General features: G+C 35.3%; 54 protein-coding genes and 1 pseudogene (2 of these 55 only partly in view). 12 read left to right on the top strand and 43 right to left on the bottom strand.

Annotated features, from left to right (window positions below; genetic code table 11):
* On the top strand, positions 1-375 hold the end of the coding sequence (gene guaB / locus DKL58_RS03535; protein ID WP_109586117.1) for an IMP dehydrogenase. Its footprint begins 771 nt before the window's first position; only the last 375 of its 1,146 coding nucleotides appear in the window; its start codon lies beyond the left edge, outside the window; the stop codon is at positions 373-375.
* Between the two features lie 40 nt (positions 376-415).
* Here guaB and DKL58_RS03530 read toward each other — a convergent pair whose 3' ends face one another.
* The 8 genes from DKL58_RS03530 to glmS all read right to left on the bottom strand — a co-directional run bounded on the left by DKL58_RS03530 (position 416) and on the right by glmS (position 8,039).
* Positions 416-853, bottom strand: coding sequence for a MarR family winged helix-turn-helix transcriptional regulator (locus DKL58_RS03530; RefSeq protein ID WP_109586116.1), 438 nt, complete (start codon positions 851-853; stop codon positions 416-418).
* A gap of 10 nt (positions 854-863) precedes the next feature.
* On the bottom strand, positions 864-1,364 hold the full coding sequence (locus DKL58_RS09605; protein WP_239386428.1) for an MFS transporter: 501 nt from the start codon (positions 1,362-1,364) through the stop codon (positions 864-866).
* A gap of 21 nt (positions 1,365-1,385) precedes the next feature.
* Positions 1,386-2,261: an MFS transporter gene (locus DKL58_RS09600; RefSeq protein ID WP_239386426.1), complete on the bottom strand. Its 876-nt coding sequence runs from the start codon at positions 2,259-2,261 to the stop codon at positions 1,386-1,388.
* 133 nt (positions 2,262-2,394) lie between these two features.
* Positions 2,395-3,918, bottom strand: a complete 1,524-nt coding sequence (locus tag DKL58_RS03520) for a glycosyltransferase (RefSeq protein ID WP_109586115.1) — start codon at positions 3,916-3,918, stop codon at positions 2,395-2,397.
* A gap of 155 nt (positions 3,919-4,073) precedes the next feature.
* Positions 4,074-4,787 carry a hypothetical protein gene (locus DKL58_RS03515; RefSeq protein WP_045927843.1) on the bottom strand — a complete coding sequence of 238 codons (714 nt, stop codon included), beginning with the start codon at positions 4,785-4,787 and terminating at the stop codon, positions 4,074-4,076.
* Positions 4,788-4,823: 36 nt separating this feature from the next.
* Entirely contained in the window at positions 4,824-5,261 is a 438-nt protein-coding gene (locus tag DKL58_RS03510) for a CopY/TcrY family copper transport repressor (protein WP_109586114.1), read from the bottom strand.
* Positions 5,262-5,285: 24 nt separating this feature from the next.
* Positions 5,286-6,101, bottom strand: a complete 816-nt coding sequence (locus DKL58_RS03505; RefSeq protein WP_045927841.1) for a Cof-type HAD-IIB family hydrolase — start codon at positions 6,099-6,101, stop codon at positions 5,286-5,288.
* 126 nt (positions 6,102-6,227) lie between these two features.
* The gene (gene glmS / locus DKL58_RS03500; RefSeq protein ID WP_109586113.1) at positions 6,228-8,039 is read right to left on the bottom strand and encodes a glutamine--fructose-6-phosphate transaminase (isomerizing); all 1,812 of its coding nucleotides are present in this window, start codon (positions 8,037-8,039) and stop codon (positions 6,228-6,230) included.
* A 713-nt stretch (positions 8,040-8,752) separates the two neighbouring features.
* On the opposite strand from glmS, the gene DKL58_RS03495 reads away from it, so the two are divergent.
* Positions 8,753-9,040, top strand: a complete 288-nt coding sequence (locus tag DKL58_RS03495; protein WP_162542323.1) for a hypothetical protein — start codon at positions 8,753-8,755, stop codon at positions 9,038-9,040.
* 96 nt (positions 9,041-9,136) lie between these two features.
* Here DKL58_RS03495 and glmM read toward each other — a convergent pair whose 3' ends face one another.
* The 4 genes from glmM to murB are packed head-to-tail and all read right to left on the bottom strand — an operon-like array spanning position 9,137 to position 13,273.
* Positions 9,137-10,489, bottom strand: coding sequence for a phosphoglucosamine mutase (gene glmM, locus DKL58_RS03490; RefSeq protein WP_045927839.1), 1,353 nt, complete (start codon positions 10,487-10,489; stop codon positions 9,137-9,139).
* A 20-nt stretch (positions 10,490-10,509) separates the two neighbouring features.
* Entirely contained in the window at positions 10,510-11,487 is a 978-nt protein-coding gene (locus tag DKL58_RS03485; RefSeq protein WP_109586111.1) for a CdaR family protein, read from the bottom strand.
* Positions 11,484-12,329 carry a diadenylate cyclase CdaA gene (cdaA, locus tag DKL58_RS03480; protein ID WP_045927837.1) on the bottom strand — a complete coding sequence of 282 codons (846 nt, stop codon included), beginning with the start codon at positions 12,327-12,329 and terminating at the stop codon, positions 11,484-11,486. The genes DKL58_RS03485 and cdaA overlap by 4 nt, the downstream gene beginning before the upstream one ends.
* Before the next feature lie 44 nt (positions 12,330-12,373).
* Positions 12,374-13,273 (bottom strand): UDP-N-acetylmuramate dehydrogenase, encoded by a 900-nt coding sequence (gene murB / locus DKL58_RS03475; RefSeq protein ID WP_109586110.1) that lies wholly within the window; start codon positions 13,271-13,273, stop codon positions 12,374-12,376.
* 98 nt (positions 13,274-13,371) lie between these two features.
* Between murB and DKL58_RS03470 the strand changes: the two genes are divergently transcribed.
* Positions 13,372-13,905: a 3'-5' exonuclease gene (locus DKL58_RS03470; RefSeq protein WP_109586109.1), complete on the top strand. Its 534-nt coding sequence runs from the start codon at positions 13,372-13,374 to the stop codon at positions 13,903-13,905.
* Between the two features lie 75 nt (positions 13,906-13,980).
* Here DKL58_RS03470 and tsaE read toward each other — a convergent pair whose 3' ends face one another.
* The 3 genes from tsaE to DKL58_RS03455 are packed head-to-tail and all read right to left on the bottom strand — an operon-like array spanning position 13,981 to position 16,149.
* Positions 13,981-14,454: a tRNA (adenosine(37)-N6)-threonylcarbamoyltransferase complex ATPase subunit type 1 TsaE gene (gene tsaE / locus DKL58_RS03465; protein WP_045927834.1), complete on the bottom strand. Its 474-nt coding sequence runs from the start codon at positions 14,452-14,454 to the stop codon at positions 13,981-13,983.
* On the bottom strand, positions 14,444-15,442 hold the full coding sequence (pta, locus tag DKL58_RS03460; protein ID WP_109586108.1) for a phosphate acetyltransferase: 999 nt from the start codon (positions 15,440-15,442) through the stop codon (positions 14,444-14,446). The genes tsaE and pta overlap by 11 nt, the downstream gene beginning before the upstream one ends.
* Before the next feature lie 11 nt (positions 15,443-15,453).
* Positions 15,454-16,149, bottom strand: coding sequence for a uracil-DNA glycosylase (locus tag DKL58_RS03455; RefSeq protein WP_045927832.1), 696 nt, complete (start codon positions 16,147-16,149; stop codon positions 15,454-15,456).
* A 196-nt stretch (positions 16,150-16,345) separates the two neighbouring features.
* On the opposite strand from DKL58_RS03455, the gene DKL58_RS03450 reads away from it, so the two are divergent.
* Together DKL58_RS03450 and DKL58_RS09515 are read left to right on the top strand one after the other, a co-directional pair.
* Complete coding sequence (locus DKL58_RS03450) at positions 16,346-17,221, top strand: Cof-type HAD-IIB family hydrolase (protein ID WP_045928916.1); 876 nt, start codon at positions 16,346-16,348, stop codon at positions 17,219-17,221.
* 10 nt (positions 17,222-17,231) lie between these two features.
* Positions 17,232-17,753: an LURP-one-related/scramblase family protein gene (locus DKL58_RS09515; RefSeq protein ID WP_162542322.1), complete on the top strand. Its 522-nt coding sequence runs from the start codon at positions 17,232-17,234 to the stop codon at positions 17,751-17,753.
* Between the two features lie 67 nt (positions 17,754-17,820).
* On the opposite strand, the gene DKL58_RS03445 is transcribed toward DKL58_RS09515, so the two are convergent.
* From DKL58_RS03445 to DKL58_RS03425, 5 genes are all read right to left on the bottom strand, one after another.
* Complete coding sequence (locus tag DKL58_RS03445) at positions 17,821-19,389, bottom strand: ATP-binding cassette domain-containing protein (protein WP_109586107.1); 1,569 nt, start codon at positions 19,387-19,389, stop codon at positions 17,821-17,823.
* A gap of 368 nt (positions 19,390-19,757) precedes the next feature.
* Positions 19,758-20,327, bottom strand: coding sequence for a GDSL-type esterase/lipase family protein (locus DKL58_RS03440; RefSeq protein WP_109586106.1), 570 nt, complete (start codon positions 20,325-20,327; stop codon positions 19,758-19,760).
* 65 nt (positions 20,328-20,392) lie between these two features.
* The gene (locus DKL58_RS03435; RefSeq protein ID WP_109586105.1) at positions 20,393-20,998 is read right to left on the bottom strand and encodes a hypothetical protein; all 606 of its coding nucleotides are present in this window, start codon (positions 20,996-20,998) and stop codon (positions 20,393-20,395) included.
* A gap of 122 nt (positions 20,999-21,120) precedes the next feature.
* A complete protein-coding gene (locus tag DKL58_RS03430; protein WP_109586104.1) occupies positions 21,121-21,762 on the bottom strand; it encodes a hypothetical protein in 642 nt (213 codons plus the stop codon).
* A gap of 134 nt (positions 21,763-21,896) precedes the next feature.
* Entirely contained in the window at positions 21,897-22,475 is a 579-nt protein-coding gene (locus tag DKL58_RS03425; protein WP_109586103.1) for a hypothetical protein, read from the bottom strand.
* 167 nt (positions 22,476-22,642) lie between these two features.
* Between DKL58_RS03425 and DKL58_RS03420 the strand changes: the two genes are divergently transcribed.
* Entirely contained in the window at positions 22,643-24,037 is a 1,395-nt protein-coding gene (locus tag DKL58_RS03420) for an IS3 family transposase (protein ID WP_338034133.1), read from the top strand.
* A gap of 74 nt (positions 24,038-24,111) precedes the next feature.
* Here DKL58_RS03420 and tpiA read toward each other — a convergent pair whose 3' ends face one another.
* From tpiA to DKL58_RS03400, 4 genes are all read right to left on the bottom strand, one after another.
* On the bottom strand, positions 24,112-24,867 hold the full coding sequence (gene tpiA, locus DKL58_RS03415) for a triose-phosphate isomerase (protein WP_109586102.1): 756 nt from the start codon (positions 24,865-24,867) through the stop codon (positions 24,112-24,114).
* Between the two features lie 24 nt (positions 24,868-24,891).
* Positions 24,892-26,103: a phosphoglycerate kinase gene (locus DKL58_RS03410; protein WP_109586101.1), complete on the bottom strand. Its 1,212-nt coding sequence runs from the start codon at positions 26,101-26,103 to the stop codon at positions 24,892-24,894.
* 106 nt (positions 26,104-26,209) lie between these two features.
* Positions 26,210-27,226, bottom strand: a complete 1,017-nt coding sequence (gap, locus tag DKL58_RS03405) for a type I glyceraldehyde-3-phosphate dehydrogenase (RefSeq protein ID WP_034977515.1) — start codon at positions 27,224-27,226, stop codon at positions 26,210-26,212.
* Between the two features lie 63 nt (positions 27,227-27,289).
* Complete coding sequence (locus tag DKL58_RS03400; RefSeq protein WP_045927821.1) at positions 27,290-28,321, bottom strand: sugar-binding domain-containing protein; 1,032 nt, start codon at positions 28,319-28,321, stop codon at positions 27,290-27,292.
* A gap of 482 nt (positions 28,322-28,803) precedes the next feature.
* Between DKL58_RS03400 and aguA (DKL58_RS03395) the strand changes: the two genes are divergently transcribed.
* Together aguA (DKL58_RS03395) and DKL58_RS03390 are read left to right on the top strand one after the other, a co-directional pair.
* Positions 28,804-29,964 (top strand): agmatine deiminase, encoded by a 1,161-nt coding sequence (gene aguA / locus DKL58_RS03395; protein WP_233560890.1) that lies wholly within the window; start codon positions 28,804-28,806, stop codon positions 29,962-29,964.
* Entirely contained in the window at positions 29,961-30,725 is a 765-nt protein-coding gene (locus DKL58_RS03390) for a MurR/RpiR family transcriptional regulator (protein WP_109586100.1), read from the top strand. The genes aguA (DKL58_RS03395) and DKL58_RS03390 overlap by 4 nt, the downstream gene beginning before the upstream one ends.
* Positions 30,726-30,828: 103 nt before the next feature.
* Here DKL58_RS03390 and arcC read toward each other — a convergent pair whose 3' ends face one another.
* The 7 genes from arcC to DKL58_RS03355 form a co-directional block, all read right to left on the bottom strand.
* Entirely contained in the window at positions 30,829-31,785 is a 957-nt protein-coding gene (gene arcC / locus DKL58_RS03385; RefSeq protein WP_109586099.1) for a carbamate kinase, read from the bottom strand.
* Between the two features lie 15 nt (positions 31,786-31,800).
* The gene (gene aguA, locus DKL58_RS03380; RefSeq protein ID WP_109586098.1) at positions 31,801-32,892 is read right to left on the bottom strand and encodes an agmatine deiminase; all 1,092 of its coding nucleotides are present in this window, start codon (positions 32,890-32,892) and stop codon (positions 31,801-31,803) included.
* A 4-nt stretch (positions 32,893-32,896) separates the two neighbouring features.
* Complete coding sequence (locus DKL58_RS03375) at positions 32,897-34,534, bottom strand: amidohydrolase (protein ID WP_109586097.1); 1,638 nt, start codon at positions 34,532-34,534, stop codon at positions 32,897-32,899.
* 1 nt (position 34,535) lies between these two features.
* Positions 34,536-35,885 (bottom strand): MATE family efflux transporter, encoded by a 1,350-nt coding sequence (locus tag DKL58_RS03370; RefSeq protein ID WP_109586096.1) that lies wholly within the window; start codon positions 35,883-35,885, stop codon positions 34,536-34,538.
* A gap of 20 nt (positions 35,886-35,905) precedes the next feature.
* Positions 35,906-36,961 (bottom strand): ornithine carbamoyltransferase, encoded by a 1,056-nt coding sequence (gene argF, locus DKL58_RS03365; protein WP_109586095.1) that lies wholly within the window; start codon positions 36,959-36,961, stop codon positions 35,906-35,908.
* A gap of 318 nt (positions 36,962-37,279) precedes the next feature.
* Positions 37,280-38,260, bottom strand: coding sequence for an ornithine carbamoyltransferase (gene argF, locus DKL58_RS03360; protein ID WP_109586094.1), 981 nt, complete (start codon positions 38,258-38,260; stop codon positions 37,280-37,282).
* A 245-nt stretch (positions 38,261-38,505) separates the two neighbouring features.
* Positions 38,506-40,032: an LBA0864 family S-layer associated protein gene (locus DKL58_RS03355; RefSeq protein ID WP_109586093.1), complete on the bottom strand. Its 1,527-nt coding sequence runs from the start codon at positions 40,030-40,032 to the stop codon at positions 38,506-38,508.
* 164 nt (positions 40,033-40,196) lie between these two features.
* Here DKL58_RS03355 and DKL58_RS03350 point away from each other — a divergent pair.
* Both DKL58_RS03350 and DKL58_RS03345 read left to right on the top strand, forming a co-directional pair.
* Positions 40,197-41,635, top strand: a pseudogene (locus DKL58_RS03350) (APC family permease).
* 79 nt (positions 41,636-41,714) lie between these two features.
* The gene (locus DKL58_RS03345) at positions 41,715-42,161 is read left to right on the top strand and encodes a Fur family transcriptional regulator (protein ID WP_239386424.1); all 447 of its coding nucleotides are present in this window, start codon (positions 41,715-41,717) and stop codon (positions 42,159-42,161) included.
* A 159-nt stretch (positions 42,162-42,320) separates the two neighbouring features.
* Here DKL58_RS03345 and DKL58_RS03340 read toward each other — a convergent pair whose 3' ends face one another.
* Positions 42,321-44,027, bottom strand: coding sequence for an SH3-like domain-containing protein (locus DKL58_RS03340; protein ID WP_239386422.1), 1,707 nt, complete (start codon positions 44,025-44,027; stop codon positions 42,321-42,323).
* A 160-nt stretch (positions 44,028-44,187) separates the two neighbouring features.
* Here DKL58_RS03340 and clpP point away from each other — a divergent pair, with 160 nt between their 5' ends.
* Positions 44,188-44,772 (top strand): ATP-dependent Clp endopeptidase proteolytic subunit ClpP, encoded by a 585-nt coding sequence (gene clpP, locus DKL58_RS03335; RefSeq protein WP_034977497.1) that lies wholly within the window; start codon positions 44,188-44,190, stop codon positions 44,770-44,772.
* Positions 44,773-44,883: 111 nt separating this feature from the next.
* Here clpP and DKL58_RS03330 read toward each other — a convergent pair whose 3' ends face one another.
* The 5 genes from DKL58_RS03330 to DKL58_RS03310 are packed head-to-tail and all read right to left on the bottom strand — an operon-like array spanning position 44,884 to position 48,263.
* Complete coding sequence (locus DKL58_RS03330) at positions 44,884-45,627, bottom strand: class II aldolase/adducin family protein (protein WP_109586090.1); 744 nt, start codon at positions 45,625-45,627, stop codon at positions 44,884-44,886.
* Positions 45,628-45,888, bottom strand: coding sequence for a hypothetical protein (locus DKL58_RS03325; protein ID WP_045927808.1), 261 nt, complete (start codon positions 45,886-45,888; stop codon positions 45,628-45,630).
* A gap of 15 nt (positions 45,889-45,903) precedes the next feature.
* A complete protein-coding gene (locus DKL58_RS03320) occupies positions 45,904-47,448 on the bottom strand; it encodes a PTS galactitol transporter subunit IIC (protein ID WP_109586089.1) in 1,545 nt (514 codons plus the stop codon).
* A gap of 18 nt (positions 47,449-47,466) precedes the next feature.
* The gene (locus tag DKL58_RS03315) at positions 47,467-47,784 is read right to left on the bottom strand and encodes a PTS sugar transporter subunit IIB (RefSeq protein ID WP_109586088.1); all 318 of its coding nucleotides are present in this window, start codon (positions 47,782-47,784) and stop codon (positions 47,467-47,469) included.
* Positions 47,785-47,795: 11 nt separating this feature from the next.
* The gene (locus tag DKL58_RS03310) at positions 47,796-48,263 is read right to left on the bottom strand and encodes a PTS sugar transporter subunit IIA (RefSeq protein WP_109586087.1); all 468 of its coding nucleotides are present in this window, start codon (positions 48,261-48,263) and stop codon (positions 47,796-47,798) included.
* Between the two features lie 338 nt (positions 48,264-48,601).
* On the opposite strand from DKL58_RS03310, the gene DKL58_RS03305 reads away from it, so the two are divergent.
* Positions 48,602-49,384: a DeoR/GlpR family DNA-binding transcription regulator gene (locus DKL58_RS03305; RefSeq protein WP_045927804.1), complete on the top strand. Its 783-nt coding sequence runs from the start codon at positions 48,602-48,604 to the stop codon at positions 49,382-49,384.
* A 31-nt stretch (positions 49,385-49,415) separates the two neighbouring features.
* On the opposite strand, the gene whiA is transcribed toward DKL58_RS03305, so the two are convergent.
* The 6 genes from whiA to uvrB all read right to left on the bottom strand — a co-directional run.
* Positions 49,416-50,351 (bottom strand): DNA-binding protein WhiA, encoded by a 936-nt coding sequence (whiA, locus tag DKL58_RS03300; RefSeq protein WP_109586086.1) that lies wholly within the window; start codon positions 50,349-50,351, stop codon positions 49,416-49,418.
* A 6-nt stretch (positions 50,352-50,357) separates the two neighbouring features.
* Positions 50,358-51,383: a gluconeogenesis factor YvcK family protein gene (locus tag DKL58_RS03295; protein ID WP_109586085.1), complete on the bottom strand. Its 1,026-nt coding sequence runs from the start codon at positions 51,381-51,383 to the stop codon at positions 50,358-50,360.
* 4 nt (positions 51,384-51,387) lie between these two features.
* Positions 51,388-52,266 (bottom strand): RNase adapter RapZ, encoded by an 879-nt coding sequence (rapZ, locus tag DKL58_RS03290; RefSeq protein WP_109586084.1) that lies wholly within the window; start codon positions 52,264-52,266, stop codon positions 51,388-51,390.
* 90 nt (positions 52,267-52,356) lie between these two features.
* On the bottom strand, positions 52,357-52,920 hold the full coding sequence (locus DKL58_RS03285; protein ID WP_275425096.1) for an HdeD family acid-resistance protein: 564 nt from the start codon (positions 52,918-52,920) through the stop codon (positions 52,357-52,359).
* Between the two features lie 29 nt (positions 52,921-52,949).
* A complete protein-coding gene (gene uvrA, locus DKL58_RS03280; RefSeq protein WP_109586082.1) occupies positions 52,950-55,802 on the bottom strand; it encodes an excinuclease ABC subunit UvrA in 2,853 nt (950 codons plus the stop codon).
* On the bottom strand, positions 55,792-57,671 hold the 3' portion of the coding sequence (gene uvrB / locus DKL58_RS03275) for an excinuclease ABC subunit UvrB (protein WP_109586081.1). 163 nt of this gene lie beyond the right edge of the window; the window shows 1,880 of its 2,043 coding nt (coding positions 164-2,043); its start codon lies beyond the right edge, outside the window; it ends in the stop codon at positions 55,792-55,794. Before uvrB ends, uvrA begins: the two co-directional genes overlap by 11 nt.

The following is a 57,671-nucleotide window of genomic DNA, read 5'->3' as shown; positions in this document are numbered from 1 at the left end:
GGTACAACCGAAGCACCCGGTGAAGTGTTTGAAAGCGATGGTCAAAAATATAAAACCTATCGTGGTATGGGATCTGTCGGAGCAATGGCTCAAGCCCATGGATCCTCTGACAGATATTTCCAAGGTGGTGTTAATGAAGCTAATAAATTGGTACCTGAAGGTGTAGAAGCACGCGTGGAATATAAAGGTGATGTTTCTGATATTATTTTCCAAATTATTGGTGGTCTGCGTTCAGGCATGGGTTATGTGGGTGCAGCCACTATCAATGATTTACGTGAAAATGCTCAATTTGTAAAAATTACTAATGCCGGTTTAAGAGAATCTCATCCACATGATGTCCAAATTACTAAAAAAGCACCTAATTACGAAAGATAAGAAAGCAAATTAAAAAATAGTTATTGCTTTCATGCAATAACTATTTTTTTGAACTATTTTCAGATATAGCTTCATTCAGCTTCTGTAGATTTTTTACCAATTCTTTCTTCGTATCGGCTCCTAAAATTTCAGCATAACTATTCTCAGAATTAACAAAATAATAAGTTATTTTTGGTCCCAGCTTGATAGCTTTCTCAGTTAGGATTATTGCCTTTAATCGTGTATCATGTTGATCAACTTTTTTGGTAATTAAACCTTTTTCTTCCATTAAGCGTAATACATTAGTAGCAGTAGACTTCCTAATGTTAAATTCATGCTCAATATCCTTTTGATAAATGGATTTGTTTTGGGCAAATGAAGCCAAATATTCAATAATTAGCATCTGTGTTCCAGTTAAACCAATTTTTCTGGCGTAGTAATCAGCATTACGATTAAATGTATTTTGTACACGCTGTAAGGCTAATCCTAATCTGTTCATTAATCTTACTCTATTCCTTTGCTTTTACCGATTTTGTAGCTTGATAAAGTAAGTATACACCAACAAGAACAATAATAAGAATAAAAATAAAACCTACCTGAGCAGCTTCAATATATTTTCCAGTAGTGGAACTTTGACCACTCATCTGTTCTACAAATTGCATAATAGCTGAAATAATTGCCGTGCCGACAGCTCCAGCAAATTGCTGCGCCATATTGAACAGACCATTGCCATCTGTATTTTCTTTTTCATCTAGTTGACCAATGGAAGCAGTCATAGTATCACCCATTACCAGACCTATACCCATCATTGTAATAGCATAGAACAGAATAATTTTGCCAGATGATAGTGAAGAAGCAAATATACAATAAAGAATCCCACCAATTATTTCCAAAACTGCGCCTGTCATTATTGGTTTTCTGGGACCATAATTGTCGAGCAATCTGCCACTAATTGGTGAGAGCACTGCCCCAACAAGTCCACCTGTTAAAAGCAGAAGACCTGCAGTCATTGCTGTAGAATGATTAACAATTTAAACATAATTTGGCAAAATGAAAGACAATCCTAAGGTATTGACTTGAAAAATAAAATAAGCTGTTATGCCTTGAGTAAATTTAGTATTTTTAAAAACTCTAATATTAATTAACGGAGTAGCAGTATTTAAAGAATGCTTGATAAAAATAATTAAGCAAATAACGCCGACTGCTAAAGGCAAAATAAACATCAATGGTTTTTGTAATATGGTAGACAAATTGCTAAAAGCAAAAATAAAACCGATAAATGTTAAAGCAATGCTCAGAAATCCTGCTGTATCGAGTTGCGTATGTGCAATTTTTTTGGATTCATCATTAATTGAAGCTATACCCATTAGCAGAGAAATAATCATCACAGGAATGATAAAAATAAAGATATAACGCCAACCTAAAGTATTGACGACTAATCCGCCAAATGTTGGACCTAAAGCTGGAGCAACCGCCGTAATCATTGTTCCTATTCCCATAAGCAATCCAATTTTATCTAATGGCGTCCGTTCCAAAATAATATTAAACATTAATGGAATAGCTATTCCTGCTCCTGCTCCTTGGATGACACGACCAAGTACCAAAAAAATAAATTGATTTGCTACTGCATCAATCACTAAACCACAAACAAATAAAGTAGCGGCTGTCACAAAAAGTTTTCTTGAACTAAAATTTCTTTTTAAATATGCAGATAATGGCATAATAATAGAAGCAACTAACAGATAACCAGTTGTCATCCACTGTACGGTAGCCATATTAACATGAAAATCATTCATCAAAACGGGAAAAGTAACGTTTCCTGCTGTTTCAATTAGCACACCTGAAAAAGACATTAATCCGGCTGCGAAAATTGAACAAATTAATTTTGCATCTAATTTTCTTTGCATTCATATTCCTCCTAAAATTTAGTTAGCAAGCTAACTAATTAACCATAGTAACTCACATTTTTTTGAAATGCAATAAATTTAAAATAAAGAAAAACTCACCTTGAAATTCAAGGTGAGTAATTTTTTTAAATACTTATTTATCTGTATCAATCACATATTTCTGCCAGTAGCGCCAAACATTCTCACTGGATGAGCGTTTGGCATTTTCATACGCTCCCTCATTCAATTTTCTGCGTAATTTAGGACTGGCAAAAAATTCTGTAATTTTGGCTGCCAGTTCATCAATGTGACCACTAGGAACAACAAAGCCGCTTTGCCCATCAGCAATCAGATCTGCAGGACCATAGTTAATATCATAAGCGATTACGGGTACACCGTGTGATTGGGCTTCAACTATTGAAAGCGGCGCTCCTTCATATCGTGAAGAAAGAACTGAAAGTTGCGCATTGTCATACACCGAATCCATATCTTGTGTATAACCCATAAAATGAATAACATCTTCTAATCCAAGATCCTGCACCAGTTTCTTTAACATTTTTTCTTCTTTAAAATTATCGTTACCATCGCCATAACCATAAATATCCATAGTTAAAGAATCATTTTTTTGGTAAGCCTGATTAAAAGCTTTGATCGCATCATCGATACGCTTTTCGTGAAATAATCTGGCTATGATTATTATTTTTCCTTTAATACGTTCACTCATTGGAACATGTTCTGCCTGTAGCTGCTCATCAGGAACTATTCCAACTGGTATTGAAACTATCGGAACTTGCGTCCTTAATCTTTTACGCATGTCATCTGCCTGATGCTTACTAGGTGTGACTACCAAATCCGTTTTACTCAGTAATTCGTTATTAGAAATTGAATTATAAGTAAGCGGTGAACTAGGATCCCAGTAATCTCTGAAATGAATGTTGTGAAAATGCTCGATTTTTCTAGCTGGTGTTTTCATATTAATCATTGGTACGTTGGTAATATTGGAGCGGTCAGAAATAAACGTTGATTTTTCATCCCCATCCTGCTCATTCAATTCATCGAGCATAATGGTAAATGCTTGACCACTATTCATTAAAGAATGAACAACCCCATGAGTATCAGTCAGCTGAATGTTAGTTGCTGGATAGTAATTAGGTCGTTTCTCATACGAAATTTCATAATAAATGGTATTGTCTGGACGGAAAAATAATTCGTAGACTAAATGATCATCAGCAGTATCAAAAATTTGGGTCAGACTCTTAAAACCACGTGTATCATAAAATTCCTCTTTGATACGGTTAACATCGCCATTATAATATGTAATGGTATCGATGCTACCATTAGGGAAAATATTAATGGTCATAGTTTTACGATTGTCTTCATATACTTCATAGCCATTGGTAATTTTTTTCACCTGGTTAAAGCCTGGAATGGGTAAATCTTTCAGAGTAACAATACGACTGGCATAATTTACGGTTCCAGCAAAAAAATCAAACATATTAACATAGTCATCATCATCCAACCCATAAAGAGACAAATTACTATGACCAAAACGGTTAAATTCATTCGTTGTTATTTTCGCTTTGACATGGTTACGTTTAAACAACTTTAGTCTTTTAACTTCTGCGTGTTCTATTCCTGAACTATTTGCATCTAACTTGCTATCTAAAAAGTAATACATTAATTTTTCCTTTATTCTTACATCTACACTGTCAGTATCAATTCTAGCATATATTTTTAAGAAAAATTATACTTAAAATAATTAATTGCAATATTAAAAAAAGCATTAACCAAAATTTTTGCGGTTGATGCTTTAACTTCTATGTATATTTTTAATTAATCTTCTTTTTTAGTCAATTTCAGTATAACTGGCCAAATTAGCGCAGCTATAAAACCGAGAGCAAGTCCAACCCATAAAATTGGTGAAGTGGTTAACGTTATGCCCGGAGCAGTGTTACTTTCAAGCCATTGAACTAATTGATTTGCTAAAAACTGTAGTGCTCCAAATGATCCTATGGCTGCAACCAATAAAATAATTGAAGCCCAATATTTACCAAATAGCATCAACAAAGCAGCTAGAATAAAAACTAATATTGTTGCAAAGAGGCAATAATGAAAAATACTAATAGTTTGGTTAACTTTATCCTTATTTTCATTTAAACCATTGTTAATTTTATTTAGCAGCAGATTGCTTACAGCTTTTTGTACTTCATTATTTTCCGGGAAAGATAAATTCTTAGCAGATACTTCTCCGTTTTCCTGATAAGTAACACTGAGATTATATAGACTAACATAAGACATATCATTATGATATTTTTTGGGTAACTGTTCTAAAATTTTGTCTTCAACACCAAAATCCTTAGCCAATTTTAGAGTACCTTTTAGTCTTGAATCACCAGTATTATTTACGCTTTTTTTAATTACAGTTTGTGCCATGCCACGAACATTTTGCACATTAACAGTTATTGGAGATTCCAGTAGCAGAAAGCCAGAAATACAAACTGTCGCAGTAAAAATCAGGCGGAATAAAATACTAGCAAATTTTTTCATCAAATTGACCTCCCATAAGAATATTAACTATTTAATCTAACAGTCATGTTGACCCGAAGCTAAACAGTTGCAATTAACCATTTCGGGAGCACTCTCTTTTTTATAAGCAAGTTCTTTTTCTATTTTAGCAATGTCACCCTGAGCAAGAGGCATATCTTTAAGAATGGCTATCATTACCTGACCTTTATGCATATCACACATATGACTCATCATTTCTTTTGTGACCTCAATCATCATTTCGATTTGAGTAACAGTAGCAGAATAAACAAATCGGCGACCGTCTTTACGGGTTTTTAACAAACCCTTTTTGACCAAACGTCCCATTAAAGTTTTGATTGTAGATTCAGACCAATTCTTTTTTGCCTGAAGCTGCTGAATCACTTCTCCAGTGTGAATTTCTCCTAAAGTCCACACTATTCTCATAACTTCCCACTCAGCTTCGGAAATATTATGTTCTCTATTTTTTTCTACCATAATAATCAACTCAACTTTATTTTACTACAGAACGAACTTTTTTATTGCTTTCGCAATTCCATCATGATCATTGTCTTCTGTCACATAATTTGCATAATCTTTTATTTCTTCAATTGCATTACCCATGGCAATTTTCATAAAGTCAGGATTTGTAAACATGGAAATATCATTGCCTTGATCGCCAATTACCATAATTTGGCTTGGCTTAATTTTTAATCTTTCTGCCAATTGCAAAACAGCATTCCCCTTGGAAGCGTCTTTAATATTAATTTCAATGATGCTTGAAAAACTGCGAACAATATCATATTTTGCAAAAGCCCACTGAGGAATATTATTCCACAATTTATCAACTTCTCTCTCATCGTCAAGTACGCTAAGACCCACTTTATTAAAAGTAAAATCTTGTGTTATTTCTTCAGCTTTACGTACTTTAAGCACATTATTTGTAAAGGTCGCATTCCTCGCCAGGTTAACACCTATATTACGATCACAAGTCCAGTAACACTCAGGGGTTTCAAAGTGAAGGTTAACATGTGCCAATCTTTGCAGTTTTCGCATATTAGTAAAGTCACGATAATTCATTTCTTGATTCATTAATATGTTTCCTGCCAGATCCTGAATTACAGCACCATTAAAAACAATATCATACTGTTTTTTACCCTCCAAACCTAATTGCTTATTAAATTCCTTTACACCAGACAAAGGTCTTCCTGAAGCCAAAACAATTTTAATTCCCTGGCTATTTGCCTGCTTAAGAATCCGTTCAGTTTCCGGTAAAATCTGCTTTGTAGTTGTCAGCAAAGTGCCATCTAGATCAACCGCAATCAACTTTATTGCCAAAATAATATCCTCCTGCACATTTTCGCTATTTTCTTTATTATACAAAAAGTCGTAATTACTTACGACTTTTTCAAGAATTATTCTGTTTTAAATAAAAATTTTTGTTAAAAAAGATGATTCAAAATATTATTCTACCGTCACGCTCTTAGCTAAGTTGCGCGGTTTGTCCACATCCAAACCTTTATCTTTTGCTGCAAAATAAGCAAAAAGCTGTGCTGCCACTACACTAACCAGAGGAGATAAATAATAATTTACTTCTGGCAAAACAAGATCATCATTTGCTTTAGCTAATGATTTACGAACTATTGTGATAACGTTAGCTCCGCGCGCGATTACCTCTTGAATATTGCCACGCATAAGGTCCGATGTAATCGGATCATTAATCAATGCAATGACAGGTGTACCCTTTTCAATCAATGAAATTGTCCCATGTTTCAGTTCAGCTGCCGCAAAACCTTCAGTTTGGATATAAGAAACTTCTTTAAGCTTTAAGGCCGCCTCTAAAGCAACTGGATAATCGATTCCCCTGCCGATATAAAAAGCATTGCGACTTGGTATAATATATTTCTGAGCAAGCTGTTCAATTTTTGACTGACTGGAAATTACTTGTTCAATTCCTTCAGCAGCCAAAGCAAAATTCTCTTTTAAGTCAAACGCCGTAGCGTCTTTATTTCCTAATTTCTCGCCCAAAGCTTTAGCTACAATAGCTTGAACTGCAACTTGAGCTGTATACGCCTTAGTTGAGGCAACAGCTATTTCGGGGCCTGCTTCAAGCGACATGGCATAATTAGCTTCGCGCGCCAAAGTAGAGTTAGGAACATTCGTTAAAGTTAAACTAGGTATGCTTCTTTTGATTGCTTGTTGCAGCACAACTCGTGAGTCTGCAGTTTCGCCGGATTGGGATAAGAAAATAAAGAATGGGTGCTTTGACATCATTGGAAAGTGATATCCTGCTTCTGATGCAAATCCAACTTCAGTTGGAATCATAGTCAACTTTTCAAAAAGTTGTTTGCCAACTAAACCCGCATGGTAACTTGTACCGGCAGCAAAGATATAAAGTCTGTCTGCCTTTGATAAAGCACTGATAATTTTAGCATCTACTTTAGGATCACCATTTTGATCAAGATAATATTGATCCAGGTGGCGTAAAACACTAGGTTGTTCACAGATTTCTTTAAGCATATAAAACTCATAAGTGCCTTTAGAAGCAGCATTTTCGTCAATTTTTAATTCATATGGCTTATGATTAACTTTTTGTCCCTCAATTGTTTCAAGTTGATAACCATCTTTAGTAATATCTCCGACTTCTCCATCCTGTAAATCGACAAAAGTTTTAGTTTGATCTAATACAGATAGTGCATCGGATGCAATAACATTAAAGTCATTACCAAGTCCAAGCATCAAAGGAGATTTATTTTTAGCAATAAAAATATGGTCAGGATTTTGATTATCTACCAATAAAAGGGCATAAGATCCTTTTATTAATTGCAATGCTTGCTTTAAAGCCGTAAAAGCATCTTCGTTTTTTTCACGAGCAAACTTACTAATTAATTGAACTATCACTTCAGTATCGGTGTCAGACTTAAAAGAAACATCTTCAAGGTACTGCTTTTTTAATTCCTGGTAGTTTTCAATTACACCATTGTGAACCAAATAAAAGCGCTCAGTTTCATCAAATTGGGGATGAGCATTATTTTCAGTTGGTTTTCCATGAGTAGCCCAACGAGTATGCCCAATTCCAACTAATCCTTGTTCATCAGGTGTCATTTTATTTTTTAAATCCTGAATACGACCGGCTGTTTTAGTTAAAAATTCCTTTCCAGCTAAATTATTTAGATAAATTCCAGCTGAATCATAACCACGATATTCAAGCTTAGACAATCCGTTTATAACAATTTCCCTAGCAGATTTTCCAACAATTCCGACAATTCCACACATATATTTCTCCTTTGGTCTAGTACAATAATATCATTTTGGGCTAATTAAATAATTCAACTCACGTATGGAATATTAGCTTTTTTAAAGTAATTGGTCAAGCTATATTTTAATGATTGGTCTATACTTTAACGTGAAACTACTGTTGCTAACGCAATAAAAGAGCAAAAATAAATGTTAAAAATTTTAAACTGAGAAGAGTTAAACAGTTATTTCTTTGAACAAGCAAAAGCCGTCAAATAAAAAGCAAAAATAATATTTAGTAATATTCTAAAGGAAGCTGGCTTCTTGATACTTTTTGTTTTACGTAAAATTTAGCCTTCATAGACATTTAAGGGAAAGCAATACTATAATATCGGTCATGGTGGTTATATCAAGGCTGTAAATGTTAGAAGCATTGATGGATATATTTTATGTATTAACTACGATACTGTTCGTATAGCTTCAATACCATTATCTGCTGATAATGGTAATGGGAAAGCAAATCTTGTTAATAATAAAGGTGAATTTACCAATAAGTATGTCAAAAAAGGTACAAGACTAGTGGTTGATCATCGTAGTGACAGAGAAGAACTAGCTGGAACGAACAAAATTGTTATGCTTGATAATAGAGTTTTAGAGGTATATCGAATAAAAAACAGTATGAACTTGTTTGTTTTTTAAGAGATGATATTAAAACTCAGCCTCGTCAAAGTTTGCTGCCATATACTAACATCATGTATATAAAATTTGTAAGTGACGCAGATCTTTATAATACAAAAGGAGAATTTGCGGATAGAATAAAGTTTAGGTTAGGTGACATTACTTCTGTTACAGGTCTAAGATATATATGGATACGAGCAGATAAAAAAGCTGAATTATTTTATGAAGTCCTAAATTCACCAGCAAGATCCGAGGAGTATAATTTTGTAAAAGCGTCAACTGCTAAATATCTCTTTGGCAAGCATTTAAAACCAACTAATACAGCAGCAGATGTCACGCCAGACAATATAGAAAAAGATTAAAAAAATAGAATAAGACCCCCAAATTCGCCGTAGATTTGGGGGGTCTTATTCTTGTTTACCTGCTTTTTAGCTCAAAAAACAGTGGGGCTAATTTATTTATACGCCCATTTCCGCTTCAACTACATCAGTTATTCTCTTAACGTAAGCATCTGTTTCTTCTTGAGTAGGACCTTCAGCCATTACCCGCAGAAGCGACTGAGTTCCTGAAGGACGAACTAATACTCTTCCTTCATCTCCCATATCACTTTCAACTTCTTTTATTACATTCATAATCGGTTCATGATTTTTCCAAGAATTCTTATCTTTAACCGGAACATTTACTAAGCACTGAGGATATTCTTTAAAGTCAGTTAACAATTCTGTTAAAGTTTTGCCTGTTTTTTTCATTACTAACATTAGATGCAAGCCAGTCAACATCCCGTCACCAGTATTATGATAATCACTCATAATAACATGACCAGACTGCTCCCCACCTAAGTTATAGCCGTTTGCTCGCATTTCTTCTGAAACATACCTGTCGCCAACTTGAGTACGAACATTTTTAATCCCACGCCTTTGTAACGCTTTGGTAAAACCGAGATTACTCATTACAGTAGTGACAATGGTGTCCTTTTTTAGTCGACCTCCATCTTCCATGTAGCTTCCGAGAATATACATGATATGATCCCCATCAACTTCATGACCATTTTCATCGACAGCGATGCAGCGATCAGCATCGCCATCAAAAGCGAGACCAAGTTGCGCACCCTGCTTAACAACTTCTTCCTGCAGCCTTTCGGTATGCGTAGCGCCAACATGATCATTAATATTCAAGCCATCAGGATGAGTAGCAATAGTAGTGAAATCAACCCCACAATCAGCAAATAACCGGGAAATCAAACTGCTGGCAGCACCGTTGGCACCGTCAATAACGACTTTGATGCCGCTAAGGTCTTCCGGAATTGTATTTTCGATAAATTGTAAATATTTTGCACTGCCTTCATGAAAATCAGTGACAGATCCCAAACCTTTAGCAGAAGGTCTAGGCAATTTGTCCTCAGGTGCATCAATTAGTTGTTCAATTTTTCCTTCCATTTCATCAGATAACTTCAAGCCATCACTACCAAAAAACTTAATACCATTATCTTCGACAGGATTGTGGGAAGCAGAAATTTGTACTCCTGCATCTGCTCCTTGAGCACGCACTAAATATGACAAACCAGGGGTAGTTATTACTCCGACTTCCAAGACTTCAATTCCAACAGATAAAAGACCTGATATCAAAGCATATTCCAACATTTGGCCAGAGATTCTTGTATCACGTGAGACTAAAACTTTAGCCTGTTCTTCTTTGGCTTTATTTTTGGTTAAGACATATCCACCGTCACGACCTAATTTAAACGCCAATTCTGGTGACAGGTCTTGATTAGCCACTCCACGAACTCCATCAGTGCCAAAATATTTTAACATTAGTAAACAACCTCTCTATCTTAATTATTTTTATTTTTTGAATCGTTTGCATTATCTACTTTTACTTCTACAGCAATTTGCGTGGGATTAGACTTAACAATACCATCAGGTAAATCTAGAGTAATAGTCTTAGTTGTAGTAGAAGTAACCGAACCTAAATCAACAGGAACCTCTAGATTTTTAATTTTTGCTAAATCTTTTTCATTACCAAATAACGTAACATACTTATTTTTTACAGTAAGCGAATACACCTTATCTACTTTTTCATGTTCAGGTTTGAGCTTTATTTTAACTGCTTTCTTAGATGTAGTAATTGGAATTGTCACTTTAGCTGTAGCTGGATCAATTACAACATTAAGTTGTCTGCCCTTACGATCTTCAGCTATTAAACTGACTTGACGTTCATAAGTATGATCGATTCCATTAGGTAGAACAACTTTAGCAATTATTTGATCAATTTGATCAACCTCGGAACGAGCTCCAGTAACCTCTACTTGTTGTGGGTATACACTGGAGTGTCCCAACTGATATCCCTCACCAACTGCACTCTTATTATACTCTATTTGTATGGGCATAGTTGTGGACTTTCGCCGTTGAATATTAACTTCAACGCTGCGTGGATTAACAGAATAGGAAATCTGCTTATTAATACCATTTACATGTACTTTAACATTGTGTTGACCAATGCTTTTTTTCGTTAAATCGATATATGCTCTGAAATTTTGGGTATTGATAGTTGAGGTAACCAATGCAGTGGATCCTTCAAGAGTAACGCTTACTTTTTCAGGATAACCCACAACATAAAATTTGTCTGTATCTACCGAAACTTGTAAGGGAACTTTAATAGTTTGCGTTTTATTTGCAGTCTGCTTAGTTTTATCCGTCTGTCCCTGAGACAAAAATCCTTCTTGGGTAGAATTAACATAAATTACCAGTAACACAGCAATTAAAAGGGAAACTAGCCGAATAAACCATGATTTTTTCCAAAACTCTTTCATCGATCGGCACCCCATTTCCATATCTTACGAATAATTTTTTGATACCATTTGTCGTTACCACTTTTCTTGGGGACCAGTTCTGCATTAAGATACTTTAAGTATTCATCTCGTGTCATGTCAACTAAAAAGCGACCATTACGTGTGATCGTTACCCCACCAGTTTCTTCTGAAACGACAATGGTAATTGCATCAGTCACCTCTGATATCCCAACAGCTGCACGGTGACGAGTTCCGAGTCTCTTAGGAATCATACTATTATCAGACAAGGGTAAATAAGCTGCCGCCACTGCAATTTTGTGATCCTTATTAATAATGACTGCACCATCATGTAATGGAGTATTAGGTATAAAAATATTAATTAATAGTTCTCCAGTAACATCAGCGTTAAGCTTAATCCCAGTTTCAATATAGTCTTCCAGTCCAGTTTCCTGTTGAATTGTAATTAGCGCACCAATTCTTCTTTTCGACATATATTGAATAGCTTTATCAAGTTCATTAATAAATTGAATTGATTCAGTACGGGCACTATCTTCTCGACCACCAAAAATTGGCAAGCGCCCTAAGTGTTCGAGACCTCGTCTAATTTCCGGTTGAAAAATTACTATTATCCCAACAACTGACCATGAAACTATTTGATCAATCAGCCAGATCGTTGTGTGTAACTGAAAAATGCCTGCAAGGATACGAACAATAAAAATCAAGACAATTCCTTTGGCTAACTGAACAGCCTTGGTTCCCCTGATCAAAATAACCAGGTGGTAAACTACAAACCAAATAATCAGAACATCAAGAATTATTGAAAAGTTCCCCCATGTAAAAATGTGTCCTCCATTAGTCTGCATAAATGCTCCTTTCTATCATAGACAAACTTAATAATTTTTTCGGGTTAATCATTAGGTTTACCAATAATTCTAACTTCAGTATGCAAATCCAGACCAAATTTTGTTTTGATTTTTTCTTGAATCAAATGAATCAGGTCAAGATAGTCAGTTGCAGTGGCATTACCTTTATTTACTATAAAACCAGCATGCTTAGTAGAGTCTTGAGCACCCCCAATTTGTTTTCCTTGTAAACCGGCTTGAATAATCATAGGACCAACATAATGACCGGTTGGTCGTTTAAAAACACTGCCACAAGAAGGGTATTCCAGTGGCTGTTTATATTGACGCAAAGCATTTAAATAATTCATATCCGCCAGAATGCGGTTTTTTGCAGATCTTTTTAATGCAAAAACTGCTTCTAATACAATGTCACCATTCTCTTGAACCAAAGAATGACGGTAGGAAAACTTCATTTCCGATTGAGAATAATTTTTAAAATTGCCAGAACGTGTCATTACCCTAACACTCTCAATAACGTTGCAAGTTTCACCTCCATAGGCACCAGCATTCATGAACACAGCACCACCAACACTGCCAGGTATCCCAGCTGCAAATTCCAAACCACTTAGACTATGATGAGCTGCTGTAAATGCAGTTTCGACAATAGTCGCTCCCGCTTGAGCAATAACTTTATTTTTATCAACTTTAATTTGATTCATTTTGGTTAAAATTAGGACTATACCTGAGATACCACCATCACGAATTATTAAATTGGAAGCATTTCCTATTATAGTCAAGGGAATATTGTTATCATGTGCGGCAATTACTAAGTTTTTTAGCTCACTTTCATTTCGTGGAAATGCAAGAAACTCAGCTGGTCCCCCAGTTTTTGTAAATGTATATTTACTAAGCGGAACCTGCCTCTTTATTTCTATGCCATTTTTGGTTAAATCTGATAATTTCAAATCAAAAATCCCCTTTGTCTAATCTTTTTCTATTTTACCGCATTCAGTTAATTGCTTCATCATATGTTATACTAAAATTAAAATTTAAAGGTGAGAAAATGAATTTTATTGCAATGGATTTTGAAACTGCCAACCGGCATCCAGAAAGTGCTTGTTCACTTGCTTTAGTAATGGTTCGCAACAACCAGATCGTAGATCGATTTTATACCGTCATTAATCCCCAAATGCCTTTTGATGCACATAATATTCAAATTCACGATATAACTGCTGAAGATGTCAAAGATGCTCCTACAATGGCAGAGGTATGGCCTAAAATAAAAGATTTGTATCAGCCTGGAATGTTAGTAACTGCTCACAATGCCCGCTTTGACACAAATGTAATGCGACAAAGTTTAGCCCGTTATGACATACAAGAACCACACTATTTTGTCATTGATACGTTGCAAACCAGCAAGTTGCTTGAACCTAAGTTGCCAAATCACAGACTTGATACAGTTTCAAAAGCACTTAACGTTGAATTATGGCACCACCATAATGCATTAAGTGACAGTGAGGCATGTGCAGGTATACTAATAGCTCAGGATGAGCAATACGGTGATGAAGCATTAAAAAACTTGGTTTACCAAATATAATAGAAAAAACAGGACGAAGTGATATGAACCCTATAATTAGGATAAACTGGGATCACATCATAACAGCCCTGTTTTTTAATTTAATGATTGTAAAATACTTTTAGACCATTTTTTGTTTCTCGCGCCTTTTGCATCAAATTCAACTATTCGCTTAGTCGAATCCCAACTGTCATCAACACGCTTAATAGTGATTTCTAGAAAAGTTTCTGGTAATTGTTCCTGTACAACTTCTGGCCATTCAATCACTACCATGCCGGGTTCAGCCAAATATGCATTCAAATCAATCGAAGATAAATCATCATCTTCCAAGCGATAAAAATCCATATGATACAAAGGCAACCTGGCCTCAGGATATTCGCGGACAATTGTAAATGTAGGACTTTTGACTGGTCGCTTAATTCCCAGTGCTCTGCCAATTCCTTGAGTTAGGGTCGTTTTTCCAGCTCCAAGATCACCATTTAATAACAATAGATCATGTGCCTGGGCAGTCTGAGCTATAACCCGACCTAGGTCCTGCATTTGTTGCGCTGAATTGACATTAAGCTTCATTTTCTTCATTCCTTAGTAATACCTGTGCAGCAGTCAATATGGCAATATTATATACATCCTGAGTACTTGCTCCGCGCGATAGGTCATTAACAGGCTTACGAAGTCCTTGCAAAATCGGACCAATAGCGGTGAAATTTCCTAGTCTTTGAGCTAATTTATAGGAAATATTCCCAGACTGCAGTTCAGGAAATATAAAAACATTGGCCTGGCCTTTTAAAGGAGAATCAGAAGCTTTTTTTGCAGCAACATCAGGCACAAAGGCTGCATCAAATTGCAATTCACCATCTGCCAAAATTTCAGGATGATTATTTTTAAAAATTTCAGCAGCCTGTTTTACTTTAGTAACCATCTCACCCTTAGCTGAGCCTTTAGTTGAAAAACTTAGAAATGCTACTTTAGGATCAATATCAATCATTTGGGCAGTTTTAACTGACTGGTAAGCAATCTCAGCCAAAGTTTCACTATCCGGATCCAAATTAATTGCACAGTCAGCAAAGACATACTTTTTATCTTTTTTTTCCATAATAAAACTGCCAGAAACTCGTTTCATTCCCTTTGACGTATGAATTAACTGTAAAGCAGGTCTGACAGTTGCAGCTGTTGAATGGGCAGCTCCTGAAACCATACCGTCAGCTTCATCCATTTCTACCAGCATAGTACCAAAATAATTTGGGTCTTTCAGTGATTCTTCAACTTCACTCTGTGGAATATCTTTTCCTCGTGCTTTAATAAAACTCTGAACCATAGCTTTTTTATTTTCATAGTTAACCGGATTTGCTATTTTCAAATCTTCAAAATCTAAATTTTCCTTTTGAATTAAGTCGATAATTTTTTTCTGGTTCCCCAATAAAACCGGTGTGACGACCTTTTCAAGTGACAATTTACTAGCAGCTTTTAAAATGCGGGAATCACTTGCTTCAGGAAAGACTATTTGAATATTTTTTTCTGCTTTTTTTACTTTATTTTTTAATAAATCGAAAACGCTCATTTACTTCCTACCTATGCTAAATCTTCTTTTGTTATATTTGAGGGCAATTGCCAATCAATTGGAATTTCGTTAAAGTTTTTCAGTGCTTCATTGCAACGTGAAAAAGGTCTCGATCCAAAAAATCCTCTATCCGCAGAATATGGACTTGGATGAGCTGATTTAATCACAAAATTTTTATTCTGGTCAATTAAAACGATTTTATTTTGAGCATAGCGACCCCATAGTATAAAAACCACTTTACCGCGATCACTAAGAGCCTTAATAGCAGCATCAGTAACGTCTTCCCAGCCTTTACCCTGATGACCGTTAGCGTGACCATAAGGGACTGTTAAAACAGCATTTAATAGTAAAACACCTTGATCTGCCCATTTTTTTAAATAACCATGATTAACGGGTCTGCAACCAACATCATCATAAAGTTCCTTATAGATATTTTGAAGAGAAGGAGGCAATTTTACCCCCGGATTAACCGAAAAGCTCATCCCTGTTGCCTGGCCCGGATTATGATATGGATCTTGCCCCAATATTACAACTTTTGTATTTGCAAACGAAGTTAATTTAAAAGCAGTAAAAATATGATACATGTCTGGATAAATTTTTTTAGTGGCATATTCTTTTTTTAAGAATTCATGTAATTGCTGATACTTTTCACTTTCGAAAACAGGAGCCAAAATATTATCCCAGTCATTACCTATAAACTTTTTCATTACTTCAACAGCCTCTCTTTCACTAACTTTTATGTTATCATGAAATTAATTATCAAAGTGAATCAAATTGGTACTTTTAATTTCTTCTTACTTTTTAGCTAAGTTCAACAAAATAAAAAGTAAGGTTTTCTTCATATATATTAATATGATAAGTACCAAAATGTTTATCAAACTTGGAAGAGGAGCAATTTTACCATTGATTAAATTAGTAGCTTGTGATTTAGACGGAACTCTTTTTAATAGTGATATGGCTATTTCAGATGAAAATGTAGCTGCAATTCGTGCAGCACAAAGAAACGGTATTGAATTTTTAGTGGCAACAGGACGAACACCACGCCAATCTCGCAGAACCATTGAAAAATATGGCCTTAAGACAGGCTTTATCAATATTAATGGCGCCTTAGTCTACGATGCCGACAATAATTTAAAAGTTAAACACAAATTGCCTAATGACAAAGCGAGTTCAATTTCAAAGATTCTTAAAGAAAATAATATATACTTTGAATTAGTAACTACTGATAAAATATATTCAAGCGATATTAGTAAACGTGTAGTTAATCTTGCTCGAGCATTAATGATACTTAATCCAGGTGTTACTTTTAAAAGGGCTGTTGCTACAGCTGCTGGTAGTGATGCGATGTTAAGTATGACTTTAGTTGAGAATCTTGATCAATTATTAGCTAATGATAAAATTGAGATAATGAAGATCATCGCATTTGATGCTCACGGACAATCTGCCTTTGCTAAAGCTAAAAAAGAAATCAATGCTTTAGGCAATGTCGTTGTTACTTCAAGTTCCGCTGCTAACATTGAAATTAATGATATTAAAGCTCAAAAAGGACCTGCACTTCTTGATTATGCCCAAATGAAAGGTCTTAAACGTGAAGAGGTGGCTGCTATCGGCGATAATTTAAATGACGCCAGTATGATTAAAGACGCTGGAACCGGCGTAGCCATGGCAAACGCAATACCGACAATCAAAAAGTTGGCACAGGTCAAAACTAAATCAAACAATGATAATGGAGTTGCTTACATATTAAGGAAATTTATTAAAAATAACGCTAAAGAATAGAGGTGCTTAGATGCGCTACTTATTGGAATTAACTCAAAAACAGGAATATGGTCAAATACCTGTAGCAAATGAAAACAATAAAATTCAGTATATTATTCAAGGCAATTTAGATAATCCTAACCATACCCTTTATCTAAAAAAATTTACCGGTAAAGAAATTGGTCGACTTTATACTGACGGCAATGGAATTATTTCTTCATATACAATTGATGTTGTTAACCATTCGTTAGTAAAGGTTAAAAGACTAAACAATAAAGTAGCTAATCTTTTCTATATTACCAGGTTAAATTATATAGTCTCTGGCAGTATCAAAAAGGGAAGTTATAAGTTCCTCTTTGGTATCAAAAAAGTCGCAACAGTGCGTACTGTTGTTCAAAGTGAGGGCGTAGTCTTGATCTGCGACATTGAACGACCTGAAGATGTTCCATTTATTTTATTATGTGCTACGCTTTTCACCCAGTGGCATACAACTCCGCTAAGATTGCCGACTTTTCCACCTATTGGCCGTAAATATAATGTTAACTTTAATTAAATAGTTACAAGTAAGTCAGACTGATTTTGCTGGTAACTTTTTTAATTTGATTTTTAGAAATTTTAGCTCAATCTAATGACAAAATTTTAAAATTGAATTGAGCAATTTCCTCATTTCGATGTGAAACTACTATTACTGTTTCAACTCTTTTAAGTAATTTTTGTAATAATTCTTGCGCTGTTTTCAAGTCAATACTGGAAAAACTTTCATCAAGCAAAATTATTTTACCTTTAGTATCAATCAGCCTAGCCAATGCAACACGCTGTTCCTGGCCACCCGAAAGCGAATCGAATTTCCATTCATCGCTAATATTAAAATCTTTCTTTACTAAGTCGAGAATTTTTTTATTATAGTTGCGACCGAGCAAAATATTATAATCAATTGAGCGCGGAAAAATTGTAACTGCTTGTGGCATATAAACAATCAATGAATTAATTATGCTTCGCGGTATGGTATTAATATCAACTCCATTAAGCAGTATTTTCCCCCGATTAGGCTTTAATTGCCCAGTAATTAACTTTAATAAGGTCGACTTACCTCGTCCCGAAATACCATTTAGCTTATAAAAATCTCCTTTTTTAAAAACAAAAGAAAAATTATGCAGTATTTCTTCTTTTGCTTGAGGATATGCAAAAGAAACATTGCGAAATTCCAAAGTTCTGAATTCCATTGGAAAAGTTGTTTTAGCAAATTTTTCAACCTTATTTTCATTTTCTTCTTTCAAATTATTAAACTTGGCAAAGATACTTGATGTAGAAAGAAGTTGGGCAAAATAACGGTTAATAATGCCTGCTGAGTCGAACACTTTAGTAGCTAATTCGGCCGTGGCCAATATAGCTCCGGCGCTGATTTTTCCTTGAAAATGCAGTGCCCCAGTAATTCCTAAAATAAGCAGTTGACTGCCTATATTAATCACACCAGTTATAATGTCAACAGCTGAACGTCTAACTGTGTTATGTACATTCGCCTCTTTTAGTGATTGTGAACCAGCAGCTACTAATTTCTTTATTTCGCTGAGAACATTAAAGGCATATAAAGTATCATAACCGTGCAAACCACTGCTCGTATATTTTAAAAATTTTTCATTTGCCTGAGAAATCTTAGCAACTCCGGTAGTAAGAAACTTTTTACAAAAACGCGGAACTAAAACAATTATCAAAACTAAAATAATTGCAGCAAGAAAAAGAATATAACTATAAAGATATAGTGCTGCTAAAGCAAAAATCGCATTACCGCTAAAACGTACAATTAGAAAAAAGGTATTTAAGCCTTCTTTTTGAATTAAATTGACATCATTTTGCAAGTAAGACTCATAATAATCAACTGGATTTTCTTTAAATTTATTTTGAGGAAGTTTAATTAAACTAGTAACAATGTCACTGCGAATATCACTTAGAATATCCTGCGTGGCGTTTTCTTGAAGATAATTTTCAAAAAAGGAAATGATAAATGTCAAAAACCAGAGCATAAATATAATGACTAACATTTTAATAAAGGAGGCAATTTTACCCGCAATAAGATAATTTGCGAGTACAGCCATTTTGGTAGCAGCCAAAACTTGCAATACTGAATTTAACAGTAGTAATAAGCAAGCTATTATAACTGTGAATGCATGTTTTTTGAAATAATGGTACATTTTGGCCTCCTAAACTATCATTAAGATAATAAATAGTTTTTTACGGCTATTTAATTAATTTATAATTTATTAATAATATTAACAAAAAGTATTCGGTCAAACAAGCTATCGTTATAAACATTTTATTTCAGTAAAACATAAAAAGCCTTCCTAAAACATAATTTTAAGAGGACTTTTGGACGGAATTAAATTTCGGTTGACCTTTCATATGCCAATTTTTCTTTTTCAAAAGTTAACAAGTGATCATCAAAATGGCTAATTTTACAGCTCCGACAATTATCTGAATTTCTTTAAAATTCCTTATACGATTAATAAATAGTATAAGCTTTTGAGGTAACTCTATAGCAAACAAAATAAAGGAGTATTTTTTAACTTTTTAGTTCGTTTACCAGTAAATCTGACAACAACTTGTATCCTTCTGTTCCAAAATGCAAGCCATCATTCAATTGTCCTTGACAAAGCGTTTTTAAGTCACCATGTTTAATCATAGCTTGAAATAGGTCAATAAAATTCAAATTATAAGTTTCGGCTAGTTTTATTAATTCTGTAGTATAAATAGCTATTTCACGATTGTTTCTCTTTTTTTGTCTGCTCTCATCAACTGCAGGCGGTGAAATCAAAATTACATTTTGCGGATAATATAAACAAATTACGCTGGAAATTATGAGAGACATATTTTTACTAAATTGTGTAACTGGAACATTTTTGTGCAGGGCCAAGTCATTAGTTCCCAAGAGTAGAATTAATTTGTCACAACGCTCAACTTTTAACACTAAATCTGGCAATAATGCGTAAAATGCTCCTGAGTTAATACCAGAAACTGCCGTATTAACTAAATTTGTGTCTGGTATTTTTTCTTTTATCTCCGCATTAATACGAGGCTCTTTTAAGCCTTCTTTGCGTGCAATAATGCTATCCCCTGTTAACAGTAGTTTCACGATTACCTCCTAACTTTTCATAAAAAAACTGTAATCACAAAGAGTTGAGACTACAGTTTAATATCTTAACGTGGATTAATTTTACTATACTTCATGTTTTTAAATTCATGAGTACTATACTTATTGGTTAAAGCTTTGGATTTAAAATATTGATTTATTACCAACCCATTTTGTGGATTACCTTGAAATAAAATTTTATGATTTTTACCAGCTAATTTTTCATTTTTGATTGCAAAAGCAAAGCCGTTTTTAAAAGATTTCTCTTGGATTGGGCTAAGAATGATCCATTCATTACCATTTATTTTTCTTGTTGTAACACGCATGTATTTAGCAAGTTCATTTTTATTACTTTGTTTCCATGAATTAGGCATTTGCCAGGGATACTTTTTTGTTCCTTTAACGAAACCTGTTTTCACAACTTTAACATAATCATTTGCCCAAGGAGTATTAAAAGCAGACTTGTGAATAAACATGGGACTCGGTGTAAGATTATTGTTGCTAAACCACTTACCTTGCCATGTCTTGGGAAATTTAAATTGCTTTCCCAGCTTAAACTGGCTCTTCTGTTTTTGCGCTGCCTGCACTGTTTGCGGCTCGTTTGCTTTAATCGGTACACTAAGTGATAGAGTAAGAGATGCTATGGCAGTTAATGCAGTAATTTTTTTAGACATTCATTTTCTCCTAAAAATAATTATTATATAGTAATAATTATAAACTTGCTATTCAATTTAAGAAATACATTTTTAAAGCAAAAACTGGTTCCATTTAAAAACCAGTTTTTATTCTGAAATATTTACTTTTTTTGATATTGATTAAAAACAGGAGCATACGTTTCATTCTTAAAATGATAATTTTGGTATTTCTGTGCTAATTTTGGTGAACGATAAAATTGATCATAGATTTCGCCAGTCTTAGGATTAGCTTCAAACATTACTTTCTGGGTTTTACCGTCAATTTTTTTATTTTGTAAACTGAAAGCATATCCTATTTTGATATTATTTTCATCAATCGGACTAAAAACTATCCACTTTTTATTTTTTAAGTTTTTAGTTGTTACTCGTCCCAATTTTTTGAATATTTTATTATGTTTTGTAAACCAACTCTGGGGCATTTGCCATAAGTATTTACCAGTACCTTTTACTTTGCCGGCTGAAACTAATTCAACGTATTCTCCAGTCCAAGGTGTGTTGAAACCATTTTTCTTAATAATCATGTTGCTCAAGTGACCATGTGTATTACTAAACCACTTGCCCCGCCATGATTGTGGAAATTTGAAATCTCTTTTAAAGCCATACTTAGTTTTATAACTGATCTTCTTAACGGATTTTTGCACCTTAATAGTCTGAGCTTGATTTGTCTGGCTATTAATAATTCCACCTGCTGCAGCTAAAGCAATTACTGCTGCTGTCCAAATGGCAGTTTTACGAAGTTTCATAGTATTGCCTCCTTACTATAATTTTTACCTCATATTATGGACAGGTATTTTCCTTATTGCAAGCGATATCATTAAAAGTAAGCAAAAAGCCACTATGAATAGTGACCTCGATTACTTAGGAAAAATGTATGAAATTACCATTCTCCGTATCTTTTAAACTCTTTAGGCTTATGACCTCCATATTTTTTAGCAAGCTTGCGCGTTTTCCAATAAACATTAGTAATTCTAAATGAGGATGTAGTTCTATCAATTAAAACCCTATGTCCTTTGTAATGATATAAGCCAAGACTCTCACCAGATAAAACCGGACTTACCCACGGATACATGGATATGTATTTTATCCCCTTATCTTTTTTAAACTTTACTGGATAATATGTTCTCGACCAGTTCCGAGCCGCCTTAGGTATTTTGGTACCTTTAAAATTCGCTTCTTGCTTATGCAATGGACTCCCGGCAATCGTGTGGGCAGTAATTTTAATCTTATCAACTTTCTTTGCTTTAATACCATTGATGTCAAAATATTTACCATACCATGTGCCGCGCATTTTTTTAGGTACAGTAAATTTTCCTAAGTCTCCCTTAACAGGTTTTGCGTTTACAGTATTACTAAAACCAGTAAAATTGTTACTATCTTGAATACAGAATCCTAAAATTAGCACACCCAAGAGTGCTACCAATATTTCTGCTAGTTTAAAATTACCTTTCTTTTTCATTTCACTACCTGATCTTATTATTTATATATTTATTACTTATGAATTTATAGTATTTTATATTTTATTACAAATCAAGCACAAAATAATTATATTTTTCGGTTAAACAAAAAAAGTTTCTGTGAATTGATATGACCCCCAAATTTAGGACAAATTTGGGGGTCATTTTTATGTCCAAATTATCTAAACAAGATAAAGTTGAAATCTATCATCTTTGGCACGATTATCAAATCAGCCCTGCTGAGCTAAGTCAGCGTTATCGTGTTGGCAAGACTAATATTAATTACTTGTTAGCTTTAATTGGCCGTCACGGTCTAGCTATTTTAGATCAGCCTTTCACTGCTTATACAAGTAATTTTAAGGAGCAAGCTCTTAGGCGAATCATAGTTGAACATGAGCCTGCCCGTCGAGTATCTATTGACTTGGGCTTAAAAAGTAGTGGCATGTTGTCTAATTGGCTGCGCGAATATCGTAAAAATGGGTATAATATCGTTAACAAGCAGAGAGGACGACCGCCCCATGACCAAAAGAGAACAGCTGATCAAACAGGAAAATCATCGGCTCAAGCAAGAGAACGACCGCTTACGCCAGCAGAACTTAAAGCTGAAAATCGAGAACGAATTCGTAAAAAAATTGAGCGTCTTAGTCGACCAGCGGACCAAGAACCGCAAGCCGCGGAAATAGCCCAGGCAGTTACCCAACTAAGGCGCGAGCTTAAAGTCAGCGTAACTTTTATTCTTGATGCCATTAATGCCAATCCCAATCTGCCGCACTTATCCCGTAGTAATTACTACTACACTTTAAAGAAGAAGGACAAAGAGCGGGATAATCGAGAAATAATGGCAGAAATCAAAACTATCTATGAAGAACACAAGCACCGCTATGGCTATCGCCGCATTACTGCAGAACTTAGGCGTCGCGGTTTATTAGTCAACCATAAAAAGGTGCAGCGCTTAATGAACAAGCTGAAACTGTTTGGCATAGTCAGTAAACGCTGGCACAAATACAGCAGCTATCGCGGCACTCAGGGTCCGATTAAGCCTGACCTGATTAAACGCAGCTTCAGTGCGGTTTATCCCAATCACAAATGGTATTCAGATGTGACGGAGTTTAAGCTCAAGGGGCAAAAGACCTATTTATCACCGATCATTGATGGCTGCACTCAAGAGATTGTTTCCTATACCATTTCCCGCAGCCCTAATCTTAAGCAGACCATGGATATGTTAAGAAAGGCCTGGGACAAGCATCCGGCACTGAATGGCTTGATCTTTCACACTGATCAAGGCTGGCAATACCAAAACGGCCAGTTTCAAGCATGGCTCAAAAATCGTGGCATTAGCCAATCAATGTCACGCAAGGGCAATTCGCTTGATGATGGGTTAATGGAAGGCTTCTTCGGCATACTCAAACGAGAAATGTTTTATGGCTTTGAAAAACAGTTTAAAAATCTCACTGAACTGGAAGATGCGATTAGAGACTACATTGAGTATTACAATCAGAATAGAATCAAAATCAAACTAAAAGGACTAACTCCGCTTGAATATCGGAAGCTAGTCCTCAGTTAGCAGCTAATATAAAGTGTCCTAAATTTAGGGTTCACATCAAATCGCAGAAACTTTTTGATAAATTACATTTAAAACTAATCTTGATAGTTTACTAATTCTAAGAATGAATCAGGCTTAAGTGAGGCACCACCAACTAAACCACCATCAATGTCTGGTTTAGCCATTAATTCTTTAACATTGCCAGGATTTACTGAACCACCATATTGAATTCTAACGTTCTCAGCAGTTTCTTCGTTGTATAAATCTTTAACAGTGTCACGAATAGTTTTGCACATTTCTTCAGCTTGATCAGAACTGGCAGTCTTACCTGTACCTATTGCCCAGATAGGTTCATAAGCAATAACTAAGTTAGAAACTTGGTCAGCAGAAAGACCGGCAAGAGCGGCTTTTATTTGACTAACTACCCAATCTTCTTGCTTGTTAGCTTCACGTGTTTCAAGTGATTCACCACAGCAAATAATTGGCGTAATGTCATTAGCAAATAAAGCTTTAGCTTTCTTGTTAATATCTTCATCTGTCTCGTGGAAGTAGCCACGGCGTTCAGAGTGACCAATAATGCAGTAATTCATGCCCATTTCTTTTAAAACTTTAGGTGAAGTTTCACCAGTAAAGGCACCCTCATCCTCAAAATAAGCATTTTCTGCACCGACACGTAATTCAGAACCTTTTGCGGCTTGAGCTAAACTTTCGAGATCAACAGCAGGAGCACAAATCAGTGCTTCAACTTTACTTGCTTCTGGCAATTTATCCTTTACGGCAGCAACAAACTCAGTTGTTTGCTTAGGATTCATATGTAATTTCCAGTTACCAGCAATAATTGGTGTACGCATGTAAATAATGTCCTTTCTTAAAGTTTACTTGTCTGAAATGCAGGCAATTCCTGGTAATTCCTTACCTTCAAGATATTGCAAAGAAGCACCACCACCAGTAGAAATGTGGGTGATCTTAGGAGCGATACCAAGTTGTTTAGCGGCTGCAGTTGAGTCACCACCACCGATAATAGTAGTAGCATCAGTTAAGTCAGCAAGAGCCTTTCCAACTTCTAGAGTACCTTCAGCAAAGTTTGACATTTCAAAGGCACCCATTGGTCCGTTCCAAACAACTGTCTTGGCATCCTTTAAAACATCTTTGAACTTGGCAACAGTCTTAGGACCGATATCAAGACCCATCATGTTTTCAGGAATGTCATCTTCTACAACTTTACGAGCTGCATCATTAGAAAACTCAGTAGCTGCAACATTGTCAACAGGCAAAACAATTTTACCATCAGCGTCTTGCAACAATTTTTTTGCAAGATCTACTTTATCTGGTTCAAACAAAGATTTACCAATTTCATGGCCTTGAGCTGCTAAGAATGTGTAAGCCATACCACCACCAATTAAAATGTGGTCAGATTTTGGAATGAGGTTAGTAATAACATCGATCTTGTCTGAAACCTTGGCACCACCTAAAATTGTAACGAATGGATGTACAGGGTTAGCAACAGCATCACCCAAGAACTTAATTTCTTTTTCCATTAAGAAACCTGCAGCAACTGGCTTGCCGTCCTTCTTCATGGCTTCAGCAATACCAACATTTGAAGCATGGCTTCTGTGAGCTGTACCAAAAGCATCGTTAACATACATGTCACCTAATGAAGCCCAGTATTCACCTAACTTAGGATCATTCTTGCTTTCACGCTTGCCAAAATCATTATCAATATCTTGGAAACGAGTGTTTTCCAAAACATCAACGTCACCGTCTTGCATTTTGGCAACAGCATCTTCAACTTCTTTACCTTCGTTAGCTGGAACAAAAGTTACTGGTTTCTTCAAAAGTTCGCTTAAACGTTCTGCAACTGGTTTTAATGACAATTCTTTCTTATCGTCATCAGACTTTACACGGCCCAAGTGACTAAGCAAAATTGCTTTACCACCATTTTCAATAATGTATTTGATAGTAGGAAGTGCAGCAACAATTCTGTTGTCATCTCCAATGACACCATCTTTAATTGGTACGTTAAAATCAACACGGACTAAAACTTTTTTGCCTTTTACATCAAGGTCAGAAACAATTAATTTAGCCATCTATATCCTCCGATAACTTAATTATTTTTATTTTGAAAAAAAGGCGGAAGGAAGAATTTCCCTCCGCCTTCTCTTTCACCACTTAACAGTAATCAAATATTACAGATTAAAGAGTAGCAAATTTCAACAAAGTACGAACCATTTGGCAAGTGAATGAGTATTCATTGTCGTACCAAGCAACAGTCTTAACTAATTGATTGTCACCGGCAGTAGTTACCATGGTTTGAGTTGGGTCAAAGATTGAGCCAGCAGTCATACCAACTACATCACTTGAAACGATTTCATCATCGTTGTAACCAAATGATGGACTCTCGTACTTCTTCAATGCTGAGTTAACTTCGTCAGCAGTAACTTTCTTGTCAAGGATTGAAACTAATTCAGTTAATGAACCATCAGTAACTGGAACACGTTGTGCATGACCGTTAACTTTACCATTCAATTCTGGAACAACAAGACCAATGGCCTTAGCAGCACCAGTTGAGTGAGGAATAATGTTAACTGCAGCAGCACGAGCGGCACGCATGTTACCACCACGAACAGGACCATCCAAAAGCATTTGGGTTGAAGTGTAAGCGTGGATAGTAGTCATAGTAGCTACTTTAATACCAAATTCTTTTTGCAAAGCGTCAACCATTGGTGCTAATGAGTTAGTAGTACATGAACCAGCTGAAACTATCTTGTCGTTTGCATCTAAAGTATCATCGTTTACTGAGTAAACAATAGTCTTTAAGTCATTACCAGCAGGAGCTGAAATCAAGACTCTCTTGGCACCTGCGTCAAGGTGAGCTTGTGACTTAGCCTTGCTTGTGTAGAAACCAGTACATTCAAGAACAAAGTCAACACCATCATTCTTAACCCAAGGAATGTTTTGAGCTTGAGGTTCTGCGTATACACGGTATTTCTTGCCATCTACAACGATTGAATCTTCAGTAGCTGAAACTTCGTGGTTGAAAGTGCCATGAGTTGAGTCATATTTTAGCAAGTGTGCTAAAAGTGCTGGAGTAGTCAAGTCGTTAATAGCAACAACTTCAATATCCTTTGACTTTTCGCCCAAATCCATAATGCGACGGAATGCCAAACGACCAATACGGCCAAAGCCGTTAATACCAATTTTAACTGTCATATTCTAAAGTCCTCCTTAAGAACTATGTAAGAACTGTAAACATCAATTTATTTTAAATGAGAATTATTTCTCCTTTAAAATCTTCTCTGAGGCTCCTTCATCAGTAATTAACCAGGTTTGATGAGGAGCATTGGGCATATAAGCCTTGATTGCTTTAGCCTTGCGACCACCGCAAGCAAATGCAAATATGTGAGGTATTTTATTTAGATTCTCAAACTGCAAGCCAACCTGATGCACGCGGTCAACAATCTTTCCTTCGCCATCGAAAAAACACCCAAAACACTCGGTGACTACTTTTTTTTCACGCAACTCGGACAAACGAACTGAATCGTATCCTCTGCGTCTTGCCATGTCGTGAGCTAGTCCAATTCCGTGAATTACAACATCGGTTTGTGAAATATCTTCAAGGACATCAGTAAATGTAGATTCACGAATTAAAGATTTGTATGCAGCTGATGAAATCTGTTCTGGTAAATATAACGTTTTATATTTACCACCTGTTTCAGCAGCCATTTCTTGAACGATAGTATTACTTTGAATAGCAACATTTTCGCCCAAAGCTCCACGACCCGGTACAAATACCAGTTGTCGATTTTTACTTAAACTTTTAGACAAATTCCTAGTCGATTTTGCAAGAGCTTCACCGCCAAGAACAGTAATAATTGAATGTCCTAACGGCAAAAGAAGATCCAGAGCTGCATTAAGCTCTTCACCCATTCTCTCATAAACCAAGTCCTGTAAATCGCTATCACCCGGTACAATAATTGTCCGTTCGATACCAAGTTTACGCGCCAAATCAATTTCTGTTTTACGAGCATTAAACAAACGATCTATCAGAGGAGCAGCCTCCTGCAATATCTTTTTGCCCTTTTCTGTCATAAACATGCCAAAACTTTTGATCTCAATCAAACCATGATCACGAAGATATTCAGTTTCTGTTCGCACATTTCTTTCAGAAAGTCCTAGTGACTGAGCCACACTTCTGCGTCCTACTGGTGCATTAAGCGATATTTGCTCAAGAACAAGATATCTTTGTCGAAAAACTTTTAAGATGTCAGGAACGAGAGCTTCAAGCACGGGAAATTCCGAGTACATCAATATCTCTCCTTCTTCTGGGACCAAATTGCCCCATTTATTGTCATTAGGTGTCCCAGATTGTCTAAAAATATATGAGAAACGTGAACTGACGCTAATCAAGTTACTCATTTCTCAATCGACAACTATAGTATAGCAACACACAAAAAATAATTCAAGTGAAATCAAACCAATTAGAAAGTCTTAATATTTTACCCAACTTTTGTTTTAAAATGTCTTACTGTCTTTTTCGTTTATCAAAGAAAAAACAATTCAATTTTTAGTTTTTTTCTGTTATACTTGTTGTTGTGCCAATTCTGGGTCCTTAGTGTAATGGATCGCACGTAAGATTCCGGTTCTTAAAATCTGAGTTCGACTCTCAGGGGACCCATTGAATTATAAGCAAAAGTGATAAATGGATTAATCCATTTATCACTTTTTTTGATTTTATTTCTATTTTGAATATAAAAAAACTATTTACATAACATTTTAATGAAGATAGTATGTCTAAAGAAATAAGAGTAAAATATGACTATCCGCTTATAGAAAATGTGATAATTATGGAAATAAATAATTCAACACCTAAAAATGATAACTACCAAATGGTTCCTGATTATACTGAACAGAAAGAAATCTTCATGATTTGGCCAGAAAGACAGGATAACTGGCGAAACGGTGCGAAACCAGTTCAAAAAGTCTTCACAGCGCTTGCAAAAATTATTAGTGAATTTGAACCAATCACAATGTTAGTAAACCAAGACCAATATTTAAATGCTAAAAATAAAGTTGAAAAATTTGCAAGAGTAATCGAAATGTCTTCTGATGATGCATGGGCACAGGATACTTTACCCGTGTTTGTCAAGAATGATAAGGGAAATATTCGAGCTGTAAATTTTAAGTTTAATGCATATGGTGGTTTAATTGACGGACTTTATTATCCATGGGAAAAAGATGATCAACTGGCAATTAAAATAGCAAATCTTCTTAGATTGGATTATTATTCTGTTGATAATGTCATTGAAGGCTGTTCAATAATTACTGACGGTGAAGGCACCGTTATCACTACAGAAGATGTTCTTTTAGCAGAAGACAGAAATTATGGTATATCAAAAAAATTTATAACCCAAATATTAGAACAGTATTTAGGAGCTCATAAAATAATTTGGCTAAGACACGGCTATTTTTTAGACGAAACTGGTGGAGATATTGATAACATGGTTTCTTTCATTAAACCAGGCGAAATTGCTATTACATGGACTGACAATCAGGAGAATCCCATATATTCAGCTTGTAAAGAAGCTTTTGACATTCTTTCAAATGAAAAAGATGCCAAAGGAAGAAGGTTTAAAATAACCAAATTTCAAATCCCCAAATTACAAAGACTGTCCGCAAAAGAGACTGAAGGGATTGACTTAATTAACGGTTTGATGCCGCGAACAATTAATCAGGTACTGACAGCTACATATATTAATTATATAACTTTAAACAAGGTAATTATTTTCCCCAAATTTAATGATCCACAAGATGAAATTGCAGAAATAAAATTTAAAAAACTTTATCCAGATAAGAAAATAATTTCATTTCCAGTTCGTGAGATTTTAATCGGTGGAGGTGGCCTTCATACAATTGTAAAAGCTATTCCAAACTTTAGGAGATTAAAATGAACTTTTTTGAAATAGTTAGTTCTCATTTAAAAGATCTTACCGATAATGAACATAAACTTTTTGAATTTGTTGTTTCCAATATGGAAAATATTAATGGTAAAAGCATTAGATCAGTAGCTTCAATGGCTTATGTTTCTACAGCAACATTTATTAGATTCGTCAAAAAAATTGGGTTTTCTGGTTATAGTGAATTTGCTACCGTTATAAAATTTACTCTTATTAATGAAAAAGAAAGTCCAAACAAAAGCATTTTTTATACAGAAAAGCTGTCATACAAAGAAAGCTATCTAAAGAATATTGAAGAAACTATAAGAGTAATTAAGGATAAACAACTAAATTTAATTTCTCAAAAACTTAAGCAAAAACCAGAACTTTATTTTTTCGCTAAAGATGCAACCAAACATCTAGTAGAATATATAACATTTATTTATTCAATAGCAGGATTTAAAGTATTTTTTCCAAATGATCATAACTATCGTAAGATAATTTCGCGAGAAATTGATCAGGATAGCTTAGTTTTTATAATGAGTTTTAACGGTGAAAACAAAGAATTTATAGAGTTGATAAGTAACTTGAAAAGAGAAAAAGCACCCTTAATTGTTTCAATCACAGGAGCCGATAATAATACGATTCAAAATCTCAGTGACATAAATTTCTATTTTTTTACAGATTGCTTGAAATGTAACGATGTGGACATAGGCTCCAGAGTTTCTGTTGCTATCATAATGGAACTTATTCTCTATCAATTTTTATATGATTAACAGGATATTTTTATAATTGAGAATAATAAAAAAGTATAATCCAATTCCATAAGGATTATACTTTTTTACAATTTGAAAATTATTAAAATCTATATGTATTCAATTAATCAATACTTTTTTTAATAATTGTACCTGCTCCTTTTGTTAAATAATCTTCTATATTATTTAAAGACGTGATCACAGCTTCAGCATTCGGTTTTTTACTATTTTCAACAAATCTGACCGCTGATTGTACTTTGGGTAACATTGAACCAGAAGCAAATTCTCCTTGCTCAATGTATTTCTTAATTTCACTAACCTCAACTTTTTCAAGTTTCTTTTGATTTGGCATATTAAAATTCAAATATACATTATCTACGGCCGTTAAAATAATAAGTTTATCAACGTTAATTAGTTCAGCAAGCTTTTCTGAAGAAAAATCTTTATCAATAACCGCTTCTTTCCCAATAAGTCGATCGCCAGATTCTACAACTGGTGTTCCACCTCCACCAACGGCAATCGGAATATTACCTGATTCCATTATTGCTTTTATAATTTTGCTTTCCTTTATCACTAAAGGTTGAGGGGAAGGAACAACTCTTCTATAGCCTCTGCCTGAATCTTCAACCAACTTAAATTCACTGTTTTTTTCTTTTATTTGCTTTGCTTCTTGATGGCTGTAAAAAGTACCGATCGGTTTTGAAGGATTTTTAAAAGACGGATCATTTGGATTAACAATAACCTGCGTTATTACAGCTGCTGCCGACTGCTTTAAATTATTACATTCTAATTGCTCATCTAAAGCGTTTTGAAGCCAGTATCCTATACTTCCTTCAGTCATAGCTACTGCAGTATCAATTGGCATTGATGGATTATCTTTGGTTGAGCCTGCTGCCTGCTGCAAAAGTAGATTTCCTACTTGCGGACCATTACCATGAGATATAACCAGTTTATTTCCTTTTTTTACAAACTTAATTAGTTGTTTGCAAGTTTTTCTTAAAGCTTCTTTTTGGGCAACATCACTTGCATCTTTTGTCAAAATAGCATTTCCACCAAGAGCTACCAGAATTTTAGCAGACATACTTTCATCCCTTCTCTATTTTGGAACTTGTTGAGTGATGCAATGAATATTTCCACCTCCAAGCAAAATTTCTCTTGCAGGTATACCTATTACTTTGCGGTCCGGATAACAAGCTTCTAATGTTTCTTTAGCTTTTTCATCATTAGGATCATTAAACGTTGGGAAAACAATTCCTCCGTTTGCCGTATAGTAATTTACATAGGAAGCGGCAAGCCTGTCGCCCTCTTTTCTAGGTAGAGTACCATCAACAGAATCTACTCCAGTAGCTTCGCTTTGCGTAATTCTCACTGGTTTTGGCACATATAGCTTAGTAACTTCGATTTGTCTTCCCTTAGCATCTTTTGTATTCTTTAAAACATCTAAATCCGCTTTTGATGCTTCATATTGTGGATCACTTTCATCATCTGTCCAAGCCAATACAACATGACCTGGTGAAACAAAATTCGCTATGTTGTCAACGTGTCCATTTGTCTCATCCTGATAAATCCCTTTTGGCAACCAGATAACTTTTTCAGCACCTAGGTATTCTTTAAGAATCTGCTCTATTTGATCTTTTGATAATTGTGGATTTCTACCTTTAGATAAAAGACACTCTTCTGTCGTAATCACTGTACCTTCACCATCAGAATGGATTGACCCTCCTTCAAGAGTAAAATCATCCAGCCTGTAGCGATCAACCTGTTCTAGCTCAGCCATTTTTCGTGCAATTTTGTCATCTTTATCCCAAGGAAAGTATAAGCCGTCTACTAAACCTCCCCAAGCATTAAAATGCCAATCAACTGCTCTAATGTTTCCCTCGTTATTTCTAACAAAAGTGGCACCACAATCTCTAATCCATGAATCATTGTTAGATAATTCAATAACCTCAATATTATCTGGCAGCAAAGTACATGCATTTTCATACTGATCGTCATTAACGCCCACTGTTACATGTTCAAACTTTGAAATTGCGGTAGCAACTTCCACAAAAGTCTTTTGAGCCGGTTTGCCCCCGTTACGCCAATTATCAGGTCTTTCCGGCCAGAGAATGTATACACCTTTATGTTCCTCAAATTCTCCTGGCATTTTATAGCCATCTTTTTTGGGACTTGAATTTAATGTTTTCATTTTATTATCCTCCATAAACTATTTTTCCGTTAACCATTGTCATAACTGCATTAGTTTTTAATAAGTCTTCTGGTGAAGATTTAAGTATGTTGCAATTTAAAACAGCAACGTCAGCTAATTTCCCATTTTCTATTGTTCCTAAATCTTTTTGCCGGTTTGAACATCTTGCCGATCCCAAAGTATAGGCTCTTAATGCTTCTTGAATATTTATACTGTTTTGAGATTCCCATGGTTTTCCGCCATTAATTGATTTACGAGTTACAGCATTGTATAAATTTTCGAAGGGATTGAAATCAACTACAGGTGAATCAGTACCAAATGCGATTTTTGTTCCTCTTGCCAGATAATGCCTGAAGGGCCACATCATTTTTGTCCTTTTTTCACCAAGATCTTTCTCTTCACCAGCCGGATCTATTAGTGCATGTGCTGGTTGAACTGAAGCAATAACATTTAAGTCTCTCAATCTTTCAATGTCTTTTTCCTCAATGTTTTCCAAATGTTCAATATTAAACTGTACTTTGGATAAAACTTTATTGTCCAGTTCCTTTTCTACATTTTCGTAAACATTCAATGCTTCAGTTACCGCACCGTCACCAATAGCGTGAATTTTCACACAATAACCTTCTTTTGCAGCTTTTAAAACTCTTCTCTGCATAACATCTGGTTTTATTGTCAAATGACCTCTATCATCAGGACTTTGTGCGTCACTATAGGGTTCTGATAAATAAGCTGTATGCATACTTGAAACACCATCAAAAAAAGATTTTACGCCAGCAATACCAATCATGGAATCACCGGTAGCTCGTCCGCAGTTATTTTCTATTTGATGAATCCGAGAAAAATCATCTAAGAGAGTTGGAAACAGGTTTACACGTATGTTTAGTTTATTTTCACTGTATATTTGTTTCCAGCTTTGATCAGCAATCTGATCAGAATCTGGAACAGCGCTTCCAGCGACATCATCTATTTGAGTTATTCCAAAGCTATTCATTCTTTTAATAGTATCAATAAAAAGCTTGGAAGTGGTTTTTTCATCTGCAGTCATAATTTGACTGCTCAACTTCATAAAAGATGCTTCACCAATAATTCCAGTCAATTCTCCATTTTCAAATTTACCAAAATCAATGTTATCTTTAGTATTCTGTGGTGTGAAATTAAGCCTTCTTAAAGCCTCAGAATTTACCCATGTAGTATGAGCATTAGAATCCATTAGGAAAACGGGCGTATCAGGGAAAGCATTATCTAAGCTTTTCTTCGTTGGCAACTTTTTGTTGTCCCAGAGTAACTGATACCATCCCATACCAATTATCCATCCACCAATTAAATTTTGCGGTTTATCATAACGCTTTACTATATCAACACATTCTTTTTCTGATTTTGCATCATATAAAGACGGGCATTTTCCTGAATTCATTAATGCAGTCATTAGCATATGAACATGACCATCGTGAATTCCAGGAATCACTAATTGGTCACCATAATCTAAAATCTTCGTATTTGAACCTACATATTTATCCAAATCTTGAAATCCAACATATAGAATTCTGTTTTTCTTTATTGCAATTCCACCATATATAGTTTCATCGATATTGCCAGTCCAAATCTGACTGCTTTTTATGATAATATCTGCTTTACAAATCATTTTAATTTTTCTTTCTGAGCTTTCTAAGCTCTTTTACTAATAAAAACAGAGCGACAGCAAAGGATATTATGTCTGCTATTGGTTGAGCAAACCAAATTCCTTTAATACCTGTTGTATATGCTAGCAGCAATGCCAGAGGGCAAGCACATATTAAAAACTTTAATGTGCCTAGAAAGGTTGAAATACCAGCTTGTCCAACAGCTTGATAGTAGCCAGACATCATGTTGATACTAGAACCTAAGGCTGTTAACCCTACTACAACAATGCCGGAGGTAGCCGTGATATTAACAACCAGGCTATTCGTGGTAAAAATTGATGTAATTGGTCGTGCAAACGCTGCAAAAATAGCAGTTAAAGCTGCAACAGAAACAATGTTGGAGATCAAGCTTACTTTAAGCAATTGTGCCAGTCGTGAATTTAATTTCGCACCATAGTTGTCACTTGCAATTGGTTGCATTCCTTGCATTAAACTGGTAGTTATCATGTTTAAAACATAAAATATGTAACCATTTATGAGTCCAAAGGCTGCAATATCATAGTTATTTCCAAAATGGCCTAATACTAAATTCATAATCCAGTTATAAGCAGCACTTGACAAAGTTATTAGTATAAAAGGCATGGAAAGTACAATTGCGTGTTTTAAGTCCTTCCAATTAAACTTTAGATCAAAAGACAAATGATATTTATTCGTAGATTTAAAGAAAGGAACAAAAGAAAAACAGAAAAGAGCTATACTTAAGCCATAATATATAGCTGAGGCGATGATACCAATATGGGCAATAAAAATGCCCCAGTATAATTCACTAATTGCTATTAAAGCAGCGATTGCAGTGATCCAGCTTGCCAGTCCCGGCTTTTCATCAACCCTAAGCATAGGTATGCCAATTTGTCCTACGAAACAAAATGGGTAACTAATCATAAACACCCTGATAAATTGTATTGACATTTGCTTAACTGGTCCTCGAGCACCTAGTGCCGTTGCAACAGGTTCAGCAAATACAGCGATTAAGGTTGCTAAGATAATAGAAAAGATCAATGTAAACCAGACGCCATCATTCCAAATTTTTCTGGCTTCTTCTTCTTTTCCTTGTCCTTTATACTGGGCTGCAATAGTGGTAATTCCAATACCTAACCCAGTTCCAATAGCATCATTAATAAGTTCAAGAGGCATAATGATACTGACAGTTGCCAATCCTTCCGCTCCAAGTCCATTTCCAGTAATAATAGCCTCAAGAATAACCATTACACATTGTGCAAACATGCCTGCAAGTGTAACAAACCCATATTTCAGAAATAATTGATTGACGTTTTTAGTTTCAAACTCATTTGTTTGAGTATTTTCAGATTGCATAGTTCTTACCTAAACCATAGTTAATATTTGATACTCAGATCATCGTTATCTCTATAAGGTTCATTAACTAGCATTTCTTCAAGTTCGCCTTTATATTTATTCTTTAAAGCATCTGAAGCCATTTTTATTCTAGGATTAAGCAAATAAACAAAAATCGCCCGCATAGCTGTTTTACGATTACCTGCTTGATCCCATGCTAGTGAATGCTCACCATCGAGAACAGAATCACTTACTTCTTCACCACGAGAAGCCGGCAAACAATGTAGGAATTTAACATTTTTGTTTCCAGTTTTTTCCAGCAATTGATCATTAACCTGATATTTAGGATAAAAAATCTTCATATATTTTTCTCTTTGTAATTCTTTATCATATAAGCCATACCAAACATCGGTATAAATAAAGTCGGCATCTTTTAAAACTTCCTCATCATCAGAAATTTCGATTGAACCACCGTTTTCTTGAGCTATTCTTTTTGCATGTTCTAAAACATCTTTGGGCATTTGATTAGTTTTAGGACCAAACTGAGCAAATTCCATTCCCATTTGTGCACAGAAAAACATAGTTGAAATAGCTACTTGAGTTGCATCACCAACAAAAACCAGCTTTACATCCATTAAATTTTTTCCTTTTGGCAAATTCTCCTCAATAGTTATCAGATCTCCCAACGCCTGGGTGGGATGACTTTCATCACTCATAAAGTTGACTACTGGCACTTTTGAAAACTTGGCCAGGTTTTCAACCTCTTCATGACGATTAACTCTGGCACCAATTATGTCCAGTAATTCACCTAATACATGACCCGTATCATTTAAACTTTCATGACCACCTTCTCCTAATTGAATTTGACCAGGTGCTAAATATAGTGCATGACCTCCAAGTTCTGACATGGCAGCCTCTGCAGAATTCCTGGTACGAGTGGAAGTTTGTTCAAAAATCATTCCTAAATTTCTATTTTTTAATAGTTGCGGATAGTAGCCATTTCTGATAGATTCTTTGATCTTTATTCCTAAATCAACCATAAATTGCATCTCATTTTGCGAAAAAGTAAAAGTATCAATGTAATCTCTTTTTTTCATATTTAAATCTCCTTTTCAATTAACAACATATCTTTTACAATCCCAATATACATTGATATTTCGTCATTTGAAATCGATTTCAATGTTTATGCAATAGGATTTTTATTACTGTAAAAGCGTTTCATTTTATGAAACATAATTCACCACTAAACATAACCTTAATATCTAGTTTTTCGGCTGAGTCATAAAATCAAACAATTTATTATCAATGAAACATGATTCATGTTGATATTTTCCGCAAAATTCAAAAAAGCCAATCTAATTTAATAGATTGACTGTAAAAATTATTTAAACCTAAAAACTTTTATATTATTTTATTTAATCTGTAATTTCATTTAAAACATCTAAAGACTTACCTTTAAGCAAATACGTAAATACTGCTCTCATTGCTGTTTTTTTGTTTGCAGCTTGCTGCCAGACAATAGATTTTTTGCCATCAAGCACAGAAGCCGTTACTTCTTCACCCCGATTTGCTGGCAAACAGTGCATGAATTTAACGGACGGATTTTTTGTTTTAGCTAGTAGCTCATCATTAACCTGATACTTAGGATAAAAAAGTTTCATATATTCGTCTTTGCTATGCTCTTGATCATATAGACCATACCAAACATCTGTATAAACGAAATCAGCATCCTCTAAAACTTTTTCGTCTTCGGATAGTGTAATTGTGCCACCATTTTCTTGAGCAATTTTTGCGGCTTTATCCAATATTTCCATAGGCAGATGTTTTTCTTTAGGACCATACTGAACGAAGTGCATCCCCATTTGTGCACACAAAAATAGTGCTGAAACTGTAATCTGAGTTGCATCCCCCACAAAAACCAGCTTAACATCAGATAGTTTCTTTCCTTGAGGCAAAAATTCCTTGATTGTAATTAAATCTCCAAGGGCTTGTGTTGGATGATCATTATCACTCATAAAATTAACTACGGGTGCAGGCGAATTTTGAGCAATTTCAACAATATCTTCATGACTGGCAGTTCTAACCCCAATGATATCAACCAGATCACCTAGGGCATGACTCGTATCAGCTAAGCCTTCATGACCATTTTCTCCCAATTGAATCTGACCAGGTGCTAAATACAATGCGTGACCGCCAAGTTCAGTCATTGCAGTTTCAGCTGAACAGCGTGTTCTTGTAGATACCTGATCAAAAATCATACCCAGACTTTTTCCTTTTAATAACGATGGATAATATCCATGATTAATAGTTGCTTTAATTTTAATACCCAGCTCAGCTAAATATTGCATTTCATCTTTTGAAAAGCTACAGGTATCAATAAAGTCTCTTTTAACCAAAAAATCCTCCTTAAAATAACTTCTATTTATGTTGTTGCGTACCATAATACAGGAATTCGGCTTTTTTTTAAACTAATTGGAGGCGAATATAAAAAGTCTTAATTACTTTTAAAACATTTTAAAGTAAGAGTTGAAGTATAAATTTTAAAACTAAACTTATAATTGAAAGTATTTTTCATTTATCTCAAGTTCAAAAATGATAAACAAAAAAGCAGCTTGATTATCAAGCTGCTCAGTATATATTTTTAATTCGTGTTACCGGCTGTTAATTCTCCTCTTTGAGCAAACTCAACATAAAGCTTATTGCCATATGAGGATAGCCCTTCAATTTCACGTCTAACATTCAAATGATGGGTCTTCTTAAATGTACCATCTTTATCAACTTTGAAGATGTAATCATTAAAGCCAACATAGAATTGACTGTGCTTTTGATCATAAGTGAATCCTTGAACTGGCGAATGATTGCTTACAAAGTTGCCTTTCGTAGCGCCAACTTCAACTGGAGTCCAGGTATCACCACTGCGAGTAACTTTCCAATATTCATAATAACCGTGGCCACCATTATGGAACAGGCAATACATTGTATTGTCACCGGCAAATGTAGCATTGTGAATATATCTTGGACTACCATAATTAGAAATTCTAAAGGTCCAAATTTGATTAATCTTCATATCTGACTTACGTATTTGCAAGATTTCTTCAGAAGCATCTGAATTGCTTGAAGTATTATTATTGGCAATTACGTAAACATATTTAGAAGATGAACCAATAGCCTGACCATGTCCTAGTTTGATATAAGGACTAACTTTAATATGTGATGCATATTTCTTAAAAGTTGACCAGTTTAGGGTTAATAAGTTTTGTGCCTTAAACTTGTTAATGTGTTTTAAGTCATAAGAAACTAGGTGACCGTTTTGTGCTTTGCTTGAGTTAAAGACTGCAACAGTGAAGTTCGAGCCATGAACAGTAATTCCTTCAGGAATTACACCTACCTGACCCATTTTATCTCCTGCCTTATTGTAGTCAAGACTCACAAATCGAGGTTGGAACAACTTAGTTTTCAAAGTTAAACCATTAGCTTTAAAAGTATTAGATCTGGTTTCAGGAGTATAGTGATGAGCTGCATTCCAATTTCTGGATGAAGACTTAGAACTGCCCTTCCACGTAGAAACTTCCTTTGGACCATTCTTAGGAGTTTTATTTGCCCTTGCAATACCTTCATTCTTGTCAGAGCGAACTGTGACGTCTACGCTAGCCTTAGCTTTGCCATAACTGTAATCTACAGTAGTCTTTCCTGGCGTACCCGAGTTAATCTTAGATTTAGAAACATTAACTTTATTTGCATCAACAGCGGTTCCAGTACCATCAGTCACATAATTAATCGCATCTTTAGTATTAAATGAATATTGATTATTTTGTACTAAACTAACTTTGTTGGCTACTGAAATCTTATTTCTGGCAAAAAAGTTTTGGTTAACCCAACCAACTGTGCGACCATCAACAATTATTTTCCAAAACTTGCCTTTCTTAGTAGCAATAGACTTCTTAGACTGAATCTGTGCGTGTTTGAAATACTTCGTAGAGGTGAATTTGCCAGATGGTCCCTTCTTTGATGCACTATGATAAACTGCGTAGTTGCCATTGCCAGCTATCTTAGTAACAGCCTTATGATAACTTTTAGCAGAAATGTATGAATTATTACTCCCAACAAATAAGCCAACTGCTGCTATCGTTCCAGCAACTAGCAATTTGTTTTTAAATTTTTTTTCCATTAAAGCTTACAACCCTTCTTTATAATATAATAACAGTTTTGCACTTTTTCAGGCATAAATCAATAATTACCGCCGTTATAAAAATAAACTACTTTTTATTAGATTTTTATAACCATTTAAGCTAAAATAATAAAATTGTTATCTTAAAATAAGGGAGTAGTTTCATGGGTGAAACACCAAACAATTCTAAAAAGATGATGTGGACAACGCTTGCTACTATGGCTTTTTCTATAGTATGGAGCTTCGGCAACGTTGTTAACGGATTTATATATTTTGATGGCACAAAGGTAATTTTTAGCTGGATAGTTATTTTCCTGCTTTTCTTTATTCCTTATGCCCTAATGGTTGGTGAACTAGGGTCTGTTTTTAAAGATTCTGAAGGTGGTGTGGCTTCTTGGATTAACGCCACTATTGGACCTAAATGGGCCTATTATGCTGGTTGGACCTTTTGGGCGGTTCACGTAGTTTACATTTCCAGTAAAGGTACAGGTGGCTTGAGAGGCATGGCCTGGGGTATCTTTGGAAATACTAATTGGTATGACAGTCTGCCAACAGCTTGGACACAACTAGCTACACTAGTAATTTTTTTATTCTTTTGCTGGGTAGCCAGTCGGGGCATTCCAGTAATTAAAACTTTGTCAACAATCGCTGGTACTTCAATGTTCATCATGTCAATTTTATTTATTATTATGATGTTTGCGGCTCCAATGATTAATCCGCACGCTAATTTCAATACTGTAAACTGGAATTGGCAAAATTTTGTACCAGATTTTAACATTAAGTATTTTACTTCTCTGTCAATTTTAGTATTTGCTGTCGGTGGAGCGGAGAAAATTTCGCCATATGTTAATAAACTGAAAAATCCATCAAAAAATTTCCCGAAAGCAATGTTAGGCTTGGCCGGAATGGTGATGATTTCAGCTATTTTGGGCACAATTGCTTTAGCATTAATGTTTGATCCTAAGACTGTTAATGGCAATTTGAATGAATACATTTCAAACGGCCCTTATATTGCCTTTCAAAAATTGGGTGAATATTATGGAGTTGGTGGATTATTCCTCTACATCTATGCCTGGTGCAATGTGATTGGTCAATTTTCTGCTTTAGTTATAAGTATTGATGCGCCCCTAAGAATGCTGTTAGGAGGCAAAGAAGCTAAAGATTTCATTCCTAAAAAGCTTTTAAAAGTCAACAAACATGGTGCCTAAACGGTATTTGGATGATTGTTATTCTTTCTGGTGGAATTATAGCACTTCAAGCCGTTATGCCTGATGCACAAGCAGTAATGGCACAATTGGTTAAACTTAATTCAATAGTAATGCCAATGCGTTATCTATGGGTGTTCATTGCATATTTGGCTTTACGGAAACAACATGAAAAGTTCCACAATGGTTTTGATAACTACCAAATGACCAAGCACCAATGGCTGGCATATATAGCCGGCCTTTGGGGACTAGCTGTTACGATTGCATGCTGTTTAATGGGGATGTACTCATCTGATCCATTTACATTATGTCTAAATATCGCTACCCCTGTAGTATTACTGCTACTTGGTTTGATTATGCCGACTATTAGACACCACCAAGAAGAAAATAATAATTAAAAAAATCGCCTTGCTTAAGGCGGTTTTTTCTTTGCCAAAAATGCTAAACTATAACTAAATAATAAAGGAGATGAGAACTTTGCCTGATTTTCATAATGACGCTGAAGACTTATTGCGTAACCATCACTTAAAAGCAACTAAACCCCGTTTAAAAATATTAGAATACTTAATGGCACATCATAATCATCCTACTGCAGCCACAATTTTTTCGGCAATTAGTGGTGATGAACCTACTTATCGTGCTACGGTTTACAATACTCTAAACAAATTAGTTGATGCCGGAATTGTGATTGAAATAAAAAATGGCGATGATTCTCTACACTACGATTATTTTGTCAAACCCCACTTTCATATTATCTGTAAAAAGTGTGGCAAAATTGCTGACGTCTATTATCCTGAATTTGATACAATTGAAAACCGCATGAGAACAGAAGCCGAAAAGCAAACTGGGTTCGTCACATCCTCTAGCCATGTTGAAATATACGGTATCTGTCCTGAATGCCAAAAGAAAGAAAAAAAGAGCTAAAGCTCTTTTTTATTTATGCCTGGAATTAGTCGGATCACCTTCTCTATTGAGGTATCTTAGGGTTAAATACGCTTGCTTTTTTGAGCCTGCATTACATATAAATTTATTAGTAAATAAACAAAAAAAGAGCTTTTCAGCTCTTATTTCAAATTACTTTGTCTAATTGATATTCATACTTACGAGTAATTCAGCTCTTTGAGCTAGATTTACATATAACTTATTATCACTTACTGATAGTCCTTCGATTTCACGACCAGTATCAAATGAGTAAGTATCCTTTATTTTACCAGTACGACCGATTTTAAAAATCAAATCATTAAAGGCTAAATAAAAGTTTTTGTTTTTAGCATCATAAGTAAAACCCTGTACTGGAGCGTTGTTATTAACAAAGTTGCCATCAGTTTTTCCTACTAATTTTGGATACCAGTTATCACCGGTACGAGTAAATTCCCAGTATTCATAACAATTATTTTCAGTATCATGATAAACGGTGTACATATCATAATCAGAAATCATCACGCCATTTTGGAAATAGCGATTAGTCTTGCCGTCATCAATCCACGTTTTGATTGTCCAAATTTTATTAATCTGCAAGTCACTTTTACGTATTTGAATTAATTCTTCAGAATTATTTGTGTCTTTTAACGTATTGTCGTTGTTTAAAACATAAATGTATTTATCACTTGAGCCCATAGCTTGACCGTGACCGATTGGAATATATGGACTTACTTTAATATGTTTAACATAATTGTTAAACTTCTTTTGGGTCATATCAAGTAAGTGTTGTGAATTATATGGATTAGTTAATTTGTTCAAATCATAACCAACAATGTGACCAGACATCACATCTGTGTGGCTCAAAAGACTGGTATAGGCCCAACCATCAGAAACGGTTACTCCTTCTGGAATATGACCGACACGATTAATGTTATCATCTGTCGGATCTGCCACACTGAGTAAAACTGGCTGGTAAAATTTCGTCTTTAAAGTTAAATCACCACTAGTTAAGGTATGTTTACTATCTTCAGGGCTATACTCTGTTGGACTAACATAATTTAAGGATGAACCATAATGAGTTTTCCAAGCTTGATAATCATTTGTGCCCGGTTGAGCAGGGAAGGAATTAAATGTATCTGCATCAACAACTCCTTCTTTAGTACTCTTTCTTACAGTCACTTTAACGGTGGCAGTTGCGTCTCCATATGTATATTTCACTTTATATGTTTTAGGAGTACCACAATTTATACTATCTTTAGAAACAATTACCTGACTATTGTCAATTACAGTTCCCATGCTATTTGTAACATATGAAATTGCATCTTTTGTTGAAAAGTCATAAAACTCATTGCGAACCAAAGTAACAGTCTTAGGAACAGCGATTTTGTTTCTGTCAAAGTAATTTTCATTTACATAACCTACTTCACGACCATTGACATAAATACGCCAATAGCGATATTTCTTGGTTTCGATCAGTTGATCCGACTGAATGTGACTGTACTGAAAATTAATGCCATCAGCTACTTTAGTATTAACTTTGCCGTCTTTAACTTCTTTCCAAACCTTATAGTTTTTATTACCGGCAACTTTTGTCATCATAGCAAAACCAGTAACAACCTGTTTTGGCTTAGGTTTAGTATTATCCTGATCATCTGTACCATCTTGATCAGTTTGACCAGATTTATTGGCATCAGTATTATCAGAATTTGCATCAGTTGAGCTATTCGATGATTTATTATTATCATCTTGAACTGGCGGCTGAGTGCTACTGGAATCTGCCGCAACTGATGTAGTTGACAAGCCGGTATAGATCAATAGTCCGGCAACTATAGTCAGTAAATAGGTTATTGTTTTCTTACAAAGCTTCAAAATATATCCTCCAATATTTAAGTTTACCTTTAAATTATATAATAAAAACCTCATTAAAAAGAATACAAAATTAATACACTTTCATTGACAGCACGTAATGTAAGTGATTTAATTAGCACTGTACTTGATAGAGTGCTAATTATATTTAGGAGGTAGAAAGATGCTTGTACCTACAGTTATTGAACAAACTGCACGTGGCGAACGCGCATACGACATTTATTCACGTTTGTTAAAAGACCGTATCATCATGCTTAGTGGTGAAATTAACGATGATATGGCAAATTCAATTATTGCACAATTACTATTTCTTGATGCTCAAGATAACACCAAGGATATTTCACTTTATATAAACTCACCTGGTGGAGTAATTACTTCTGGTTTGGCAATCATGGATACCATGAACTTTATTAAATCAGATGTTTCAACCATTGCCATTGGTATGGCAGCCTCAATGGCTTCCATTTTGTTAACCAGTGGTGCAAAAGGTAAACGTTTTGCTTTACCTAACTCCACGGTTTTAATTCACCAACCTTTGGGTGGTGCTCAAGGCCAACAAACTGATATTCAGATCGCAGCTAATGAAATCTTAAAGAGTCGTGAAAAGATTAACCGTATCTTACATGAAACTACTGGTCAGCCCTTGGAAAAAATCCAAAAGGATACTGAGCGCGATAATTATATGACCGCACAGCAGGCTAAAGACTATGGTTTAATCGATGAAATTATGGTTAACCAAAAGAAATAAAATTTATTATCAACTAAAAAATTGATGCTCTTTAAGAGTGAAAAAGGAAGTCAAATTATTGTATTTGACTTCCTTTTTGTTTGAATAGATATTTACTTTTAGCCTGGCAGTTTAACCAACCATACCATCAGTACTTTTGCCACGTGATTGATATTGATCTATGATTCCTAATTTCTTAAAGATTGCCTGTTTATATGCAATCTCCGCATTCCACTCAACTGTTTCTAAAACTTGAGCTGCAGCATGCAGATCTGTTTCAGTAATTAAAACTCCGTGGCTGTTTAATAGAAAAATATTTTCTTTAGCGTTATCACCAAGCTTTACCAGTTCATCGTGCACTAAATCTGCAAGTTCTTTACTGCATGCTACTCGATAAGGTAAGCATTTAATTTTGCCAAGAGGAACATTAAAAGAGGTAATCTCTGTTAAATTAGGCATATCCTGACCCAGTGTTGCCCAAAACATGCTTTTTGGAGCATGAGAATGGTAAACTACTCTAATATCCTTATTTGCTTTATAAGCTCCTATATGCATGTTGATTTCACGGGTTAATCGACCTTCACCAGCCAGTTTTTTGCCTGTTTCCAAATCAATGACTAAAATTTGAGAAGCATTTAGTTTTGAAAACCACGCTTCTGACATAAAAGTAGGAGTCATTAGTAAGTAATCGTGGTTAGCATAATAAGTCTGGTTATCATAAGAGAAAGTTTCATCTGGAGTAATTTTGACGGAAATATTTCCACCCGCGATATTTGTCATCTTCCGGTTAAACATTTCGCGTGCTACTTCAGCAATATCTTTACGTTCATTTTCAAAAGGAAGTCTTTCCTTAGTTATATTGTAATTCTCTATCATTTATTTATCTCTTTTCCTTACTTCATATTCTCTGCGCTTTTTATAGGCAGCCTGATACTTAATTTCTTTTTGGCGGTTATAATTTTCAAAAATTACTGGGTCACCATATTTAGCTATAAAAAGACCAAATAAGGTTACGCTGATACAACCAATAATATTTTGAGTCAAAATTGCTTGAATTGTTAAAATGATGTTAATGAATAAAGCAAACGACCACCATATTTTGGTTAATTTTTTTGATTTTGGAGTTTTATCTTTCATTTGATTTACTCCGTTTTACTTGTTAAAGTTCGTAAAATCTAAGTCATTAATATCGTTGATTGTGAAGTTGCCTTTTGTTGCAGGACTCGGAATCTTTTTATGCACATTAGCAAAATCAATACCGTCTATACTGGAAATACTCCATGATTTATCTTCTTCATTAATTTCAAGATCATCTTGAGTACTTTCTACTTTGTTAACCTGGCCATTATTTAGGGCATAACGTTTGCTAGGCAAGGCAATTTTATTTTGATCTTTATAAAGCCAAACAAAAATTAATAACCATACTAAAGCTGCAGCTATTGCCCACCACTTGCCATTAAAGGCTTGTGCAAAAAACAATCTAAAATCAGGTCCTTCAAATGTCGACCAGGACAACTGTTGACCGGGATTAACATGAACGGCTCCAGTCGATTTGGCCAAATTGGTAATGACTGGTGCAAAATAGGTTGCTCCGTATAAGAAAATTGGGGTTGTAATAATACCTAATGTCAGCATTCTCCACAGGTTTGCTCCTGTTAAAAGCAAAGCTGCAACTACAAATGACAGATTTATTATTCCGGCAAATGGTAAAACTGTGTTACCAGGTAAAACCATTGCCATAATTAACATAACTGGTACTAAAATGATTACTGTAACCCATAATTCATTTCTTCCTGCGAGAATTGGCCAATCTAAGCCAATAAATACTTGCCGACCCTTGAAATGTTTCTTCATCATTTCATTCATAGCATTAGCTATCGGATTTAATGCTTCCATGAATAATTTTGAAATCATTGGAAACATTGTCATGGCTGCTGCGGCCTCAATGGCAAGTTTTAAGGAACCCGAAACAGAATAGCCTGCTCCAAAACCTAATAACAATCCAATAATCGCGCCCATTACTGAGTTATCAGCAAAAATACCAATTTTCTTTTGGATAGCATTAGCATCAGCTGGTTTATTCATTATTGGAATAAAATCTAACAGTTTATTAAGTGGCATTAGTACAACTGCAAATAAGGTCACGAAATGAGGAACAGTAACTCCCGGAATTCCAGTCAGGTCTTGAATGTGTCTTTGCCACATGTCCCCTGCTTTTAGTTCTAAAACAATTTGAATGCCGGCAACAATGAACCCATAAATGGCATTATGTGTAAAGTATAGGACCACAACATACGTGAAAATCTTGTTCCAAACATTCCACATATCTACGTTCAAGGTTTTTGTCCAATTAAATGTCAGCATGACAAAATTAATTAGTAACAAGAACGGAAAGAACAAAAATGCTGCTTTGTATGACCAGGTGATTGCAGCTACACCAGGCCACCCCTGGTCAATAGCATTCAAACTTAAGTGCAACATCTTAGACATTGCCTTGGCAGCCGGCGAAATTGAATCAGTCATGTAATTAACAACCAAAGTCATTCCACTAAAAGCAACACCCAATGTAAGTGAGGCTTTAACTGCTTTACTCAACTTTAATCTTGCTATGATAGAGATGACGAACATAATCAATGGTACGAAGACCGCAGCCCCTAAGTTAAGAACATAATTGACTACGTTTTTTAATATTTCCATTTAACTCATCCCCTTTCACTATGCTTTACTTTTTAATGACATCATGGCATTGACCAACTCTAGATAAGTTTTGTCACCCTTTGACCCTGTCAAAATATCAACTCCGTTTACTTCTGGAATTCCTTCTTTTTTGCAAATGTCATGAATCTCCGGTGTAGGTTTTGCTAACCAAACATAAATATCATAATTTGGCAAAACACTGGCTAGTTGTTTAAAATCTGTTGCCTCAACTTCTACACCTTTAACTGAATGGTCTTCCAAAAAAGACTTTACAGTACCTACAACCGTTTCACTAGTGGCAATCCCACTGCCGCATGCAACAACAATTTTTAACATGATAAACTCCTTTAAAATCGATCTACTAAAAATTCATAAACTTCTTCTGGCTTTGACAGTTTTTTAAATGAGCTAACGAAACTTTCGTCATTCATCAGCTGCATAAATCTTTGCAATAACTTGACTTGTAAATCTTGTTTTTCTTTAACAATTCCTAAGAAGAAAAAATAATTCGTTTCCATATCTTCATTAGTTCCCATTTGCTTCATCTTAACTTTACCTGCCGTTTTCACAACAGCTATAAATGCTTTTTTGACATTTTCAGGATTAGCATGTGGTAGTGCAATTGGTAAATACTGGGTATTCAAACCAGTAGGAAATTCCTTTTCTCTTTCGGTTAAAGCTTTAAAATAGCTTGATTCAACTACATTGAATTTTTCAAGCTCTTTGGCAATTTTTTGATATAATTCAGTGCAATTGCTTGCATTTACGTCCCAGAACACGAGATTACGGTCAAATAAATCAGAATAACTACTCATTAAATCCTCCTTTTGTTCATTTGTTCGAACATTTTTGAACTTTTATTTTACAAGTATGATTATAAAACGCTTTCATGAGCATTTCAAGTTTTTTTTGAAAAAAATATGTTATTTGTTCACAAATGTTCAAATTTATGAACTAGGACTAAAAAGAATATGTAAAATATATTTCTAAGTGTTTAAGCCTTGTAAACGTTATAATTAAGGCTGTTAAGATATATATAATTTATCAGCTATTTTGTTCAAATCGAAAACTATAAAAAATCTTTATTATCTTCATATTCATTTTCTTTTGATAATATGATATTTGTATTATTGGGTAAACAGGAGGAGCAAAGTTGAATGTTTCAAAAGCAGATCGGTTACAGCAAATAATCGAAATTTTAGCTAAAAACAAAAGAATAAGTACAAAAGAATTGCAAGAAAAATTAGGAATAAGTATTTCAACCTTAAGAAGAGATCTAATAAGTCTACAAGCAACAAATACAATTAGCAGAACACACGGTTATGTCAGTTTGCTTGAAAATTCCAACGTAGAAATTGCTTATGCAACTCGAAGAAGTGAAAATGTGGCAGTTAAGAATAAGCTTTGTAAATATGCAGCAGATTTGATTACTAATGGAGCTGCTATATTTTTGGATGGATCTTCAACCTTAACTTTTTTGCCCAAGTATTTTGCTGGAAAAGAAAATCTGCATATTATTACAAATAATATAAATATTGTCGATGAAGTTACACAATTAAGGAATATTGACATCTCTGTGTTGGGAGGACAAATTTCTAATCGCTCCAATTCAATACTAGGTCCAAAAGCAATCTATGATCTTAACAATAATTATCGACCAAATTTAAACTTCATCTCTTGTAGTTCAATTGATGAAAATGGTATATATATGGCTGACGAAAGCCAAACATACATGAAGAGAGCAGCCATTGCAAAATCAGAGAAGACAATATTACTAATTGACCATACGAAGTTTGGAAAAAAAGATTATATTCTTTTATCGGATTTCAATTCAAAAAAAATTAAGACCATTATTACTGATAAGACTCCATCTACTGCTATTGCTAAAAATATAACTAGCAGCGGCATAGACCTTATCGTCACTTCAACACAATAAAAAAGCCCATCCGCATGGATGGGTTTCTTTTTCATTTCTTTATGTTTTCTGCTATATCATGAATTTTTTTAAAACGATGATTGACTCCTGATTTTGATATTGGACCGTCCGGAACCTGCTGCGCTATTTCTTTCAGTGACAGTTCCGGTTCCTCTAATCGTAGTCTAGCCAATCCCTGCAACTTTTCAGGAATATTTTCTAAGCCAATTTTGCGCTCAATTAGTTCTATGTCTTCAACCTGTTTCGCTGCTGCATTTGCCGTCTTTTTTAAATTAGCTGTATCACAATTAACAAGCCGGTTCACAGAATTCCGCATGTCACGCATAATACGCAGATCTTCAAAAGACAGCATCGCATTTAAAGCTCCAACAATATGTAAAAAGTCACCGATTTTTTCAGCTTCTTTTAGGTATACAATATAACCTCGTCGTCTTTTCGTACTTTTAGCATTCAAATTAAAACGACCATTCATAATCTTAAGTAAATCATCATTATGATCTTGATAAATAGAATAAATCTCTAGATGATACCTGCTCGTATTGGGATTATTCACACTGCCACTGGCTAAAAATGCACCCCTAAGGTATGACATTGCCCCTTCACGTGATTTAATAATCCTCTCTGGAATTCTGGTAATTAAATTTAACGTAGGTGTTAAAATTTCTAAATTATTCAGTATTTCTTTGACATGATTCTGCAATCGTACTAGGTATTGGTTATTTTTTTTAAGCTTCATTTTGCGTGAAACTATTAGTTGTGGTTCAACTTTATACGCGGTCTTTATTAAAGAAAAAATCCGTCTAGCAATTGCAGGGTTTTCAGTAGTAATATCAAGGCTAAACTGATGCTCGTGAAAATTTAAAACGCCATTCATGCGCAAAAAAGCAGCCAATTCTGCCTTAGCATGTTCAGGATGAATAGGTAGTGAGGTCAACTCTTTTTTCACATTACTTGCATAGCTTGCCATTGTTAGTTATTCCTTCCTGCGAGTCATTGCAGCATAGGCCAAGTTGATGATTTCCTTAGCTACTTTTCTGCCATCATGAAAAACCAAGCCACTATGTTGGTCAATAAAATCATCAGTGATCACGCGGCAGCCCTGCTCACGTAACCCTTTGAAATCATTTTTTACAGGTTCTAGGTAGGCATCATAATCTTTAGGATTAAACTTGGACATATCTATTTTGGCACCATTAACCAAGGTCGTATTAATATAATGCCCACCAAGATGGGCATTGATTACTCTGACATGGTCACAATCTGAAAAGTGATCCGTTTCGCCTAGCTGAGTCATGATATTGCAAATATATATTACTTCTGCGTTAGTTTCTTTGACTGCTTCTCCTAAATTAGGAATCATTAGATTAGGCAAGATTGATGTGAACAAACTTCCAGGTCCTAAGACTACAGCATCAGCATTTTTTATTGCCTCCAAAACAGGCGGTACAGCTTCTGGTTCAGACTTGGAATTTGTATTTGTAACCCATACTCGTTTAATTCTTTTGTCTTTATCAGTAATTTCTTTTTCACCATTTTGAATAGAACCATCAACAAATTCTGCATTAAGCGTTAAGGGCTCATTAGAGGCTGGAAAAACATGGCCGTCCACTCTCATCATTGTAGATAAAGACTGTACTGCATCAAAAATATTTCCGTGCATTTCATTCAAAGCAGCGATAATCAAATTACCAATGGCATGGCCAGAGAAAAATGAATCGGAAGAATCAAAGCGATACTGGAAGACATCTTTTTCTTCTTGGGAAATTTCACTTAACGAAACTAAAACATTACGGATATCACCAGGTGGAACAACATTAATAAAATTGCGAATAGAACCAGAAGAACCTCCGTCATCTGATACTGTCACTATCGCTGTGATATCAGCATTCTTCTCTTTGAGCGCATTTAAAACAACCGGCAACCCTGTACCGCCACCAATAACTACAACCTTAGGTCTCCTGCTTTTCGTAGTGCGAATTGCTTTTTCATCAAATGTCATATAATCACCTATTTCTAGCGTAACGACTAATTTCACGATGGGTGATGTCAACCGTGTAATCTTCAGCCAAATCTTTTGCTAATTGGTGTGCGATTGCTACACTGCGGTGCTGTCCACCTGTACAACCAATCGCAATAGTTAACTTGCTTTTACCTTCTTTGATATATCCTGGTAAAGCATCTTTTAATAAATCCAAAAATTTCTGATAAAAGCTGCGCGTTTCTTTTTTCTCCATCACATAATTAAAAACTCTCTTATCAAGACCGGTAAATGGTCGCAATTCCGGTATGTAAAATGGATTAGGCAAAAATCTGACATCCATCACAATATCAGCATCAATCGGCATGCCATATTTAAAGCCAAAAGATAATACTTCAATTGAAAAGGGTTGTTTATGCTGTTCGCTAAATCTATTAGCCATTTCTTGTTTCAATTCTTTTGGACTTAGATTAGAAGTATCAATTATGTCATTTGCACGACTTTTGATGCCGGTTAAAATTCGTCTTTCTTCTAGAATACCATCAAGTAAACGACCATTATTGGCCAAAGGTGGTACACGCCTTGTTTCTTTATAACGTGCTACTAAAGTATTATTTGTCGCATCTAAAAAAACTATTCTTGTTTGGACATTGCCGTTATCTTCCAATGAATTGATTTCATTATCCAAATCCTTATAGAACCGCCTAACACGTAAATCAATTACCACGGCTACTTTGGTAAAACCATCTGAATTCACGATCAAGTCCCAAAAGCTTGGCAAAAGCGTTGGAGGCAAATTATCTACTACAAAATAGCCCATGTCTTCTAAAGCATGAGAAGCCACGGTTTTCCCTGCACCACTCATGCCTGTAACAATCAGTAGCTGCTTTTTATGCTTAGCCATTTTCGCTGACCTCCTATTACTAAAATTATAACATACCAGGTGTTTCATTACTTTTTTGGCAAAAAAAAAGTTCAAATGAACTTTTTAAATTTATCTGTTGACAAATGCTGCAATTATCTGATTAATACCAAAGATTAGCAACCAGAAGGAAACTAGCCAAATCAATGTTAAAGCTGACAACGCAGGATTAAACATCAAACTAATTGCTATCAGTAACCCTAAAATATTTAATATTAAATTGAGCCAAAAGAAAAAGGTAGAAATCTTCCTCATACTCCATGAAAAAATGATCCCGCTAATTGAATCAAATAGAAACCAAAATGCAAATAAATATGCAATAGTTAATCCACCAGCATCATAGGAATAGAGAAATAAAATTCCTACGATAATATCAAGCACTCCTGAAACTATTGACAACCAGCTAGAAGGGATAAAATACCTAAAACGGCTGTAAAATACTAACCAAACAAAACCTTGGACAATGGAAACGATAGCAAAAAGCAAAACAAAGGCATGTAGTGCTTTACCAGGATGACGCAATAAAAATAGTCCAGCAATTATCATTAATATACCGGAAATAAATGCAGCCCAGTTAAACCCGCGATTTCCTCTGTAACTAGAAAAATTATCCATTTTTATTCCTCCTTGCGCTATATTGTACACTTTATTGTGAATAATTAATACTATTTACCTGGTTTTTCACTAGCCTTTTTTGTTAATGCTGTATCCCTTTTTAACACTGGTTTTAAATATTGTCCCGTGTAGCTTTCTTTAACTTTGGCTACTTGCTCTGGGGTTCCGGTAGCGACAATTTTGCCACCAGCTTCTCCTCCTTCTGGACCAAGGTCAATCAGCCAGTCAGCATTTTTAATCACATCAAGATTATGTTCAATTATTAAAACAGTATTTCCTTGATCAACCAATCTTTGTAAGACTTCCAGTAACCGCTTAATGTCATCAGTATGAAGTCCAGTCGTTGGTTCATCGAGAATATAGAAGTTCTTTCCCGTTGACAACTTTTGCAGTTCAGCAGCCAGCTTCATTCTTTGAGCTTCCCCACCAGAAAGAGTAGTTGCAGATTGACCCAATTTGACATAGCCTAGGCCGACATCTACAATCGTTTGCAATTTTCGGGCAATTTTAGGAATTTTTTTGAAAAAGGTACAAGCCTCACTGATTGTCATATCCAATACTTGTGCAATGTTCTTCTTACGGTATGTAACTTCTAAAGTTTCAGAGTTGTAGCGACTGCCATGACATACTTCACATGGAACGTAAACATCTGGTAGGAAGTTCATCTCTATTTTAATAATACCGTCGCCATGACAGGCTTCACAACGTCCCCCTTTAACATTAAATGAAAAACGTGCTTTGGTATAGCCGCGAAGTTTGGCTTCATTTGTCTGAGCAAACAGCGCTCTAATATCATCAAAAACGCTTGTATATGTGGCGGGATTACTACGTGGAGTGCGTCCGATTGGGCTTTGGTCAATATCAATAATTTTTTCAATATTTTGATAGCCGCTAATACTCTTATATTTGCCGGGTTTGGTTTGATTTCTATTTAATTTCTGTGCCAAGGCACGCTTTAATATCATATTAACTAGAGTTGACTTGCCGGATCCGGAAACGCCGGTAACCACAATTAATTTGCCAAGGGGAAACTCAACTTTGAGGTTTTTAAGATTATTTTCTGCTGCACCAGTAACTGTAATTTTTTTGCCATTACCTTTGCGTCTTTTTAAAGGAACTGGAACAAACTTTTTGCCAGCCATATACTGCCCAGTCAGAGACTTGTCATTCTCTTCAACTTCTTCAGGAGTTCCGGCAGCCATGACTTTACCGCCGTATGTACCAGCACCTGGCCCCATATCAATCAAGTAGTCAGCTTGTCTCATAGTTTCATCATCATGCTCGACAACGATAAGTGAATTGCCCAAATCACGCATGCGCTTTAGAGCAGCGATCAACCTGTCATTATCACGTTGATGCAAACCAATTGAAGGTTCATCGAGAACATACATAACACCTGAAAGATTAGAACCAATTTGAGTTGCGAGTCGAATTCTTTGAGCTTCGCCACCAGACAAAGTGTTAGCAGAACGTGACAGTGTCAGGTAATCTAAGCCTACGCTATTCAAAAAATTGAGTCGATCGCGCACTTCTTTTAATATCGGTTTTGCAATTACTGACTCCTGCTCGTCAAGTTTGATATTTGTGAAAAATTCAAGAGCATGACTAATTGCCAAATCAGAAGCTTCGGCAATATCTTTGCCATTGACTTTGACAGCCAGGGCTTTACGATTTAACCGCTTGCCATGACAGGTTGAACAAGTCAGCTCAGTCATATATTTTCCCATAACATCACGCATGAATTTGGACATTGGATGGTAATAGCGTCTTTCAACATTTTCCATGGCACCCTCAAAAGGTGCAGTAGTGTCATTAACGCCAAAATCACCAGTTACATGAAATTTAATTTTCTTAGTCGAGCCATGCAAAATCGTCTCTCTTTGCTTTTTGGTTAATTTGCCAAAAGATTTGTCTAGGGGAATTTTTAACGCTGCACAAGCTTGTTCAAGCATTTCCCCATAGTACTTCGAATTCTTCCATGGTGCGATTGCACCTTCTGCCAAAGTTTTACTTTTATCTGGGACGACTAAATCTTCATCGACTGATAACTTCACACCCAAGCCATCACAATCAGGACAGGCTCCAAATGGTGCGTTAAAAGAAAATAGACGCGGTTCCATTTCACCTACAGTAAAACCACACTTAGGACAAGCATAGTACTCTGAAAAATTGATCATATCACCACCGATAACATCAACATTCATATAACCGTCCGATAAACGCAAAGCAGCTTCTACTGAATCAAAAAGTCGCGAGCGAATACCTTCTTTAACAATTAAACGATCGACAACGATATCAATCGAATGACGTTTATTCTTTTCTAAATCGAATTCTTCACCAATCTCATGCATAGTGCCATCGACAATGACACGCACATATCCAGCACGTTGTACCCGTTTAAATACTTCTTTATGTGCTCCTCTTTTAGCTCTAATTACTGGTGCCAGAATTTGTATACGACTGCGCTCAGGTAAAGCTAAAATACGATTTACCATCTGCTCGACTGACTGGCGCTCAATTAAGGTGCCATCATTTGGACAAACCGGATGCCCAACTCGAGCCCATAATAATCGCAGATAGTCATTGATTTCAGTCACTGTGCCAACTGTTGACCTGGGATTATGTGAGGTAGTTTTCTGATCAATTGAAATCGCAGGATTTAAACCATCAATAGAATCAACATCAGGTTTGTCCATTTGACCCAAAAATTGCCGTGCATAGCTTGATAATGACTGAACATATCTTCTGCGTCCTTCAGCATATAATGTATCAAAAGCTAAAGAACTTTTCCCAGAACCTGACAAACCAGTAATAACGACCAATTTGTCCTTAGGAATTGACAGGTTAATGTCTTTTAAATTATGTTCACGGGCACCACGAATAACAATCTTATCATTTACCATTTAATGCTTTTCCTTTTTTCTTAATTGGGCTTCTAGTTGAGCTCTCCAATTCCATGATCGCATCCCGTAAAGTAGCAGCTCCTTCAAAGTCAAGTTTCTTAGCAGCCTCCTGCATTTGTTTACGCAAGTCTTTAATCATAGTTCTCTTTTGTTTGGCAGTCAATTCATCAAAATTCAAATCGGCAAAACTGTCAGTTTGAGCGTCTTCATCAGCAACTTTTGTGGCAGAAATCACATCTCTAATAGGCTTAACAATGGTTTTCGGTTTCATGCCGTGTTCTTCATTAAACTTAATCTGTAATTTACGTCTTCTCTGCGTTGCTTCAATGGCTTGTCGCATTGAATCAGTAATCGTATCAGCATACATTATTACTGCACCATCAGAATTTCTAGAAGCACGACCCATTGTCTGAACGAGAGGTCTGTATGAACGCAAGAATCCCTCTTTATCCGCGTCAAGGATTGCAACCAGCGATACTTCCGGTACATCAATGCCTTCACGCAGCAAGTTAATACCAATTAGAACGTCATATTTACCGGTTCTCAGATCACGCAATATCTGCATACGTTCCAACGTTTTAACATCTGAATGCAGATACTGCACTTTGATGCCTAGATCCTTCAAATAATCCGTCAAATCTTCTGCCATTTTTTTCGTTAAAGTAGTAACAAAAACACGTTCATTCTTTTCAATTCGTTTGTTAATTTCGGCAACAAGATCATCAATCTGTCCTTCAACCGGTTTTACTTCAATCTTAGGGTCAAGCAAACCTGTCGGCCTGATAATTTGTTCGACTTTGTGATTTGTTCTCTGCAATTCATAATCACCTGGAGTTGCCGAAACATAAAGAATTTGGTTAACGTGCTGCTCAAATTCAGCGAGTTGCAAAGGTCTGTTATCAAGAGCAGACGGTAAACGAAAACCATAATCGATCAATGTTTTTTTGCGATTACGATCTCCGTTGTACATTGCCCTTATTTCCGGCATTGTAGCATGAGACTCATCAATTAAAATCAAGAAATCATCAGGGAAGAAATCCAGCAAAGTATACGGTGGTTCTCCCTCTTTACGTCCTTCCATATGGCGAGAATAGTTTTCAATACCATTGGTATAACCGACTTCGCCCATCATTTCCATGTCAAAAGTCGTACGTTGCTTGATACGTTCGGCTTCTAGCAATTTACCTTGACCCTCAAACTTTTTCACTTGAATTTTCATTTCTTGTGAAATTGCTTTAAGAGCCCTTCTCATCTGTTCTTCATTGGTCATAAAGTGAGTAGCCGGAAACAGAGATATACTTTCTCTTTCACCAATTACTTCACCAGTTAAAGCATCAACTTCTACAATTCTGTCAATTTCATCGCCAAAAAATTCAATCCGATAGGCATGGTTAGAATTACCTGCAGGAAAAACTTCTACAACATCTCCACGAACGCGAAAACGACCACGCTGAAAGTCAATATCATTACGATCATATTGGATATTAACAAAATCACGCAACAGTGTATTTCTATTATATTCTTCGCCTTCATGAACTGTAATCACACTTGCAGCATATTCTTTAGGATCACCTAAACCATAAATGCACGAAACAGAAGCAACGACAATGACATCATTACGTTCCATTAAATCGCTGGTAGCTTGGTGACGCAACTGGTCAATTTCATCATTAATTGCCGAGTCCTTTTCAATATAAGTATCGGATTGAGGCACATAAGCTTCAGGTTGATAATAATCATAGTATGACACAAAATAGTCAACAGCATTGTGAGGGAAAAATTCCTTAAATTCACCATATAATTGGCCAACTAAAGTCTTATTATGAGAAATAACTAAAGTGGGTTTGTTTAATTTTGCAATAATATTGG

The organism is Lactobacillus kullabergensis (assembly GCF_003151025.1).
Taxonomy (GTDB): domain Bacteria; phylum Bacillota; class Bacilli; order Lactobacillales; family Lactobacillaceae; genus Lactobacillus; species Lactobacillus kullabergensis.
This window is presented reverse-complemented; position numbering and strand designations above follow the sequence as displayed.

Excerpts from the sequence above, each read along its gene's own strand:
- DKL58_RS03495 (WP_162542323.1), top strand. The coding sequence starts at position 8,753 with ATGTATATAAAATTTGTAAGTGACGCAGATCTTTATAATACAAAAGGA.
- glmM (WP_045927839.1), bottom strand. The coding sequence starts at position 10,489 with ATGTTAAAATATTTTGGCACTGATGGAGTTCGTGGAGTGGCTAATCAA.
- cdaA (WP_045927837.1), bottom strand. The coding sequence starts at position 12,329 with ATGCAGACTAATGGAGGACACATTTTTACATGGGGGAACTTTTCAATA.
- DKL58_RS03315 (WP_109586088.1), bottom strand. The coding sequence starts at position 47,784 with ATGTTAAAAATTGTTGTTGCATGCGGCAGTGGGATTGCCACTAGTGAA.
- DKL58_RS03445 (WP_109586107.1), bottom strand. The coding sequence starts at position 19,389 with ATGTACCATTATTTCAAAAAACATGCATTCACAGTTATAATAGCTTGC.
- clpP (WP_034977497.1), top strand. The coding sequence starts at position 44,188 with ATGCTTGTACCTACAGTTATTGAACAAACTGCACGTGGCGAACGCGCA.
- DKL58_RS03470 (WP_109586109.1), top strand. The coding sequence starts at position 13,372 with ATGAATTTTATTGCAATGGATTTTGAAACTGCCAACCGGCATCCAGAA.
- DKL58_RS03430 (WP_109586104.1), bottom strand. The coding sequence starts at position 21,762 with ATGAAACTTCGTAAAACTGCCATTTGGACAGCAGCAGTAATTGCTTTA.
- DKL58_RS03455 (WP_045927832.1), bottom strand. The coding sequence starts at position 16,149 with ATGAAAAAGTTTATAGGTAATGACTGGGATAATATTTTGGCTCCTGTT.
- rapZ (WP_109586084.1), bottom strand. The coding sequence starts at position 52,266 with ATGGCTAAGCATAAAAAGCAGCTACTGATTGTTACAGGCATGAGTGGT.
- DKL58_RS03410 (WP_109586101.1), bottom strand. The coding sequence starts at position 26,103 with ATGGCTAAATTAATTGTTTCTGACCTTGATGTAAAAGGCAAAAAAGTT.
- DKL58_RS03295 (WP_109586085.1), bottom strand. The coding sequence starts at position 51,383 with ATGACATTTGATGAAAAAGCAATTCGCACTACGAAAAGCAGGAGACCT.
- DKL58_RS03420 (WP_338034133.1), top strand. The coding sequence starts at position 22,643 with ATGTCCAAATTATCTAAACAAGATAAAGTTGAAATCTATCATCTTTGG.
- DKL58_RS03390 (WP_109586100.1), top strand. The coding sequence starts at position 29,961 with ATGAACTTTTTTGAAATAGTTAGTTCTCATTTAAAAGATCTTACCGAT.
- DKL58_RS09600 (WP_239386426.1), bottom strand. The coding sequence starts at position 2,261 with ATGCAAAGAAAATTAGATGCAAAATTAATTTGTTCAATTTTCGCAGCC.
- aguA (WP_233560890.1), top strand. The coding sequence starts at position 28,804 with ATGTCTAAAGAAATAAGAGTAAAATATGACTATCCGCTTATAGAAAAT.
- tsaE (WP_045927834.1), bottom strand. The coding sequence starts at position 14,454 with ATGAAGCTTAATGTCAATTCAGCGCAACAAATGCAGGACCTAGGTCGG.
- DKL58_RS03520 (WP_109586115.1), bottom strand. The coding sequence starts at position 3,918 with ATGTATTACTTTTTAGATAGCAAGTTAGATGCAAATAGTTCAGGAATA.
- argF (WP_109586095.1), bottom strand. The coding sequence starts at position 36,961 with ATGAAAAAAAGAGATTACATTGATACTTTTACTTTTTCGCAAAATGAG.
- DKL58_RS03325 (WP_045927808.1), bottom strand. The coding sequence starts at position 45,888 with ATGAAAGATAAAACTCCAAAATCAAAAAAATTAACCAAAATATGGTGG.
- DKL58_RS03375 (WP_109586097.1), bottom strand. The coding sequence starts at position 34,534 with ATGATTTGTAAAGCAGATATTATCATAAAAAGCAGTCAGATTTGGACT.
- DKL58_RS03515 (WP_045927843.1), bottom strand. The coding sequence starts at position 4,787 with ATGAAAAAATTTGCTAGTATTTTATTCCGCCTGATTTTTACTGCGACA.
- DKL58_RS09605 (WP_239386428.1), bottom strand. The coding sequence starts at position 1,364 with ATGACTGCAGGTCTTCTGCTTTTAACAGGTGGACTTGTTGGGGCAGTG.
- DKL58_RS03310 (WP_109586087.1), bottom strand. The coding sequence starts at position 48,263 with ATGAGTAGTTATTCTGATTTATTTGACCGTAATCTCGTGTTCTGGGAC.
- gap (WP_034977515.1), bottom strand. The coding sequence starts at position 27,226 with ATGACAGTTAAAATTGGTATTAACGGCTTTGGCCGTATTGGTCGTTTG.
- tpiA (WP_109586102.1), bottom strand. The coding sequence starts at position 24,867 with ATGCGTACACCAATTATTGCTGGTAACTGGAAATTACATATGAATCCT.
- uvrA (WP_109586082.1), bottom strand. The coding sequence starts at position 55,802 with ATGGTAAATGATAAGATTGTTATTCGTGGTGCCCGTGAACATAATTTA.
- DKL58_RS03330 (WP_109586090.1), bottom strand. The coding sequence starts at position 45,627 with ATGATAGAGAATTACAATATAACTAAGGAAAGACTTCCTTTTGAAAAT.
- DKL58_RS03400 (WP_045927821.1), bottom strand. The coding sequence starts at position 28,321 with ATGTACTCGGAATTTCCCGTGCTTGAAGCTCTCGTTCCTGACATCTTA.
- aguA (WP_109586098.1), bottom strand. The coding sequence starts at position 32,892 with ATGAAAACATTAAATTCAAGTCCCAAAAAAGATGGCTATAAAATGCCA.
- DKL58_RS03510 (WP_109586114.1), bottom strand. The coding sequence starts at position 5,261 with ATGGTAGAAAAAAATAGAGAACATAATATTTCCGAAGCTGAGTGGGAA.
- DKL58_RS03355 (WP_109586093.1), bottom strand. The coding sequence starts at position 40,032 with ATGGAAAAAAAATTTAAAAACAAATTGCTAGTTGCTGGAACGATAGCA.
- DKL58_RS03485 (WP_109586111.1), bottom strand. The coding sequence starts at position 11,487 with ATGAAAGAGTTTTGGAAAAAATCATGGTTTATTCGGCTAGTTTCCCTT.
- glmS (WP_109586113.1), bottom strand. The coding sequence starts at position 8,039 with ATGTGTGGAATTGTCGGAATTGTTGGAAAATCTGCTAGGGAAATTGTT.
- DKL58_RS03435 (WP_109586105.1), bottom strand. The coding sequence starts at position 20,998 with ATGTCTAAAAAAATTACTGCATTAACTGCCATAGCATCTCTTACTCTA.
- arcC (WP_109586099.1), bottom strand. The coding sequence starts at position 31,785 with ATGTCTGCTAAAATTCTGGTAGCTCTTGGTGGAAATGCTATTTTGACA.
- whiA (WP_109586086.1), bottom strand. The coding sequence starts at position 50,351 with ATGGCAAGCTATGCAAGTAATGTGAAAAAAGAGTTGACCTCACTACCT.
- DKL58_RS03320 (WP_109586089.1), bottom strand. The coding sequence starts at position 47,448 with ATGGAAATATTAAAAAACGTAGTCAATTATGTTCTTAACTTAGGGGCT.
- DKL58_RS09515 (WP_162542322.1), top strand. The coding sequence starts at position 17,232 with ATGCGCTACTTATTGGAATTAACTCAAAAACAGGAATATGGTCAAATA.
- DKL58_RS03370 (WP_109586096.1), bottom strand. The coding sequence starts at position 35,885 with ATGCAATCTGAAAATACTCAAACAAATGAGTTTGAAACTAAAAACGTC.
- DKL58_RS03425 (WP_109586103.1), bottom strand. The coding sequence starts at position 22,475 with ATGAAAAAGAAAGGTAATTTTAAACTAGCAGAAATATTGGTAGCACTC.
- pta (WP_109586108.1), bottom strand. The coding sequence starts at position 15,442 with ATGAGCGTTTTCGATTTATTAAAAAATAAAGTAAAAAAAGCAGAAAAA.
- DKL58_RS03530 (WP_109586116.1), bottom strand. The coding sequence starts at position 853 with ATGAACAGATTAGGATTAGCCTTACAGCGTGTACAAAATACATTTAAT.